This window comes from Burkholderia sp. 572 (assembly GCF_040545135.1).
GTDB lineage: Bacteria > Pseudomonadota > Gammaproteobacteria > Burkholderiales > Burkholderiaceae > Burkholderia > Burkholderia cepacia.
In genome coordinates this window covers 508,811-564,865 of the sequence record NZ_JBEPLH010000002.1, presented here as the reverse complement: position 1 = coordinate 564,865, position 56,055 = coordinate 508,811, and the positions used below count along the sequence as shown (strand labels likewise).

At 66.1% G+C, this 56,055-nt stretch carries 46 protein-coding genes; 13 read left to right on the top strand and 33 right to left on the bottom strand.

The genetic code is table 11. The features are described from left to right. Positions 1 to 327 precede the first annotated feature (327 nt). The 19 genes from ABIC51_RS06265 to ABIC51_RS06175 all read right to left on the bottom strand — a co-directional run bounded on the left by ABIC51_RS06265 (position 328) and on the right by ABIC51_RS06175 (position 28,608). Complete coding sequence (locus ABIC51_RS06265; protein ID WP_027787347.1) at positions 328 to 585, bottom strand: PAAR domain-containing protein; 258 nt, start codon at positions 583 to 585, stop codon at positions 328 to 330. A gap of 100 nt (positions 586 to 685) precedes the next feature. Then, entirely contained in the window at positions 686 to 934 is a 249-nt protein-coding gene (locus tag ABIC51_RS06260) for a hypothetical protein (protein WP_099318689.1), read from the bottom strand. An 82-nt stretch (positions 935 to 1,016) separates the two neighbouring features. Continuing rightward, positions 1,017 to 2,516, bottom strand: coding sequence for a virulence factor (locus ABIC51_RS06255; RefSeq protein WP_146252749.1), 1,500 nt, complete (start codon positions 2,514 to 2,516; stop codon positions 1,017 to 1,019). Next, entirely contained in the window at positions 2,513 to 4,696 is a 2,184-nt protein-coding gene (locus ABIC51_RS06250) for a T6SS effector phospholipase Tle3 domain-containing protein (RefSeq protein ID WP_226128750.1), read from the bottom strand. Before ABIC51_RS06250 ends, ABIC51_RS06255 begins: the two co-directional genes overlap by 4 nt. Before the next feature lie 66 nt (positions 4,697 to 4,762). Then, complete coding sequence (locus ABIC51_RS06245) at positions 4,763 to 7,549, bottom strand: type VI secretion system Vgr family protein (protein WP_354006382.1); 2,787 nt, start codon at positions 7,547 to 7,549, stop codon at positions 4,763 to 4,765. Between the two features lie 1,121 nt (positions 7,550 to 8,670). Continuing rightward, positions 8,671 to 11,832 carry a multidrug efflux RND transporter permease subunit gene (locus tag ABIC51_RS06240; RefSeq protein WP_175852636.1) on the bottom strand — a complete coding sequence of 1,054 codons (3,162 nt, stop codon included), beginning with the start codon at positions 11,830 to 11,832 and terminating at the stop codon, positions 8,671 to 8,673. Between the two features lie 21 nt (positions 11,833 to 11,853). Further along, entirely contained in the window at positions 11,854 to 13,215 is a 1,362-nt protein-coding gene (locus tag ABIC51_RS06235; protein WP_175852635.1) for a TldD/PmbA family protein, read from the bottom strand. Beyond that, on the bottom strand, positions 13,215 to 14,666 hold the full coding sequence (locus ABIC51_RS06230; RefSeq protein WP_175852634.1) for a TldD/PmbA family protein: 1,452 nt from the start codon (positions 14,664 to 14,666) through the stop codon (positions 13,215 to 13,217). Before ABIC51_RS06230 ends, ABIC51_RS06235 begins: the two co-directional genes overlap by 1 nt. Continuing rightward, positions 14,659 to 16,302 carry an ABC transporter ATP-binding protein gene (locus ABIC51_RS06225; RefSeq protein ID WP_175852633.1) on the bottom strand — a complete coding sequence of 548 codons (1,644 nt, stop codon included), beginning with the start codon at positions 16,300 to 16,302 and terminating at the stop codon, positions 14,659 to 14,661. Before ABIC51_RS06225 ends, ABIC51_RS06230 begins: the two co-directional genes overlap by 8 nt. Beyond that, entirely contained in the window at positions 16,302 to 17,414 is a 1,113-nt protein-coding gene (locus ABIC51_RS06220) for an ABC transporter permease (protein WP_027787338.1), read from the bottom strand. Before ABIC51_RS06220 ends, ABIC51_RS06225 begins: the two co-directional genes overlap by 1 nt. After that, positions 17,368 to 18,420 carry a microcin C ABC transporter permease YejB gene (locus ABIC51_RS06215; RefSeq protein ID WP_059688020.1) on the bottom strand — a complete coding sequence of 351 codons (1,053 nt, stop codon included), beginning with the start codon at positions 18,418 to 18,420 and terminating at the stop codon, positions 17,368 to 17,370. Before ABIC51_RS06215 ends, ABIC51_RS06220 begins: the two co-directional genes overlap by 47 nt. Positions 18,421 to 18,433: 13 nt before the next feature. Then, positions 18,434 to 20,287 carry an extracellular solute-binding protein gene (locus ABIC51_RS06210; protein WP_175852715.1) on the bottom strand — a complete coding sequence of 618 codons (1,854 nt, stop codon included), beginning with the start codon at positions 20,285 to 20,287 and terminating at the stop codon, positions 18,434 to 18,436. Positions 20,288 to 20,604: 317 nt separating this feature from the next. Beyond that, positions 20,605 to 23,391 carry a TonB-dependent receptor gene (locus ABIC51_RS06205; RefSeq protein ID WP_175899151.1) on the bottom strand — a complete coding sequence of 929 codons (2,787 nt, stop codon included), beginning with the start codon at positions 23,389 to 23,391 and terminating at the stop codon, positions 20,605 to 20,607. Between the two features lie 316 nt (positions 23,392 to 23,707). Then, positions 23,708 to 24,283: a helix-turn-helix domain-containing protein gene (locus ABIC51_RS06200; protein WP_027787334.1), complete on the bottom strand. Its 576-nt coding sequence runs from the start codon at positions 24,281 to 24,283 to the stop codon at positions 23,708 to 23,710. Positions 24,284 to 24,598: 315 nt separating this feature from the next. Further along, positions 24,599 to 25,789 (bottom strand): tetratricopeptide repeat protein, encoded by a 1,191-nt coding sequence (locus tag ABIC51_RS06195; RefSeq protein WP_060084926.1) that lies wholly within the window; start codon positions 25,787 to 25,789, stop codon positions 24,599 to 24,601. A 16-nt stretch (positions 25,790 to 25,805) separates the two neighbouring features. Further along, positions 25,806 to 26,237 carry an ExbD/TolR family protein gene (locus tag ABIC51_RS06190; RefSeq protein ID WP_048022780.1) on the bottom strand — a complete coding sequence of 144 codons (432 nt, stop codon included), beginning with the start codon at positions 26,235 to 26,237 and terminating at the stop codon, positions 25,806 to 25,808. A gap of 225 nt (positions 26,238 to 26,462) precedes the next feature. Beyond that, positions 26,463 to 26,885, bottom strand: a complete 423-nt coding sequence (locus ABIC51_RS06185) for an ExbD/TolR family protein (RefSeq protein WP_175899149.1) — start codon at positions 26,883 to 26,885, stop codon at positions 26,463 to 26,465. 20 nt (positions 26,886 to 26,905) lie between these two features. Next, positions 26,906 to 27,823 carry a MotA/TolQ/ExbB proton channel family protein gene (locus ABIC51_RS06180; protein ID WP_048022781.1) on the bottom strand — a complete coding sequence of 306 codons (918 nt, stop codon included), beginning with the start codon at positions 27,821 to 27,823 and terminating at the stop codon, positions 26,906 to 26,908. Positions 27,824 to 27,909: 86 nt separating this feature from the next. After that, a complete protein-coding gene (locus tag ABIC51_RS06175) occupies positions 27,910 to 28,608 on the bottom strand; it encodes an energy transducer TonB (protein WP_175899147.1) in 699 nt (232 codons plus the stop codon). Positions 28,609 to 28,730: 122 nt separating this feature from the next. Here ABIC51_RS06175 and ABIC51_RS06170 point away from each other — a divergent pair, with 122 nt between their 5' ends. Further along, positions 28,731 to 28,970: a hypothetical protein gene (locus ABIC51_RS06170; protein ID WP_146252755.1), complete on the top strand. Its 240-nt coding sequence runs from the start codon at positions 28,731 to 28,733 to the stop codon at positions 28,968 to 28,970. 472 nt (positions 28,971 to 29,442) lie between these two features. Here ABIC51_RS06170 and ABIC51_RS06165 read toward each other — a convergent pair whose 3' ends face one another. Continuing rightward, entirely contained in the window at positions 29,443 to 29,928 is a 486-nt protein-coding gene (locus tag ABIC51_RS06165) for an aminoacyl-tRNA deacylase (RefSeq protein ID WP_027787328.1), read from the bottom strand. A 100-nt stretch (positions 29,929 to 30,028) separates the two neighbouring features. Continuing rightward, positions 30,029 to 31,027, bottom strand: a complete 999-nt coding sequence (locus tag ABIC51_RS06160) for a cysteine synthase A (RefSeq protein ID WP_027787327.1) — start codon at positions 31,025 to 31,027, stop codon at positions 30,029 to 30,031. Between the two features lie 138 nt (positions 31,028 to 31,165). On the opposite strand from ABIC51_RS06160, the gene ABIC51_RS06155 reads away from it, so the two are divergent. Then, a complete protein-coding gene (locus ABIC51_RS06155) occupies positions 31,166 to 31,654 on the top strand; it encodes an adenosine-specific kinase (RefSeq protein WP_124671933.1) in 489 nt (162 codons plus the stop codon). A 321-nt stretch (positions 31,655 to 31,975) separates the two neighbouring features. Continuing rightward, complete coding sequence (locus tag ABIC51_RS06150) at positions 31,976 to 32,263, top strand: YciI-like protein (protein WP_021160928.1); 288 nt, start codon at positions 31,976 to 31,978, stop codon at positions 32,261 to 32,263. Between the two features lie 13 nt (positions 32,264 to 32,276). Here ABIC51_RS06150 and corA read toward each other — a convergent pair whose 3' ends face one another. Further along, positions 32,277 to 33,254: a magnesium/cobalt transporter CorA gene (corA, locus tag ABIC51_RS06145; RefSeq protein ID WP_027787325.1), complete on the bottom strand. Its 978-nt coding sequence runs from the start codon at positions 33,252 to 33,254 to the stop codon at positions 32,277 to 32,279. Positions 33,255 to 33,409: 155 nt separating this feature from the next. On the opposite strand from corA, the gene cydX reads away from it, so the two are divergent. Both cydX and ABIC51_RS06135 read left to right on the top strand, forming a co-directional pair. After that, the gene (cydX, locus tag ABIC51_RS06140; protein WP_027787324.1) at positions 33,410 to 33,556 is read left to right on the top strand and encodes a cytochrome bd-I oxidase subunit CydX; all 147 of its coding nucleotides are present in this window, start codon (positions 33,410 to 33,412) and stop codon (positions 33,554 to 33,556) included. Continuing rightward, positions 33,553 to 34,170: a P-loop nucleotide/nucleoside kinase family protein gene (locus ABIC51_RS06135; protein ID WP_060174527.1), complete on the top strand. Its 618-nt coding sequence runs from the start codon at positions 33,553 to 33,555 to the stop codon at positions 34,168 to 34,170. Before cydX ends, ABIC51_RS06135 begins: the two co-directional genes overlap by 4 nt. A gap of 94 nt (positions 34,171 to 34,264) precedes the next feature. Here the strand turns inward: ABIC51_RS06135 and ABIC51_RS06130 are convergent, their stop codons facing one another. Continuing rightward, the gene (locus ABIC51_RS06130) at positions 34,265 to 35,365 is read right to left on the bottom strand and encodes a saccharopine dehydrogenase family protein (protein WP_011352168.1); all 1,101 of its coding nucleotides are present in this window, start codon (positions 35,363 to 35,365) and stop codon (positions 34,265 to 34,267) included. Between the two features lie 249 nt (positions 35,366 to 35,614). Here ABIC51_RS06130 and ABIC51_RS06125 point away from each other — a divergent pair, with 249 nt between their 5' ends. Next, positions 35,615 to 36,142 carry a COG4705 family protein gene (locus ABIC51_RS06125; protein WP_226128748.1) on the top strand — a complete coding sequence of 176 codons (528 nt, stop codon included), beginning with the start codon at positions 35,615 to 35,617 and terminating at the stop codon, positions 36,140 to 36,142. Here the strand turns inward: ABIC51_RS06125 and ABIC51_RS06120 are convergent. Then, positions 36,099 to 36,563 (bottom strand): Lrp/AsnC family transcriptional regulator, encoded by a 465-nt coding sequence (locus ABIC51_RS06120; protein ID WP_006481526.1) that lies wholly within the window; start codon positions 36,561 to 36,563, stop codon positions 36,099 to 36,101. The two genes, ABIC51_RS06125 and ABIC51_RS06120, sit on opposite strands and share 44 nt — an antisense overlap. Positions 36,564 to 36,818: 255 nt before the next feature. Between ABIC51_RS06120 and ABIC51_RS06115 the strand changes: the two genes are divergently transcribed. Together ABIC51_RS06115 and ABIC51_RS06110 are read left to right on the top strand one after the other, a co-directional pair. Beyond that, positions 36,819 to 37,370 (top strand): Spy/CpxP family protein refolding chaperone, encoded by a 552-nt coding sequence (locus ABIC51_RS06115; RefSeq protein ID WP_027787322.1) that lies wholly within the window; start codon positions 36,819 to 36,821, stop codon positions 37,368 to 37,370. 133 nt (positions 37,371 to 37,503) lie between these two features. Continuing rightward, positions 37,504 to 37,935, top strand: coding sequence for a PGDYG domain-containing protein (locus ABIC51_RS06110; protein ID WP_021160921.1), 432 nt, complete (start codon positions 37,504 to 37,506; stop codon positions 37,933 to 37,935). A 33-nt stretch (positions 37,936 to 37,968) separates the two neighbouring features. Here ABIC51_RS06110 and ABIC51_RS06105 read toward each other — a convergent pair whose 3' ends face one another. The 8 genes from ABIC51_RS06105 to ABIC51_RS06070 form a co-directional block, all read right to left on the bottom strand. Then, on the bottom strand, positions 37,969 to 38,331 hold the full coding sequence (locus ABIC51_RS06105) for a DUF3022 domain-containing protein (protein ID WP_050015466.1): 363 nt from the start codon (positions 38,329 to 38,331) through the stop codon (positions 37,969 to 37,971). 13 nt (positions 38,332 to 38,344) lie between these two features. Then, complete coding sequence (locus tag ABIC51_RS06100) at positions 38,345 to 39,133, bottom strand: YhfC family intramembrane metalloprotease (protein WP_146252758.1); 789 nt, start codon at positions 39,131 to 39,133, stop codon at positions 38,345 to 38,347. 54 nt (positions 39,134 to 39,187) lie between these two features. After that, positions 39,188 to 40,231: a LacI family DNA-binding transcriptional regulator gene (locus ABIC51_RS06095; protein WP_027787319.1), complete on the bottom strand. Its 1,044-nt coding sequence runs from the start codon at positions 40,229 to 40,231 to the stop codon at positions 39,188 to 39,190. A gap of 425 nt (positions 40,232 to 40,656) precedes the next feature. Further along, complete coding sequence (locus ABIC51_RS06090) at positions 40,657 to 41,622, bottom strand: NAD(P)-dependent oxidoreductase (RefSeq protein ID WP_021160916.1); 966 nt, start codon at positions 41,620 to 41,622, stop codon at positions 40,657 to 40,659. Between the two features lie 5 nt (positions 41,623 to 41,627). Then, on the bottom strand, positions 41,628 to 42,908 hold the full coding sequence (locus ABIC51_RS06085) for an MFS transporter (protein WP_021160915.1): 1,281 nt from the start codon (positions 42,906 to 42,908) through the stop codon (positions 41,628 to 41,630). Between the two features lie 396 nt (positions 42,909 to 43,304). Then, positions 43,305 to 44,297, bottom strand: a complete 993-nt coding sequence (locus tag ABIC51_RS06080; protein ID WP_175899142.1) for a sugar kinase — start codon at positions 44,295 to 44,297, stop codon at positions 43,305 to 43,307. 28 nt (positions 44,298 to 44,325) lie between these two features. After that, positions 44,326 to 45,090 (bottom strand): IolE/MocC family protein, encoded by a 765-nt coding sequence (locus tag ABIC51_RS06075; RefSeq protein ID WP_027787317.1) that lies wholly within the window; start codon positions 45,088 to 45,090, stop codon positions 44,326 to 44,328. 173 nt (positions 45,091 to 45,263) lie between these two features. Beyond that, a complete protein-coding gene (locus tag ABIC51_RS06070; protein ID WP_060174532.1) occupies positions 45,264 to 46,157 on the bottom strand; it encodes a LysR family transcriptional regulator in 894 nt (297 codons plus the stop codon). A gap of 112 nt (positions 46,158 to 46,269) precedes the next feature. On the opposite strand from ABIC51_RS06070, the gene ABIC51_RS06065 reads away from it, so the two are divergent. Next, a complete protein-coding gene (locus ABIC51_RS06065) occupies positions 46,270 to 47,337 on the top strand; it encodes a YeiH family protein (protein ID WP_175899140.1) in 1,068 nt (355 codons plus the stop codon). A gap of 103 nt (positions 47,338 to 47,440) precedes the next feature. Beyond that, positions 47,441 to 49,174 carry a ClcB-like voltage-gated chloride channel protein gene (locus tag ABIC51_RS06060; RefSeq protein WP_196486452.1) on the top strand — a complete coding sequence of 578 codons (1,734 nt, stop codon included), beginning with the start codon at positions 47,441 to 47,443 and terminating at the stop codon, positions 49,172 to 49,174. 96 nt (positions 49,175 to 49,270) lie between these two features. Here the strand turns inward: ABIC51_RS06060 and ABIC51_RS06055 are convergent, their stop codons facing one another. After that, positions 49,271 to 49,891 (bottom strand): TetR/AcrR family transcriptional regulator, encoded by a 621-nt coding sequence (locus tag ABIC51_RS06055; RefSeq protein WP_027787313.1) that lies wholly within the window; start codon positions 49,889 to 49,891, stop codon positions 49,271 to 49,273. A 185-nt stretch (positions 49,892 to 50,076) separates the two neighbouring features. Between ABIC51_RS06055 and ABIC51_RS06050 the strand changes: the two genes are divergently transcribed. From ABIC51_RS06050 to ABIC51_RS06040, 3 genes are read left to right on the top strand one after another with little or no spacing between them, the layout of a single operon-like run. Continuing rightward, a complete protein-coding gene (locus tag ABIC51_RS06050; protein WP_027787312.1) occupies positions 50,077 to 51,186 on the top strand; it encodes an efflux RND transporter periplasmic adaptor subunit in 1,110 nt (369 codons plus the stop codon). Next, positions 51,183 to 54,362, top strand: coding sequence for an efflux RND transporter permease subunit (locus tag ABIC51_RS06045; RefSeq protein ID WP_175852626.1), 3,180 nt, complete (start codon positions 51,183 to 51,185; stop codon positions 54,360 to 54,362). The genes ABIC51_RS06050 and ABIC51_RS06045 overlap by 4 nt, the downstream gene beginning before the upstream one ends. 2 nt (positions 54,363 to 54,364) lie before the next feature. Further along, positions 54,365 to 55,951: an efflux transporter outer membrane subunit gene (locus tag ABIC51_RS06040; RefSeq protein WP_124671940.1), complete on the top strand. Its 1,587-nt coding sequence runs from the start codon at positions 54,365 to 54,367 to the stop codon at positions 55,949 to 55,951. Positions 55,952 to 56,055 lie beyond the last annotated feature (104 nt).

The following is a 56,055-nucleotide window of genomic DNA, read 5'->3' as shown; positions in this document are numbered from 1 at the left end:
CCGGCGCCGGACACCCGGCGGCCGAACAGCTTACGCGGCACGAAAGCGGACATTTCTATGTAGCCAAAAGCGGACATTTCAATCTAGCCACTACAACACAAACTACCGATAATGCTGATTATGTAAAATTGAGTTCTGACTAATTCTATGGGCGTTTATGTCACGTGCCTCGCCGTGATGAGCCTCGGCACCGTGATGGTACGCTACAGCGCGGCGCGATAGTCCAAGGCCGGAGTACGGAGGCCGCGTCGGTATTCGATAGAACGCCTAGGTGAGACCTATCGAGCGATACCACGCTGATCAGCGCGTGCGCGCTCGTGCGAGAAGCTAGGATCGCCCGGACGTCGGAAGCGACGTGATCAGCACCGCGCCGCATGACGTCTTGTGACCGTCGAACGAGGCGAAGCTACCCTCCACGTTGAAATCGGAATCGCCTTCCACAATTACGCACTCGCCGTGGATCGGACAGGTGCAGCGGTCGCCGATTCGTGCGACTGGCCGACCCATCACCTCGCTGTTCGCAGCACCGGACTCAACGCGCCCGCCGTGACTGTGTACGTCTCCAACCCGAATTACACCGCGCATGAAAGCCTCTGATCCAGGTTCGTGTTCGTCATAGATCCCGCCGCACAATCACATCGCACTTCCATCGTTATGACAATCCACGCGCGGTGGCCAATTCGGTTCATTTGCGCGCTCTGAATGCGTTGACCACGCCCACGACGAACAGGACGAGTCCGACGAATACCATTAAAACGGGCACCGAGAAGACAAACGTCAACTGTGCATCGCTTTGAATATGCCACTGGTCGAATGCGCCAATGATCAGAAGAACAAATAAGGCAGCGGAAAGGCAAATCCCAGCGGCAACCAGCCCAACGCCCCACCCCATGAGCTGCTGACGGCGAGAGGGTCTATACGCTCCCGATTCCATAAAAATTCCCCACAACGAAAGCAAACGACGCGCGAATCAGTGGACCGCACGCCGCACCCGATCTATCGCATCATTCGCGTGCTCAGAAGCTGTAGCCTTGCCCGGATCGACTGTAATCGACATCGTGGCGCTTCCCCCACCAAGGCAGATAGGCACTACCCTCTCCGGCCGCGCGGAACCACGGTTTCTTTGGATCGACGGGATTCAGCTTCGCCGGCGGCACCACGACGACCGCCGTCGGGTGTTCGAGGTCTGTCGTGCCTGCCACGAGCGTATTGCCGCCGATATGGTTTGCGCGACCGATCGCCAGTGCTACGTCCGTCAACGCGGTACCTGCGCCCATCTCACCGAGGAGCGCCGGCGTGTTGAACGTCTGTTTCTTGTAGTCATATTCCGGCAGCACTTCGGTCAACGTCTGGGACAACGTACCCAGGCGAGCGGATGCGGCGTCGCTGCCCTTGCCGGCGTCGTGGACCACGTAATGAAGATCAGCCGTCGCCACCCCAGCATTGTGGGCAGCTTGCTCAATGGTCGATTTCCACGCCTGGACTGCGCGGGTCGTCCCGGACTTCTTTTCGAAGTCGTTCACGTTGCCGACTGCGGCTCGCCCGATCCACGCGAGCGGCTCTCGCCCCGTCGCAAAGTCCGGCCCGGTCAGAACGAGCAGCACCATGTTCTCGTTCATCTGGTTGTCCTTCGGTGGGAAACTCGGCGCGTCCCAGTTCATCACCCATACGCTTTTATCGGGGTGTGCTTGCAGGTACTCAAGCGCACGATTCAGCGACGTGAAGCCCGCATTTGGACCACCTGGCGTGATGTGGACATCTGGCGGAGTGTCACTGTTCCACAGACTCGGTGCGGACTTATTCCCGATCTCGTAATAGTCGACAAACTGGTCGACGAGATATTTACGTGACTCTTCCGGATCGAGTCGCTTCTCGGGGATTGCAAACTCGATATGCGTACCTGCGAGTTCTCGCCAGCCTTTTCGGTCCTTCGAATGCACGTTGTAAAAGTACGCCGGGCTCATCACATAAATCTCAGCAAACAAGCTGAGAAGTTTGTCGACATATTTTTCGTAGAATCCGTCAAACGTCTCGCGCCCATCGTTTCCATACGCAACACCCGCGACCGGTTGAACAGTCGTGAAACTCTTCGGATCCTCCTTCACCATGTCGTCGTGCTCATTGGGCCCGACGAGGCCCATCGTCCAAAGCAATTGCCATTCGGTCGGATAGTCACGTCGTTCTAACGGATTGAGCCACGCCAGGCCGACGACTTGAGCGCGGAACGGCTGATTGGGTGCAGGTGCTGCCATTGCAACGCTGGCAGCTGCCCCAGTCGTGGCCAAAGCGACCTTTTCACCGCCGGATTTCCGAATTCCCGCCCAGAGCGCCAGCACGGCAACCAAAACCAGGAGCGGCAACACAATCAATCGTTTCATCCATTCCTCAACCGAAAGCGGCTGCGGCGCAGCCTGCTGAGCATGATACGTCCACGTCGCCGCTACCGCGACCGACAAGACGAGAATCGCGATAGCGACGCCTACACGTCGCGGCCAAGTCGAGAGAGCGGTACTCATAGGGCGTGCGTCGCACTGAGGAACCACCCACCATCTCGTTCGTCCTGGATTTTCTTCGGCATATGTGCATCTGCATCGGCCTTAACCCAGTCTGATAGAAACAGACCACTCATCTTCCCTTTCGAGAAGTACGACGCGTACTTCCGGTGTGGATTCGATTTGTCCATGCCTTCACCGAAGCGCCAGTCAGCTTCAATGCGCAAATCCTTCCAATCTTCGGGTGTCAGTTTGCACACACCGATTGCCACATCGTAGGCGAGCGCGTGCTCCGCGTGCATGGCGTTCGTCATGATCGTCGAATGGTTCGTCGGATTGTTCTTCTCCGTCGCACCGAGATAGGTTGTCACGGTGGACGTCGAATACTCCTTCGCCTTGCCGTCAGCATTGAAGCCGGGTTGCTCGGAGGTTACGTTTCCATACGCGTCAATGAGCGAGCCATTTCCTTGCTCACGTTGGCGGACGGTCTGTCGCACGACCGCATGCAATTCGTACCGCATATCTGCTTCGCTATCCTCATTCCCAATCGGTGCCGCGCCCTGGTAGTTGTCGATCGCGTCCCCCGGCTTTTTGTTAGCAGAAGCCTTGTTTCTGTCGCGTGCGGCCGCAACCGGGTCATTACCCTCATTAAATTGGCTCGTTGCTGCGGGGCCGTCATGGACGGGTGCGATCGGACTGCCAAACTTCATTGCTACTGGGGTGAACGGGTGATCCAGCTTGGGCGCGTCGATCGGGATTGCCCACCATTCTGATGGTGTCGCATTGACCGCCGGCCGGAATATGTTTACGGCCGTTCCGATGCTTTGCATCTTCCAGATTCCCCACATGTCGTGAAGAGTCGTTCGGTTCTTTAACGACTTGATGAGCGAGAATCGTGCCTCGGGAGATGGGGGATACCAAAACCCTTTCGTCTTTCCTTTCTTGTAGCGCCAGTCATTCTTCGTGTAATCGTAAAATCCCCCGGGCTTCTGGCCGACCAGGTAGCCCGAAGCGAAGACTCGCTGCGTGAAGCAATCAGCACCGCCCGTAACCTCTATCTCGTACTCGCTCAAGCCACGCCAGCCGATCCCCTGGACCGTTGTCGCCGAGATGACTTGATCATGCGGGCAGCAGTAGAGCGTGACGCGGCCAAATGTGCGATACGTGTTTCCGTAACCTGTCGGCCCCATGGAGGTCTTTCCCCATACCTGAAGGCCGTGCGCCTGTCGATCGTCCGCTGCCTTATACGGTTTGCCTTTTGACGACGTGGACATATTGGACATTTCCGGATCGATATCTTCTGGCGTCGGTTCTAGGCTGAACCGTGCCCGAATGATGTCGAAGAAGTTCGACAGCGTGCGGACCCGCGCTTCCCATGTCTCGCGGCCGCGTCGACCCTCTGCATCCTTTGCGCCGCGTTGAGTCCAGTTATCGGGCAAGTTGCTGTCAACCAAGCTGTACGGCGCGTTTGCCAATACATAGGCGTCGGCGACACAACGGCCAGATTTCCCCTGGCCATCCTTTACCTCCGGCAATTGGTCGCCGAGAAACGCGGCTGTGAGCCCGACTATGTTCCCTTGACTATGACAAACGACGGTGATCGGACAGTCCGCTTGCTTTTTCCTGATCGACTCGATCAGTTTCGCGAGACGCAGCGCAGCCATGACTCCGTATTGCCGGTTTGGCGTCGAGTACACCATGCGGGCATCAACGGGGTTCAAATCCTGAACCTGTAGCCACAGGAATAGTCGATCGTTCACCCCGACGTTCCACAAATCCGGAAGAGTTGTACACCCATTTGCAAACGGGCCTCCCCCCCAGTAGTTTTGTTCGTTCAGGAAAATGTTGCCGCCAAACTCCTGCAGTTCTTCTTTGTTCGCCTTGTGTCCCCAACGGAAGTGGATGACCGGCGACCACGACGGGTCGGGCTGCACGTAGGTTTGCGGCGTCATCTTCGGGTTGATGAAGCCGTCGTTCGTCAGGAACTTGACGTACTTGGCTGGGGTGAGTTGTCCACCTTCCGGTCCTTTGAACATCATCTGATCGTCGAGCCGCCCAAGGCGCCGGTTCAATCCCTTGCAGAGACCCTCTTCGGCCGGGCCGAACCACTCGCCCTCGGAGTTGACGCCGTGAACGAAGATCACGACGCCAGGGAGCGGCATTGGTTTGACCGCAACGAGTTCCTTCTTCTTGTTCGGCAGCATCGTACCCTTGGTAGTGGCTGCTGGAGTGCGTTGTGTTGTTGGCATGACCCGTACCCTGTCTCTCAGTTATGCGTCTTTCTTGAAAAACTTCACGACCACTTGTTCGAACTGGTTGTGGTCGATCGGAGCCATCGTGCCTGCGCTGTCCGTCTGGCCGTTCACGATCTCGCCCGACGCTTTGTGGACCTCACCCACGTATCCTTCGATCGGGTTCCCGTCGGATGCCCGCACCAGCTTCGGCACGCGCCCGAGCGCCGCATGGTCGAACTTCGGCATGTCCGTGCTCATGCTGGCAGGTCTCTGCCATGAATGCCCGGCGGACTTCACGGTGAACTTTCCCGGGCACCCAAGCTCGATGTCGCTGCCGTGAAGTTTCAGGTAGGCACCACCGGATGTCGTAAAGACCACCTGGTCGTTCGCCATGCCGGTGATCTTTCCGTCGGCCGCTGTGAACTGGATGTTCTTCGCCGAATCGATCTGCGTATCGTCGTTCTGGCTTTGCAGCGTAACCTTGCCCTGGTTCGCGATCGCCGACACACCATCGCTGTGAGCGAACATCGCGACGCCGCGACCGCCGTGCAGGTTGATGCGCTGGCCGCTGGTCACCTGGACGTGCTGCTGAGCGACCTGATCGATGTTTTCGCCCGCGTACGTCACGTGGGTTTTCGGGGTGATAGCAACCGATCCGGCCTGCGCGCCGAAAGCCATCAGCGCCTGTGAGCCGCTCCCGGTGCCCGCTCCAGCTCCGGTGTTAGATGCTCCGCCGGCGGGCGTCCAGCTCTTGAACGCGGCGGCGACAGCCTGCTGGCCGGCAGTGTCTGTCGCTTGCCCGCCATGTTCACCGGCATAGTCGCCCAGCGACTTGAACAACTCGGTGCACTCGCCGAGCAGTTGCAGCAGCTCGTCACGATCAAGCTGCCCGCCGCTTGCCTGCGAGCGGGCATATGTTGTTAGCAAGATCCCTTGCGCGGCGCGCAGCGCTGCGGCCGCATCGGTGCGCAGCTCCGCACCCTCGCCGCGGCCCTTCCCTTGCCCGTCCTGGCGCGGTTGCGTGAGGAAACCCAAATTCAGTTGGGAATGAGCGTGCTCGCTCGCAAGTTGGCTGGAAATTTCTCCCGGCGTGTCGTCGAGCCGCAACTGGTTGTAGCGCTGCCCCTTGATTTCCTTCGTCTTGATACCCGACACATATCGGTTGCCTGGCAGCGAACCGGTGTGCGTGAACGCCGCCGGCGGGTTCGCCCCGTTGCCGAGGACAGCGATGATCACCAACCGGTCTGGATCGCCCCCGATCGCGCCGAGCAGGACCTCCATACCGATGCGAGGCAGAAACGACGCACCGAACTGCGTGCCCGCGAGGCTCGACGCCACCCGGATCGGCGCGCTGTCGCCTGCGTTATCGTTCGTGCCGGCCCCTTGCGCATGAGAATGATCGGCAGGATCCAGGCCTTGGATCCTCACGTAGACCCGCCCGAGCTCGTCGGTCACAACCTCATCGCCGTCGCGCGTGACGATGACCCCGGTCAGCAAATGGACGGGTGGCAGGTCAATTCTGGGATCGTATGCCGGCGTAATCGGGACGCCGCGGCGCACGCACGTAAAGGTATTTTCGTAGCGCGTATCCGATTCAGCGGACGACGGGGCCAGTTGGGCCGGCGAAGGCGATACGAGGTTCTTGCTCGCAGCAAAGAGCTGCTGCACGCGTTCGGTCAGCCCCTTCGGGAGATTGTTCGAGACGTCGTGACGAATCGACGTGACGACGAACTGCCGCTTGTCGGCCGACAGCATGTCCAGGTCGGGGTCACCCGTCAGCGTGATCCAGGTGCCGACGGCGAGATCGCGGATCCCGCTCGCGCCATCGTACTGTTCAGCTTCGAATTGGTGCGCCAGCATACGCGAGCGCGTAAGGCGATCGTGGTCGTCCCATGAGTCGCCTGCGTGCGGGACATCGATCGCCACGTCGGTCAGGAGCGTCGCCAGATCGTTACCGGCATCGCCCTGGTCGACTTCGCCCGCCACGGTCGACTCGTCAATACGCGCCTTCTTGTAGTCCCATGATGGTCGACTCGCTGCGCCCGGCACCAGGCGCGCATGCAGCGCGAACAGCGTGACCGTATCGCGCTCTTCGGTTCCAGCGTCGCGTGGGTGTAGACGCACCGTTCCGGCCGGTGCTTCCTGCAACGAGTCAGGATTGTCGCAACAGACCAAAGTGTGAACAGGGGTGTCATCTTCGGAGGTCGAGCCGCCCTTGGCGGGCCCTGCCTTGACGAAGACCGAAATCCCTTCTCGACGCAACAAGCGCCGCACAAACGCTGCGTCCGGCTCGTTCACCTGGCGCGTCAATTCCCGGGCCGGATAGCGATCGCGATTCAGGAATGACAGGTCGAATTCGAAGGCTCGCGCGAGTGCCGGGCTACGCTGGCGCCATTCGTTGAACATCACCGTGAGGACGTCAACGACGCTCTGCTTGCGGAAGACGCGCGAGTTCGTCCGTTTGTTCATCAGTGACAACGCATCACAAACGGTCAGCTGGTAAACGCACAGCTCGCCATCGCTTTGTCCGACTTGCACGTTCTCAACGATCGCGTTGATCATCTGCAGCTGGCCGCGGTCGGTTACCAGTCGCAATGAGACAGGCACGCCGATAAACAGCTTGGGCGGTAGGTCGTGTCGTGTCGATACGCACGTGAGATGGCCGTGGATGCCGGTCATCAGCCCTTCGTGAACGTTTGCGTGCTGAAGCGCAAGCAAGCGCCCCAACGTCCCTTGCAGCCGCCCGAAATTCAAAGCGACCGGACGTCGGTTCCAGTCGACCGCGCCCGACGCGAAGCTACTAAGTGTGTCGCTGATGCTCACTTCGGCCCTCTCAGTTTTATGTTCATGCCCGGGCGGCCACAACGTGGCCTTCCGTCAATTTTTGTTCAAACGGTCTCGACTCGCGGCACGAAGTGCCAGCACCCGGCTTCCGGGTTGTACAGCGCCAACTGCTCGGCATCGCCGGGAGGTACAACGATCACATCGACAGCGTCGAGCGATCTGCCGCGTCTCTTGCCAGGCAAAGAGGCCTGCGGACTGGTGCAGTCGATCGAGCGTCGACCACGTCGCTGCTTCAATTGCTACCGCCGTTTGGTGCTGGCGCCATCGTGCAGCCTGGTCTCAAGCAACCCTGAAGAGATGGCCATCGTGATGCACGACGAGCCGGTTCTCGTGGGCAAGCCACGCGAGAGGCACTGTGAGCGGCCACGGTCGAGACCTGCCTGAATAGAGAACGCGCCGCGGCAGGCGACTCGACAGCAAGACGCCTTCGACTACCTTTGCATCGTGTCGCAGCAGGAACACCATCTCCAATAGCGCATCGAATGGCGACAGGAAACAGCGAACCGCTGGACCGAAATCCGACTAATCGCCCAACAATACGGACAAGACATCCATTGGTGCCGGCGTCGTCAGGACATAAACCGGGTGCTGATGATCCAGCGTCCTCATGGCGTCGATCGGAAATTTCCCAGCGCTTTCCAAATCAATCGGAATCCCGCTATTAGACTATATGCCGATTTAGCAAAGCCATTCTAGACGGACTGCGTGACTCAGATCGTCAAGCTTTGTTACGGTGCCCTCGTGGCCGACCCGAGAATGCGAACCTTACAATTTCCGTTGATCCTTGCGAGAAATTCGGGAATCGAGCCATTGTGGCGGATCGATTATTGCGGTTCGTGTAAATAATAATCTGATTATCCACGCTGGTCTGCCGAACCGTAAAGCCGTCCCGCCTCAGTATCGCGCCAATCGCGGTGATCAGCATCCAATGCACGGCCATGCTTGCCGCACCGGGCGAGTAATACAGAACGTAAGACATGGTTTGAATCCGTTTCCTTGAATTCGAATTGAGCATCGCGCCGTCTGCGAGACGTCCGCACGACGATCGCATTCAATCAACGCAACGCACGAAAACCACCTGCCGGCACTGCGTGACTGCGTCACTCCCCCACCACCTCAGCCTGACGATCGTCGCGCGTCGCCACCGCCGCACGCCGGCCGCGTCGCCCGGCCGACGCCACGACACGAAACGCCACCGGCGCGAACACGAGCCCGAACACCGTCGCCGCCAGCACACCCCCGAACGCGCCCGTGCCGATCGATCGCCGGCTTTCCGCCCCGGCGCCCGTCGCCAGCACGAGCGGCACGACACCGAGCAGGAACGCCATCGACGTCATCACGATCGGCCGGAATCGCGCAGCGGCCGCATCGACCACCGCCTGCCGCAGCGGCACGCCATGACCGGCCAGGTCGCGCGCGTACTGCACGATCAGGATCGCGTTCTTCGCCGCCAGCCCGACCACGGTAATCATCCCGACCTTGAAGTACACGTCGTTCGGCATGCCGCGCGCGAGTGCCGCCGCGATCGCGCCGATCATGCCGAGCGGCACGATCGTCAGCACCGACAGCGGAATCGTCCAGCTTTCGTACAGCGCGGCCAGCGCCATGAAGACCGCGAGCACCGACAACCCGACGAGCAGCGGCGTCTGCCGTGCGGCAACCTGCTCCTCGCGCGCCGCATCGACCCAGTCGAAACCGATCCCGGCCGGCAGCGCACCGGCCAGCCGCTCCATCTCCGCCATCGCCGCGCCCGAACTCGTGCCGGTCGCCGCCCGGCCGCTGATGTCGAGCGACGGATAACCGTTGTACCGGTTCAGCATCACCGGGCCGATCGTCCAGTGCGGCGCGGCAATCGCCGAAAGCGGCACCATGTCGCCGGTACGGTTCGGAACGGTCAGCGCCATCAGTTGCGCGTCGGTCGCGCGCGCGACCGGGTCGGCCTCGATGATCACCCGCCGCATCCGGCCCGACGCCGGAAAGTCGTTGATGTAGTTCGAGCCGAACGTGCCGCCCAGGAGCCCGGCGATCCGCTCGAACGGCACGCCGAGCGCATACGCCTTCGCGCGATCGACATCGAGCTCGATACGCGGCGCGTCCGGCAGGTCTTCGAAATGCACGGCCGAGAGCAGCGGATCCGCCTTCGCACGCTCGGCAAGCTGCGCGCGGGCCGCCTTCAGCGCGTCGAGCCCGCCCCCGCCGCGATCCTCGAGCCGGAACGTGAATCCGTCGGAATGCCCGATGCCGCGCACCGAAGGCGGCAGCGCCGCCTCGACGTCGCCGTCGAGGATCGCGCCGAAACGCGCGTTGAGCCGGTCGCGCAACGCCATCGCGCCGACGTCGCGCTGCGCCCAGTCCTTCAGTTCCACGAACGCCATCCCGACGTTCTGCCCGCTGCCCGCGAAACTCCAGCCGATCACGCTCGTCACGTTCGCTATCGCCGGCTCCCCGCGCAGGATCGCCTCGACACGCTCGACGACCGCGAGCGTACGCGCCTGCGTGGCGCCCGCCGGCAACTGGATCATCACCTGCAGTTGCCCCTGGTCCTCGGTGGGCAGGAAGCCGCCCGGCATCATCCAGTACAGCAGCCCGCACGCGATCACGAGTGCCGCATAGACGGCCACGACCATCCCGGTGCGGCGCACGGCAAACACCGCGACGCGGCGATAGCCGGATTCGGCGCGCGCGAAGGCCACGCCGAACCGGTCGGCCAGACGCGCGCCGATGCCGAGTCGCCTCGTGCGGCCGGTTCCGCCGCCGTGTCGCGCGACCGGCTTCAGCAGGTTCGCGCACAGCGCGGGCGTGAGCGACAGCGCCATGAACGACGACACCAGCATCGACGCGATCATCGCCACCGCGAACTGCCGGTAGATGCCGCCGACACTGCCGGGGAAAAACGCCATCGGCACGAATACGGCGGTCAGCACCGCGGTCACGCCGACGATCGCCCCGCCGATCCGCTTCATGGCCCGGCGTGTGGCGTCGCGCGGCGACACGCCCTCCTCCATCACGCGATGCACGCTCTCGACGACGACGATCGCATCGTCGACCAGGATGCCGATCGCCAGCACGAGGCCGAACATCGTGAACACGTTGATCGACAGACCGAACGCCCACATCGCGACGAACGCGCCCATCAGCGTGACCGGAATCACGACGGTCGGCACCAGCGTGTAGCGCAGGTCGCGCAGGAACAGCCACATCACGCAGAACACCAGCACGACGGCCTCGACGAGCGTCAGCACGACTTCGTGGATCGCGATCTTGACGAAATGCGCGCCGTCGAAAGGAATCTCGACCGCGACGCCCGGCGGCAGCGTCCGCGACAACTCGGCGAGCCGTGCGCGGATCGCATTCGACGTTTCGAGCGCGTTGCCGCGCGGGCCGAGCTGGATGCCGACCGTCGCGGCCGGCCGGCCGTTCAGCCGCGAATAAAACGAATAGTCGTCGCGGCCGATCTCGACGCGCGCGACGTCGGCGACGCGCACGGCCGAACCGTCCTGCTTCGACTTCAGCACGATCCGGCCGAACTCCTCGGGCGACGCAAGCTGCCCCTTGACCACGACCGTCGCGGTCAGCTGCTGGCCATGCACGAACGGCGCGTCGCCGATCGCGCCGGCCGTGACCGTCGCGTTCTGCGCGCCGATCGCCGCGATCACGTCGTCGGCGCCGAGATCGTATTCGCGCAACTTCACGGGATCGAGCCAGACCCGCAGCGCCTCGTCGGCATCCCACAGCTCGGCCGCGCCGACACCCGGCGCACGCTTCAGCTCGCGCAGCACGTAGCGGTTCAGGTAATCGCCGAGCTGCGCGGAATCGCGCGTGCCGTCGGTCGACGTCAGCGTGACGAGCATCAGGAACGTGTTCGCCGCCTTGAACACGCCGATCCCCTGCTGGACGACCTGCTGCGGCAGCCGCGGCTCGACCTGCTTCAACCGGTTGTTGACGTCGACGAGCGCGATGTCCGGATCGGTGCCGGGCGAGAACGTCACGTCGATCTCGAGGTTGCCGTGACCGTCGCTGCTCGTCTCGTAGTACAGCAGCCCGTCGGCGCCGTCGAGGCTTTCCTCGATGACGCTGCCGACGTCGGCATCGACCGTCTCGGTCGACGCGCCCGGATAAGACGCGGTGACCACGACCCGCGGCGGCGCCAGGCGCGGATACTGCGCGATCGGCAACTGCGGAATGGCCAGCACGCCCGCGACGACGATCGCGAGCGCGACGATCCACGCAAAGACGGGACGGTCGATGAAGAATGACGGCATCGGCGAGTATCGGCAGCCGCGCTACAGCGTGAGTTCGAACGCGCGCGCGAGCAGCCCCGGCAGCTGCGCGCCTCCGGTGGCACGCTCGCCGTACGTGTCGTCGTTCGCGAGCAGCGCGGGCGCCGCGCCGAGCTGCTCGAGCTCCGATCCGAACAGCCGGTAGAAACTGTCGTCGAACCGCATCGCGTCGACCGGCGCGACGATGCGCCCGCCTTCGACCCAGAACGTCGCGAAGCGCGTCATCCCCGTCATCCGGCAGGCGATCGGGTCCGAGAAGTTCAGGTACCAGAGGTTGCCGACGTAGAGCCCCGTGTCGAGCGCGGCCAGCACGTCGGCATCCGCGAGCGTGCTGCCCGCGATCGTCAGCGACTGCGGCGATTCGCCGTTGTCCGCCCCGTTCGGCACACGCCCGTGCTCGCGCGCGGTGCGTGCGCTCACGAGCTGCCCTTCCCCCCGCCCGCCGACGACAAGCGGCACGCTGTCGCGCCGGTAGCCGTCCGCGTTGAACGCCGGCGCGATGCCCAGCGAGAAATCCTCGGTGATCGACACGCGCGGATCGAGCGCGACCTCGCCGGCGTACAGGCGATGCAGCGGGCTGCGGGCGCTCGCCAGCGCACGCGCCGAAAAGCCGCTCCAGCCGAGCAGGCTCGTCATCTCGTGAACGGCGTCCGGCGCGAAATACGCGCGGTAGCGTCCGGGCGCAAGCGCCTTCGGCGTGCGGCCGAGCACGGGCAGCCGCGCGGCGGCCGCCTCGACGCGGGCGGCGAACGCCGCATCGCTCCAGTCGTCGCCCGCGTAGGCGGTCTTGATCGCCCGTCCGCTCGGGTCGTACAGCGACCAGCTGAAGTTGAAGTTCTCGACCTCGTACCAGCCGCGGCTGCCGGTCGACGACGCGAAACCGCGCGCCAGCGTGCCGCCCGCGTAAAAACCGACGAAGTCGAGACCGCGCGCGCATTCGGCCACGACGCGCGCGAGCCCGTCCGCATCCGGCAGGCGCCCGGTGCGGTGCGTTTCCTGCAGCCACGACGAGGTATCGAACAGCAGGTGCGGATCGTCCGGCGCATCGCGCAGGCCGTCGCGCAGCACGGCCAGCGCCGCGGCCAGTTCGGGCAGGTCGGCCGCCGGATCGCCGCAGACGGTCAGCGCCGAATGCGCCTGCCGCGCCCCGTCGACGAGCCGCACGGACAATCGCCCCTGCGTGACGCGCCCGGTCTGGCGAATCCTGCCGCCGTTGAAGCGGACGAAGTCGGACGTTTCGCTCGAGAAACCGAGCAGGACGGTTTCGGCCGGCGCCTTCAGCCGTTGCGCCTCGTCGGCGAGCCGGGTGAAATGCGCGTGCCAGTCGATTCCGGCGCGGCGTGCCATCGGTTCGAATCCCGTCATCACGCGCCTCCGAATACGTCGACATCGGCGAACACGCAGGCCGGCGCGGCGTGGCCGACCCGGATGATCTGCGCGGGCTCGCCCTTCCCGCAATAAGGCGTGCCGTAGATGCCGAACGTGCCCGCATCGCCTACCGCGCGCAGGCTGCGCCAGAACTGTGCGGAGATGCCGCGGTAGTTCGGGCGCTTGACGACCTGTGTGAGCCGGCCGTTCTCGATCAGTTGCCCGAATTCGCAACCGAACTGGAATTTGTTGCGGTGGTCGTCGATCGACCAGGACGTGTTGGTGCGCATCAGGATCCCGTGCTCGGTGCCCGCGACCAGCGCATCGAGCGACTGGTCGCCGGGTTCGACGTTCAGGTTCGCCATCCGGTCGATCGGCGCGCGGTTCCAGCTCGACGCGCGCGAATTGGCCACACCCGGCAGGCCCGCACGCTGCTGCGATAGCGCCCCGCCGAGCAGCCGTTCGAGCACGCCGTTGCGGATCAGGTACTGCTTGCGCGCCGGCGTGCCGTCGTCGTCGAACGCGTAGGACGCGGCTTCGGCGACCGGCTCGGGATCGAACGTGACGTTCAGCAGCGGCGAGCCGTACTGATAGTGGCCGACCATCTCCGGCCTGACGAAGCTCGATCCGGCGAAGTTGCGTTCGTCGCCGAGGATCCGGTCGAGTTCGAGCGGATGGCCGATCGACTCGTGGATCTGCAGCATCATCTGGTCGGGCATCAGCAACAGGTCGCGCCGGCCGGTCGGGCAGTTCGGTGCGGCCAGCAGCTGCAGCGCCTCGTCGGCGACGCGCGCGCCGGCGCCGTCGAAGCCGTAGCGCGCCAGCACGTCGAGGCCGCCCTGCGCCAGCGTGCCCGATTGACCGAGCGAGCGCGTCTGCGTGTCGCCGTCGCCGTGGGCGACGGCGTGCAGCTCGGGCATCAGGAAGCGGAACCGCTGGTCGATCCGGACGCCGTCGCTCGTCAGGTAACACTGTTCGGTGTCGACGATCATCACGCTCGCCGCGCGCTCGACGATGCGCGCGCCGAGGTTCGCCGCCGCGCATTCGTGCGCGAGACGCTCGATCCATTCCGCGCGCGACGGCAGTGCCGCGTCGACATCGGGCGACGCATACGTGCCGCTCGTCTGCGGGCGCGCAGCCTGGCGATGATCGACCAGCGCCCACGGCGCGCTTGCCCGTGCCCGCGCGGTCGCGATGTCGAGCGCCGCCTGCAGCCCGGCCGGGGACAGGTCGGGCGTCGCCGCATAACCCGCGCCCGTGCCGGCCCGGGCCATCAGCATCGCGCCGCGCTCGCGCGTGCGCGAGAACGGCTGCGCGACGTCGTTGCGCACCGCATGTTCGTCGATCGTCTCGTCGACGATGCGCAGCGACCAGAAATCGGCGTCGCTGTGCAACGCCTGCGCTGCCTGTACGGCTCGGGCGCCCAGCGCCCGGTTCTCGTCAATCATCGGTTCTCTCTTGCCTCTGCTGCGGGCCGCGCGCCGGCGCCGGCATGGACGACGCGAGCAGCGCCCGCGTATACGGATGGCATGGCGCGTGCAGCACGTCGAGCGTCTCGCCCTCCTCGACCACGCGCCCCGCCTTCATCACGATGACCCGGTGGGCCATCGCGCGCATCACCGCCAGATCGTGCGTGATGAACAGGTAGCTGAGTTTGTACTTCTTTTGCAGATTCGTCAGCAGATTCAGCACCTGCTTCTGGATCGACACGTCGAGCGCGCTCGTCGGCTCGTCGAGCACCAGCAGTTCCGGCTCCACCGCCAGCGCCCGCGCGATCGCGATCCGCTGCCGCTGCCCGCCGGAAAACTCGTGCGAATAGCGCAGCATCGCCTCGGCAGGCAGCCCGACCTCCTGCAGCAGCGCGGCGATCCGCGCCCGCCGCGCGTCGCCGGTCACCTGCGGCCGGTGCACGCCCAGCCCTTCGCCGACGATCTGCTCGACCGTCATGCGCGGCGACAGCGAGCCGAACGGATCCTGGAACACCACCTGCATGCGCCCGTACAGCGTGCGCCGGCCCTGCGTCGTGCGCAGCGACGCGAGCGGCATGCCGTCGATCTCGATCCCGCCCGACGCCGGCCGCTGCAGGCCGAGCACCGCGGACGCGAGCGTCGATTTCCCCGAACCCGACTCGCCGACGATCCCGAGCGTTTCGCCGCGCTTCAGGCTCAACTGCACGTCGTGCACGGCGCGGAACGTCGTCTTGCCGAGCACCGAGCGCCAGCCCTTTGCCGCGATGCGGTAGTCGACGGCGAGTTGCCGCACGTCGAGGATCGTCTGCGCGCCGGCGGCGACCGGCTCGACCGCCCGTTGCGGCGCGCTGTCGAGCAGCCGGCGCGTGTACGGATGCTGCGGCGCCGCGAACAGCCCGGCGGTCGTGCCGGTCTCCACCAGCACGCCCTTCTCCATCACGGCCACACGCTGCGCGAAGCGCCGCACGAGGTTCAGGTCGTGCGTGATCAGCAGCACGGCCATCCCGCGCTCGGCGGCCTCCCGCTCCTGCAACTCGATCAGCAGGTCGACGATCTGCTGGCGCACCGTCACGTCGAGCGCGGTGGTCGGCTCGTCCGCGAGCAGCAGCCGCGGCCGGCACGCCAGCGCCATCGCGATCATCGCGCGTTGCCGCTGCCCGCCCGACAGCTGGTGCGGAAAGCTGTCGATACGCCGCTCCGGCTCGGGAATCCCGGTGCGCCGAAGCAGCGCGATCCCGCGCTCGCGCGCTTCACCCGGGCGCAGCCCCTCGTGCAGCCGCAGGCTCTCGGCGATCTGCTTGCCGATCGTATACAGCGGATTGAGCGCCGTCATCGGCTCCTGGAACACCATCGCGATATCGGCGCCGCGGATCCCGCGCATCTGCTGCTCGGTCTTCGCGAGCAGATCCTCGCCGTCGAACAGCATCCGCCCCGACAGCGTCGCCTGCTGCGCGAGCCGCAGGATCGACAGCGCGGTCACGCTCTTGCCCGACCCCGACTCGCCGACGAGCGCCACGCGCTCGCCGCGGCCGATCGACAGGCTCAGGTCCTGGACGGCCGCGTTCGCGCCGAAATGCGCGGAAAACCCGTCGATCTGCAGCAACGGTCTCGTCATCATCGCCCTCCGCCGAATGCCGAGCCGCGCGTGCGCGTGTCGAGCGCGTTGCGCAGCGCATCGCCCATGAAGGTGAGCAGCAGCAGCGTCACCACCAGCGCCGCGAACGCCGCGATCGAGATCCACCACGCATCCAGGTTGTTCTTCCCCTCCTGCAGCAGCTCGCCGAGGCTCGGCGTCGGCGGCGGCACGCCGAGCCCGAGGAAGTCGAGGCTCGTCAGCGACAGGATCGCCGCGCTCATCCGGAACGGCAGGAACGTGATCACCGGCGTGAGGCTGTTCGGCAGCACGTGGCGCCAGATGATCTGCGCGTTCGTCAGCCCCATCGTGCGTGCCGCTTTCACGTAGTCGAGCGCGCGGTTGCGCAGGAATTCGGCGCGGACGTAGTCGGACAGCACGAGCCAGCCGAACATCGACAACAGCACGAACAGCAGCCACAGCGACGGCGTGAAGATCGACGCGAAGATGATCAGCAGGTACAGGTCGGGCAGCGCGCTCCAGATCTCGATCAGGCGCTGGCCGACCAGGTCGGTACGGCCGCCGTAGAAGCCTTGCAGCGCGCCGGTCAGCACGCCGACCAGCACGCCCGATACCGTCAGCGCGAACGCCATCAGCACCGACAGCCGGAACCCGTACAGCAGCCGCGCGAGCACGTCGCGCCCGAACTGGTCGGTGCCGAGCCAGTTGCTGGCCGACGGCGGCGCCGGATACGGGCGCGACGCGAAATAGTCGATCGTGTCGTAGCGATAGCGGTTCGGCGGATAAAGCGCGAAATTGCCGTGCGACTCGAGTTTCGTGCGGATGTACGGGTCGAGATAGTTCGTCATCGCGGGAAAATCGCCGCCGAACGCGGTCTCCGGATAGTCCTTCACGATCGGGAAGTAATAGTGCCCGTCGTAGCGCACGATCAGCGGCCGGTCGTTCGACAGCAGGTTCGCGCCCAGGCTGAGCACGAACAGCACCGTGAAGATCACAAGGCTCCAGTAGCCGAGCGGCTGTGCGCGAAAGCGCAACCACGTGCGCCGCCACGGCGACGGCGAGGCCGCGCACGCCGCGCATGCCTGGTCAGTGGTCCAGGCGGTTGAACTGGATACGGGGGTCGACGAGGACATAGCAGATATCCGCGATGAGTTTGGTCAGCAGGCCGATCAGCGTGAACAGGAACAGCGAACCGAGCACGACCGGATAGTCGCGGCGGATCACCGAGTCGTAAGACAGTTGCCCCATGCCGTCGAGCGAGAACAGCGTCTCGATCAGCAGGTTGCCGTTCAGGAATGCGCCGACGAACGCGGCCGGCAGCCCGGTGAGCAGCGGGATCGCCGCGTTGCGCAGCACGTGCTTCCACAGCACGTCGCGCTCGGGTGCGCCCTTCGCGCGTGCGGTCAGCACGTATTGCCGGCCGATCTCCTCGAGGAACGTGTTCTTGGTCAGGATCGTGACGATCGCGAAGTTGCCGACGACCGACGCCGTCACCGGCATCACGATGTGCCACAGATAGTCGAGCGCCTTTCCGATCACCGTCAGGTCGTCGAAGTTGTCGGACGTGAGCCCGCGCATCGGGAACACCTGCCAGAACGTGCCGCCGCCGAACAGCATCAGCAGCAGCACACCGAGCACGAAGCCCGGCACCGCGTAGCCGGCCAGCACCAGCACGCTCGTCACGGTGTCGAACCGCGACCCGTTGCGCACCGCCTTCGCGATGCCGAGCGGCACCGACACCAGGTACGTGAGGATCACCGTCCACATCCCGAGCGTGATCGACACCGGCAGCTTCGAGCGAATGACCGCCCACACACTGCGATGCGCGAAATAGGACTGGCCGAGGTCGAACGTCGCATAACTCTTCAGCATCAGCACGTAGCGTTCGAGCGGCGGCCTGTCGAAGCCGAACTGCTTGCGGATCTGTTCGATCTGCTGCGGGTCGACGCCCTGGCTGCCGTGGTAGCCGCCGCCTCCGCCGCCAGCCTCCCCGCCGCGCGCGCTGCCGTGGCGCAACTGCGCGAGCACCTGTTCGACCGGCCCGCCCGGCACGAACTGCGTGACCGCGAACGTGATCGTCACCACCCCGATCAGCGTCGGGACCATCAGCAGCAACCGCCTGAGTATGTATGCGAGCATCGTCGTTCCCCCGTCAGGCCGCCGGCGCGGGTTTCGCCGCCGGATGCTTCACGTACCAGTAGTCGATGATCCAGTCTTCGTACTGATAGGAATTCGGCACGATCGCCGGGTGGCCGAGCGTCGCCTTGTACGCGATCCGCGCATTCGGCAGGTAGTACTGCGGAATCAGCGCGTACAGGTTGATCAGCACGCGGTCGAGCGCGTGCGTGGCCGTCTCGAGATCGTCGAGCGTGTCGGCGGCGAGCGCCGCGCGGATCAGCGCGTCGACCGCCTTCGACTTCACGCCCGGATAGTTCTCGGAGCCCGGCTGCGACGCAGCCGCGCTGCCGAAGCGGCGCGTCAGCTCCGCACCCGGGATCGTCACGGGCAGGTAGATATACGTCGTCATGTCGTACTCGAAGTTGTCGAGCCGCTTCAGGTAGACCGCGCTGTCGATCTCACGCAGGTACGCGTGGATGCCGAGCATCGCGAGCGCCTGCGTGTACGGCAGGATCAGGCGGTCCATGCCGGGCTGGTCGTCGATGATCTCGATCGTCATCGGCGTGCCGTTCGCGTCGCGCAGCGCGCCGTCGCGGTAACGCCAGCCGGCCTGCGCGAGCAGGTCGCGCGCCTGCTTCAGGTTCGCGCGCAACGAGCCGGGCGGCAGCGTCGACGGCTGCCGGACCATCGGGCCGAACACCTCCGGAAACAGCGTCGAGCGGAACGGTTCGAGCAACGCGCGCTCCTTCTCGCTCGGCATGCCGGTTGCCGCGAATGGGCTCGCCTCCCAGAAGCTGTTGGTACGGCGATACTGCCCGTAGAACATCATCCGGCTCATCCAGTCGAAGTCGAACGCCAGCGCGAGCGCGTGCCGCACCCGCACGTCCTGGAACATCGGCTTGCGCATGTTGATCAGGAAGCCCTGCATCTGCGCGGGGCCGTCAGGAAACTCGCCGCGCTCGAGCATGCCGTTGCGGAAGTTCTTGCCGACGTACTTGCGCGCCCACTGCGTCGCGCTGTATTCCATGCGCGCGTCGATGTCGCCGGCCTTGAACGCCTCGAGCGCCGTGTACTGATCCAGGTACAGCTTGAACGACACGCGCGCGAAGCGGAACATGCCGCGTCGCGACGGCAGGTTCGCCGCCCAGTAGTGCGGGTTGCGCACATAGACGATCTGCTTGTCGTTCTTGCGCTGCTCGATCAGGTACGGGCCGCTCGCGATCGGCGGCACCGTTGCGATCTGGTCGAACGGCGGCCGCGTGCCGTCCGCACGCTGCCCCCACTTCGGCGAGAACACCGGCAGGTCGCCCGCGATCAGCGCGGCGTCGCGCTCCGCGTGCTTGAACTCGAAGCGCACCGTGTGGCCGTCGACGACCACCGCACGCCTGATGATCGAGAACTGCGCGTTGTACAGCGGCGAGGCCTGCGGGCTCGTCAGCGTATCGAACGAATACCTGACGTCGGCCGCGGTGATCGGGTCGCCGTTCGAGAAGCGTGCGGCCGGATCGAGGTGGAACGTCGCCGACAGCCCGTCGGGCGCGACCTCGACGTCGTCGGCGATCAGCGCGTATTCGGATGCGAGCTCGTCCCAGCTGCGCTGCATCAGCGTGTCGAACATCAGGTTCTTGATGTCCGGCGCGGGCGAGCCGCGCACGAGAAACGGGTTCAGCGAGTCGTAGCTTTGCGCTTCGTCGTAGTTTTCGAAATCGAGCGTGCCGCTGTCCGGCGCGTCCGGATTCGCGTAGTCGAAATGCGTGAAGCCCGGCGGATACTTCGGGTGGTCGTATTGCGAGATCGCCGGCACGGCGAGCGCGGCCTGCGGCATGACGCCGCCCGACACGAGCCACGCGGCGCACATAAGCAGCGCGGCGCGCGTGGCGGCACGCATCCGCCCATGCGTGCGCTTCAGGCGCTTCAGGTGCGAGTGGCGCGGCACGCGTGCCCGTCGCCCATTCAACAGTCTCATGGTCAGTCTGTCCGGAAGCGTGCGGGCGCGCTGCCTGCGCACGGTCGATGCCTGTGCCGGACGCCGCATGTCGGCCGCGTCCCGCGTGGGGTTCGTGCTGTACACGATCGGATCAACTGCGCCGCCGCGCGCCCCGGTTGCGGGACGTCGTGGCGCCAGGCGAAAAAAGGCCGCCCCGAAAAGGGGGTAGTGGACGTGGAGCGGCCTGTCCAAAGCCTGTCAGCGCATTGCGATCGCCGTCAGAACTTGTACGTCGCGCCGACCTGCGCGAACCGGCCGATGTATGAATACACCGACGTGTCGTACCCGCTCTGGTCCAGCGTGCCGTTCGCGAAGATCGGGTCGTACGGCGGCGTGCGGTTGAAGAGGTTGTTGATGCCGCCGTAGATCGTCCAGTTCTTGAAGCCCGTGTACGTCATCATCAGGTTGAACTGGCTGTACGAGCCGACCTTCGACGGCGCGGGCGCCGGCAGCAGGTTCTGCGCGTACGGGCCCGTGAACTGCCACGTCAGCGCCGCATCGAACTTCCGGTAGTTCCAGTCCAGCGTCGTGTTGCCGCGCCAGCGCGGGAAGCTGCCGCCGAACGGCTGCGTGATCGTGAAGTTGTTGCCCGCGCCGTTGACCGGCGTTCCGCCCGGGAAGCCGATCTTGTAGCTGTTGATGTACGCCCAGTCGCCCGACAGCGTGACCGTGCCCCAGCCCTTGAGCGGCAGGCCCTGGCGGAACGTGCCTTCGAAGCCGTTCGTATCGAGGTAACCGAGGTTCTGGTACGGAATCATCTTGTACAGCAGCTGGCCCGTCGTCGGATCGGTCACGACCTGCGACGGCGCGCCCTGGCCGATCACGTTGTCGATGCGGATCTTGTACCAGTCGAAGCCGAGATCCGTGTAGCGGCTCGGCGATACCTGGAAGCCGATGTTGAAGTTGCGCGTGCGTTCCGGCGCGAGGTTCGGGTTGCCGACGGTGATCGACGTGTAGTTCTGGCCGGTGGCCGGATCGACCTGGATGCCGAGCGTCTGCGACTTGCTGTCCTCGACGAAGGTCGGCGCGCGGAAGCCGCGGTTGTACGACGTATACAGCGTGAGGGCCTTGATCGGCTGGTAGCGCAACGCGAAGCGCGGCGAGAAGGCACCGCCCACGTCCGTGTAGTGGTCGTAGCGGCCGGCCTGGCTGAACGTCAGGTTCTCGAGGATCGGCACGTTGATCTGGTAATAGACGGCCGCGACGTTGCGCTGGCCGTTCACCGTCTCGAGGTCCGGGGTAACGACCGCCCCGCTCAGGTATTCGGAGCCCGGCGTCAGCACTTCGCTCTGATGCGTGAACTGCGCGCCGAAACCGATCCCGACGTCGCCGGCCGGCAGATGGAACAGGTTCGGCGTCGACAGTGTCGCGTCGATCGTGTCGAGCTTCGAGATGCCGAGGTTGTTCGCTTCCTGGAACAGCCCGTTGAACGCGTTCGGCGTCGCCGCCGGGTTCGCAAAATTCAGCGTGCCGTTCTGGTAGATGTTGTTCAGCGCGTTGACGTTCAGCTGGTTCGTGAACACGTTCGACACCGTGCTCTGCGAGTGGCTGACCGACGTCGCCCAGTCCCAGTCTCCGTACGGCAGCGTGAACGACCCCTTGATGCCGGCGGCCGCACGCCAGTAGTTCGCCCAGGTCTTCTGCGCGACCGTGTTCGGAAACGCGTAGGTGAGCGGCGTGGCCGCGCCCGTCGTGTTGTACGGGTTGCTGACCGGTACCGTGTAGTTGAACGGCGACAGCAGCTTCGTCTGCGGATTCCAGACGAGCGCCGGGTTCTGCGGGTTGCCGATCACGTTGTTCCACAGGCCGTCGTTGGTCGTGGTCGTGTTGTAGCTCTCGAGGAAATCCGCGAACGCGGTCGTCTTGTCGTCGATCTTGAAGTCCCCGTGGAGCTTTGCGTTCAGGCGCTCGGTCATCGGCAGGATCGACGTGCTTTCAGCCGTGTTGTACGCGCAGATCGTGCCCGGCGATCCGGACGACAGCGAATTCGACGCGGCCTGATGGACCGAGCCGCCGAACGGGCAGCCACCGCTCAGCGCCTGCGCGACACCACCGGGCATGTTCCAGTACGACGGCGCGAGCAGCGAGAAGCCGCCCGGCTTGCCCGTGAAGTCCTGGTTGCGCGTCGAATCGCGATCGGCCAGCGTGAAGCCGTTCGACTTGTAGTAGCTGAGCGCGGCCGTCACGTTGAAGCGGTCGGCGTTCAGGTCGCCGAAGCCGCCGAGCACGCCGAACTTCGTCGTGCCGTCGCCGTTACCGGCATTGATCGCGCTGCCGAGGCTGCCGTCGAGCTGCAGGCCGCGGAAATTGTGTTTCGTGATGATGTTGACGACCCCGCCGATCGCGTCCGAACCATACTGCGACACGGCGCCCGTCTTCACGATTTCGATCCGCTCGATATCGTTGAGCGGGATCGTGTTGAGGTCGAAGAACGAGTCGACGCTGTTCGAGAAGAATGCGTAAGGTGCGACGCGCTGGCCGTCGACCATCACGAGCGTGTACTTCTCGGACAGGCCGCGCAGCGCGATACCGGCCGCGCCGGCCGCGAAGTTGCCCGATTGCCCTTCACCCCAGCTGTTCGCCGAGTTGGCCGCCGCATCGCGCAGGAAGTCGGTGACGGTCACCGCGCCGCTGGCCTGGATTTCCTTCGGCGTGATCGTCTGCACCTGCTGGAAACCGGTCTTGTCGGCCTGCCGGATCAGCGAACCCGTCACTTCGAAGCGCTTGATCTGCGCGACCTTGCCCTGCCCGTTCGCGCCGGGTGCGGCGGGCGTGGCCTCGGTTGCGGCGCCCGCTGCCGCGGCGCCCGTGGCAGCGGCGGCATCCGGCGTGCCGCCCGCCTGTGCAACGGTCACGGGCGCGCCGTTCGCGACCGCATCCGCGATCGCGACGGCGCCCGGCGCCGGCTGGCTCTGTGCAAACGCCGGCGGCGCCAATGCCGCCGTCAGCGCCAGCTCCGCCCAGACTATTCTCTTGATGGCCAACGCCAAAACTCTCTGCTTCATCTTGTTCCCTCTCGCTCGTAGTAAGACCCCACCTGCTGCGCGCCGGAACCTTGTGAATTCCTTGCGCGTCCTGGGTGACCGTGTAACGGAACCCGCGATTGCCACGCCTTCGATTGCCACGTTTTCTACCGCCACGACTCGAACGGCTCGGCTTCGGGGCACCAGCACCATTCAGCATCACCGTCGTTTTCTATTTTGATTCGCCATACTAAACACCTACATTGAGCGCATTACCTGCTTCCTGCCGATTCGACCGGCATCCGCTACCGATCGGGTACCTATCCTTGCTGACGGTCCGCCGCGCCGGCCGCCCTTGCTAGAACAGCCTGGGCGTGCCGACCCAGACGATCACCGCCTCTTCGTCGGCCGTGTTGCGCCACGCATGCGGCATCGTCGACTCGTAATGCGCGGTATCGCCCTCGTTCAGCGTGAACGTGCAATCCTCGAGCGTCAGCGCCACCTGCCCGCGCAACACATAGACGAACTCCTCGCCCGCATGCGTCGTCATCTCGGACGACAACTGCCCCGCCGGCATCCTGACGAGGATCGCGTCGAGCTTGCGGCCGTCCACCAGATTCGTCAGCCGGGCGAACCGGCTGGCCGAGTTGGTGAACTGGAAATACTGCAGCGCATTGCCGCGGCATACCGAGCGCGCCTCCGTCGGCGTGTCGATGAAGTACTGCATCGTCACGCCCAGCGCCTTTGCGATCCGGACCAGCGACGTGATCGACGGCGTCGCCCGCCCACGCTCGACCTGCGACAGGAACGGCTTCGAAATGCCGGCGATCGTCGACGTTTCGTCGAGCGTAAGTTTCAGGCGCTGGCGCAGCGCCCGGATCTTGTTGCCTAGCGACACGGCGACGAGCACCGACTCATCAGGGGGCAAAACCATGGAAAGACGGACCCTCGCAGTCGAAATCGGTTTGATGTCGTCAAGCCTCGACCGATGCCATGACGCGACCGGCCCGGCGCGATACCCGGCCGCACGCTGTCGCGGCGTGCACGCCGCGCGTGGTGCGGCACGGCACCCGCATCGCTCGGCCGTGCCGATCCTGCGCATTTCATTCGGTTTACTAATCAACAAGGCTGCCCCTTTTCCCTCGGCTGACCTGCCCTCATGCATCGGTGCCGTCTGAGCGGCGCACCGATTTCCGCTCACCGACCACGCCCGCTCCCGCGCCGCGGGCCGTCGTGCCCGTGCGTTGCGTTAGCGGGATGCCACCACGGTCCAGAGCCGTGCGAGGTCGGCGGAACCGTCGGTGCCCTTGACCGTGCGCAGCACCTGGACCGCACGCGCCTTCTGACCGGCCACGTAATACGCCTCTCCGAGCCGCAGTCGCGCCGCGTCCGGATGCTCGAGCCCGCCCTTCGCGATCGCCTGCTCCATCATCGGCAGGCCCTGCTGCGCCTTGCCTGCGAAGACGAGGTTCATACCCGCGTCGATCGGCGCAGCCGGCGTCGCGGCGTCCCCGCCCGATTGCGCGCGCTTTGCCGCGAGCGCCTGCAGCCGCTTCTCGCGATCCGCCTGTGCGTCCTTGCCGAGTACGCCGGACGCGAACCCCTGGTCGATCACCTGCTTGCCTTCGGCGGGCGACCCTGCCACCAGCGCGAGCTGCGTCATTTCCATGTACGCGTCGGCTGTCGCGAGCGAGCCCGTCGCCCGGCGCAACCGGTAGATGTCGAGATCGAGCGACGGCAGATACCCCGGGTTGCCGCGAATCGCCGTGACCATTTCGTCCCAGTACGCGGGGCTCGGGTGGTAAGCCACCAGCAGCCCGAGCGCACCGCGATACGCGTTGCCGTCCTTCACTTTCTGCGCGCAGGTCGCAAGCATCTGCAACTGCCCTTCATCCGGCGCGTGTCCGCCGTTCGCCTGCGCGTCGGTGCTCGCTTTCAACTGGCTCACGAGCGGTGTGCAATCGTTCGACAGGTAGTACGACTGCGTGAGCAGCGTGCGCATTTCCGGATCGGATCCGCCTGCCTTCAGGTAGCGCTGTGCAATCCGGATCGCCAGCGGGTAGTTCTTCTGCTGGAAGTAGATGCCGGCCAGTGCCGCCGTGGTCCGCTGCTCGTCCTCGCCCGACAGCCGCCCCGAGTTCAGCACGGCCTCGTAGGCCTGCGCGGCCGTGCCCGAGTCGCCTGCCGCCATCGCGGCCGCGCCGCGCATCTCCTCCACCATGTAGGTTTCGTACGGCGTCCGGTTCGGCACGGCCGCCGCCTGGGCGATCTTGCCCAGTGCATCGCGATACTTGTGCGCCCGGTACAGGTCCTGTGCGGCCGCCAATGGCTTTGCCACGTCCGGCCGCAGCGCGTCCGCCGGTAATGCCGGGCGTCCGAGCAAGCCTGCCGCGCCGAGCGCCGCCACCGCCATCATCCGTTTCCATCGTCGCTGGTTCATCGGCTCGTCCGTGTCGTCATTGCATGAACTGTTCGTTACCGATCAGGCCGATCTTGGTCGCGCCCACGCGTTGCGCGGACGCGAGCACGGCGGCCACGTCCTTGTACGGCACCAGCTTGTTGGGGCGCAGGTGGATTTCCGCCTGCACGGGTTCCGCCGCCACCTGGGTCAGTTTCGCCTCGAGCGCCGTGCGGTCCGGCACCGGTGCGCCGTTCCACGTCGTCGTGCCGTCGAAGTCGATGTCGATCTGCACGATTTCCGGCGGCGTGGCCGGCGGCGGCGGGTTACCCACCGGCAGGTCCATCTTCACCGAATGCATCTGAATCGGGATCGTGATGATCAGCATGATCAGCAACACCAGCATCACATCGATCAGCGGCGTGGTGTTGATATCGACCATCACTTCCGGTTCGGCATTGCTTCCGCCCGAAGGCACATTCATTCCCATCGTCGACTCCTGTCGATCAGCGTTAGTGCTTTAGCACTTACGCTGATCCCATGCTTCGCGGTCGATCAGCATTAGTGCTTCAGCACTTACACCGCCCCCATGCTTCGCAGTCAATCAGCATTAATGCTTCAGCACCTACGCCGACCCCATGCCCCAAGGCCGACCAGCGTCAGTGCATCAACCCCAGCCGCCAGCCCGCCATCTCACCAAGATTCCCGTCCACGACTAGCTGCCGCGCGCGGGCGGCTCCGTAATGAACGACAGTTTCGCAATCCCCGCGCGCTCGCACATCGTGACCAACCGGCCGATGAACTCGTAACGCGTGTTCTGGTCGCCCCGCACGTGGACGCTCGGCTGCGGCTGCTGCTGCGACACGTCCTTCAGCTTCGCGAGCAGTGTCTGCGCATCCACCAGCTGCTCGCCCCAGAAGAAGTCGCCATCGCGGTTCACCGCGATCTCGATACTCTTCGGCGTCGTCTGCAGCGGTTGCACCGTCTCCTTCGGCAACTGAAGCTGGATCGTGTGCGTCACGACCGGGATCGTGATCAGGAAGATGATCAGCAACACCAGCATCACGTCGACGAGCGGCGTCGTGTTGATGTTGGCGATCACCTCGTCGCTATCGTCCTGCCCGACGTTCATGGCCATCGCGCGTCTCCGTCGGCCGGTCAGTTCGCGAGCGACGCCGCGGCCGGCGACGAGGACGCCGCGCGTACCGGGCGCCGATTGCCGGCCAGCAGCACCGTGTGCAGTTGCGCGCCGAAGTTGCGAACCCGCTCCATCACCGACTTGTTGCGCCGGACCAGGAAGTTGTAGCCGAGCACCGCGGGCACCGCGACGGCGAGGCCGATCGCGGTCATGATGAGCGCCTCGCCCACCGGGCCCGCGACCTTGTCGATCGACGCCTGGCCGGCGATGCCGATGGCGGTCAGCGCGTGATAAATCCCCCAGACCGTGCCGAACAGCCCGACGAACGGCGCCGTGGAGCCCACCGTGGCCAGGAATGCGAGCCCGTCCTGCATCCGGTTCGACACGTTCGTGATCGAGCGCTCGACCGATACGTCGATCCACGTGTTGCGGTCCACGGCTTCCAGCAGCGCATCTTCATGATGCTCGCCGGCCTCGATTGCCGTTTCGGCGATGAACCGGAACGGTGACGCCTCGTCGAGGAGCCTGGCGCCCTCGGCCAGCGACGGTGCGGACCAGAGCTGCGCATCTGCCAGTTTCGCGCGGCGGTTGGCGCGCAACTGTTCCAGGAACTTCGTGATCATGATGTACCAGCTCCCCATCGACATGATCACCAGCAGGATCAGCACGAAACGGGCGACGAAGTCGCCGTTCTTCCATAGCGCGCCGAGCCCGTACGGGTTCTCGACCGCTTCCGTCGTGGCCGGCGCGGGCGGCGGAGCCGGTTCGGCGGCGGCCGGAGCCGTGGCCGGTGCGGCAGACGGCGCCGCGGCCTGCGCCGCCGTGCCGGCCGCGCCGCTTGCCTGCGCATGGGCGAGCTGCGGCGCAACGAACCCGTCGACTGCGACGACGGACATCAGGATGCTTGCCGCCAACGCGGCCAGTGAACGCTTCGTCATACCCCACTCCAGTTATTTCGGTGAACTTAATACGGCAGTTCGTGATGGTTTTTCCCGACCCGGTTCGCGCCGGGCCGCCCACTGCATCAATTCAGATTGAACGAGAACGGTACCTGGACCCGCACCGACTGGCCCTGCGCGACGCACTTGAATCGTTTTACGGTGTTGTAGGCAGCGCGATCGAGGACCGGATCTGCCGACTGCGCCACGCGCTCGTTCGTGATGTTCCCTTCCGCATCCACGACGAATTCGATGGTTACGTCACCCGTGATGTTGTTTTCCTGCGCTTCCTTCGGATACTGGATCGACGCGCGAAGCGCGTCCGAATTCGGGCAGACGACACCCACGTCATGGCTGACGGGCTTGGCCGGCGCCGGGGGTGCTACGACCGGTGCCTGCACGGCCGGCGCGGAGGGTACCGGGGCTGACTGGTGCGTGATCGTCGCCTGCGGCGGCGCCTGCACCGGCACTTCCGGCGGCGGGACGAACGGGGGCGGCGGCGGCGCGAACTTCGGCGGCGGGAGTTTGACCACGGGCATCGGCGGTGGCGGCGGCGGCTTGACCGGCTCGATGATGCGGGTTTCGATCGGGTGCTGGATCACCTGCACGACTTTCGTCGCCAGGCCGTTGAGCAACGCGTAGATCAGCACTGCATGCAGCACCAGGACGATTCCGACGCCGCCGAACCGGCGTACCGGATTCTGTTGCTTCTTGCCGAACTCTCGCGGACGGCCCAGCGTAGCCACTCCGCTGTTCGACGTAACCAGACTTTCTTCGACTTTCATGCCCACCATCCATCCCCCAAGCGATTCGCCCAGTTTCGGATTGCTGCCGGCGGCGAAGCCAGGTCGGCATCGCCATCGCATCTACCCGAACATTTCATTTCAAATTCAATTTGCAATCCGAATTGAAAGAATTGCATTCGAATTCCAATACACTCTTTTTCAAGGAATCGTTCCGGCCGGCGCGGCCCGGTGTTGCACTGGAAAACCACGCGCCTGCACGTTCAGGCAATTGTCAGCTGAGCGGGCGGCGCCGCGCGTTTCGTATGACGATTCACCGTTCGTTACGCGGTGATGTCATTGGCGCCGTTCACTTGGGTGCAGAAGATAGCAAGGAAAAAATTTTGCCGTCAAACTTTATTTGATACCCGAATACAAAGTTTGGAGGGGATATTCAAATAATATTCCGGTAAGCACAAATACAACTTTTATTATTAATTTGGTAATTGAATTGTATGGGTATATGCGAAAACGGATATTGATCCGCTTCAACATAAATATCGGCATATCTCCTGCATCGCACCAAAAAAGGGCATTCGGAAAGTAACCTCGAGGATGCATCCCCCGCCTCGTCATCGCTCGCATGTCGACGGACATGCCGGTCGACCGCCTCGAACTGGCCGGGATCGTTTCCTCAAGGACGACGCACCGGAGATGCCGAACCAGAGGTATCAGAACAGTTAATCTGGAATGCGACTTAAATTCATGATTGGTCGGCCGCCGTAAATACGCCGCAAAAAAATTCGGATGGCGAATTAACTATCCGACGGCCATCCCGCTGACAAGACCTGCAACCCTGTCACACTCGCACCGACAAATGCCCGTGCACCGCAAGCGTCAGGACTGCATGCCCTGCATCTTGTGCGAGAAATGCGCACGCTCGGCCGTCTCCATCAGCGTCAGGAATTCATCCTGCATCATGTGGATCAGCGCTTCGTGGTCGCCGGCCTCGAAATAGACTTCCGGCTGCTGTGCGAGACGTTCCTCGAGAAACGTCTTCATGCCGTACGCCATGCAGACCGGCGGCAGCGCACCCATGTCGCAATCCTTGAACAGCTCGCGCAGTTCGACCTCGCGGGCGAGCACGAGATGGCGTCCCGTCTTCACCCAGAGATCCGACAGGCGCACGGCGTGCGTGGTCGGCAAAACGGCTGCGACGTAGCCTTCGTCGTCTTCGAGGAGCACGGTTTTCGCGAGGCGATCGCCGGGGATATGCGCGGCGGCGGCCGTCTCCATGCTCGTATGGCTATAGGGGTGGTACACCACTTCGTACCGCGATGACTTCTGGCGCAGGCAATCCTGCAGGGTGGCTGATACTGGCATGGCACACCTCGTCTGGGCGAATCGGGCGAACGGCGTTCGCTCCGGATTTGTTCAGCATAGGTCGCATTCGAGCCAATGGAAACGCCGCCTCACCCCTTCCTCATTCGGGTGCCCGTTCTGGTTCCAACCCCGATTCCAGCCCCTTTTCGCGCAGCCATTCGCGGTTGAAGAGCCGAGCACGATAGATGTCGCCGCGATCGCACAGCAAAGTCACGATCGTATGCCCCGGGCCCATCCTGCGGGCCAGCCAGACCGCCGCCGCGACGTTGATTCCGCTCGATCCGCCGACGTACAGCCCTTCTTCGCGCAGCAGCCGGTAGACCATCGTCACGCACTGCGAATCGTCGATCCTCACGGCGTCGTCGATCGGTGCGCCGGCCAGATTCGCGGTGACGCGCGTCGAGCCGATGCCTTCGGTGATCGAGCTGCCTTCGGCACCGAGGTCGCCCGTTTTCACGTAACCGTAGAGCCCGCTTCCGTGCGGATCGGCCAGCACGATCCGGACCTCAGGATTCTGCTCCTTCAGGTAGCGGCTCACGCCCGCCAGCGTGCCGCCCGTGCCGGTTGCGCAGACGAACGCATCGACCGTGCCCGCCGTATCGCGCCAGATTTCCGGTCCGGTCGTCTCGTAGTGCGCCTGCCGGTTGACGACGTTGTCGAACTGGTTGGCCCATACCGCGTTGTCGAGTTCGTCCGCGAGCCGCCCGGCAATCTTCTGATAGTTGTTCGGGTCGCGATACGGCGCCGCCGGCACCGGGCGCACGTCGGCGCCGAGCGTGCGCAGGATCGCCATCTTGTCCGGCGATTGCGTGTCGGGAATCACGATCACGCAGCGATAACCGCGCGCCGCGCAGATGTGCGCAAGACCGATGCCCGTGTTGCCCGCCGTGCCCTCGACGACGGTGCCGCCCGGCTTCAGCGCGCCGCGCTGCTCGGCGTCCCGGATGATGTAGAGCGCCGCGCGATCCTTCACCGAACCGCCCGGATTCATGAATTCCGCCTTGCCCAGGATTTCGCAGCCCGTTTCCGCGCTGAGCTTCGCCAGCCGGATCAACGGCGTGCGTCCCACGCAGTCGACGAAGCCGTGTCGCACGTCCATGTTGCCCTCCGTTGCATTCGCGCTCGCGCGCCCTACACAACCAAGGATAGGACGCGTCGCTTTCGACGCCAGCCGCCGCGTACTAAGCTTGGAGAGCCCATTGCGGCGCGCGCGCCGCATCGCCAGACGAGGTCCGCCATGCTGCAATTCGAAACCGTCACCATCGACAAACCCGAGGCCGTAAATTTCATCCTCGGCCAGTCGCATTTCATCAAGTCCGTCGAGGACATCCACGAGACGCTGGTCGGCACCGTGCCGGGCATTCGTTTCGGGCTCGCGTTCTGCGAGGCATCGGGCAAGCGTCTCGTGCGCCGCTCCGGCACCGATGCGGAACTCGTCGAGCTCGCGTGCCGCAACGCCCTTGCGATCGGCGCCGGTCACGCGTTCATCGTGTTCCTCGGCGACGGTTTCTATCCGGTCAACGTGCTCAATGCGATCAAGGCCGTGCCGGAGGTCTGCCGGATCTACTGCGCGACCGCGAACCCGACCGACGTGATCGTCGCGGAAAGCGCGCAGGGGCGCGGGATCGCCGGTGTCGTCGACGGCTTTCCGCCGCTCGGCGTCGAAGACGACGACGACGTGCGCTGGCGCAAGGATCTGCTGCGCACGATCGGATACAAGGCGTAGGCGCGGGCCGCCGGTGCGGCCGCGGCGCATACATCGAGCTTCCGCCAGGGCCTGCCCTGCAGACGTGGCCGCATCGTCGATGCTGACCGCGTCTCCCTGCCCTGCGAAACACGAAGAAAAAGCGGTGGGATCAAAGGCGCGACCGCGGTCAGGATTTCAGGTCGCTGAGTTGACTGACCGTTAGTTGCAATCTCGAGAACAGGATTACGCTCCCGTTGGCGACGCGCCGGCCACCCGGCTGTCCTATACTGGCCGCAACAGACCGACCGGCAGCCGAGCCGACACGACGACCGCGCCGCCGCCCCCTTCCCGGAGCCACGCATGCATTACCAGCTGATCTACGAACTCGTCGACGATTACCTGTCGCGGCGCGAACCGTTCCGCGCCGAACATCTCGCGCTGGCACAGGCCGCGACCGAGCGCGGCGAACTCGTGCTCGCCGGCGCGCTGTCGGACCCGGCCGATCAGGCCGTACTCGTGTTCGAAGGCGATTCGCCGGAGGCGGCCGAGTCGTTCGCGCGCGCCGATCCGTATGTGCAGAACGGCCTCGTGAAATCGTGGCGTGTGCGTCCGTGGCGCGTCGTGATCGGCAAGCACGCCCCGCGCTAGCCGCGACGCAGGACTACAGCCACCCTGCCCGCTTGAAGCGCCACCACAGCGCGAAGTCGGCGACGACCATCACCGCGATACAGCCGTAGAAACCGTATTTCAGGTGCAACTCGGGCATGTTCGCGAAGTTCATCCCGTAGATGCCGGCGATCATCGTCGGTATCGCGAACAGCGCGGCGAACGAACCGAGCCGTTTCGTCACTTCGTTCTCGGCCAGCGAAATCATCCCGAGGTTGACCTGGATCGCCGTGACGACCATCTCGCGGCGCCCTTCGATCGTCTTCACGATCCTCTGCAGATGGTCGTACACGTCGCGGAAATAAGCCGCCATCCCGCTGCAGACCTGCGGCACGCGTCCGCCGGTGAGTTTCGCGAGCGGCTCGATCAGCGGCGCCGTGTGCTGGTACAGCGTCACGAGCCGGCGCTTCAGCGAATAGAGATCCTCGATGATCGCGCGCGACGACGCGGGCGTGGCCTTCGCGAAGATCCGATCCTCGAGTTCCTCGAGCTCGGTGCCGAGCGTTTCGAGGATCGGGAAATAGCGGTCGACGACCTGGTCCATCAGCGCGTAGAACACGAACGCCGAGCCTTCCCGCAGCAGATGCGGCTCGTGCTCGCAGCGCTTGCGCACGTCGCGGAAGTCCTGCTCGGTGTGATTGCGAATCGACAGCACGTAGTTCGGGCCGACGAACACGTTCAGCTCGCCCACCTTGAATTCGCCGTCGTCATCGAGCTCGACCGTATGCAGCACCGCGAACAGCGAATCGCCGTACTCCTCGATCTTCGGCCGCTGGTGCCCCTTGCGGGCATCCTCGAGTGCGAGCTCGTGCAGCCCGAACTCCTCGCCCATCAGGTCGATTTCCTCGGGTGTCGGATCCTTCAGCGCGACCCACACGAAGCATTCGGGCTTCGACACGTAGTCGCTGATGGCGTCGATATCGATGTCGGCCAGCTTGCGGCCGTCCTGGTATGCAGCACAGTTGATCAGCATGGTGTCTCTGATGTTGCGGTTTGCGCATCAGTTTACCGGTTTGCTGCGCGGGCGGCCCGGCTTGCGCGGCACGACGATATTGGTCATGATCGGGCTGCGTGCGCCGCAGCACGCGCACCAGGACACTGCGGCCCAACCGTCAAGGAGACAGACCCATGTGGTATTTCTCGTGGATACTCGGCATCGGCGTGGCGCTCGGCTTCGGCATCATCAACGCGATGTGGCTCGAGGCGGAAGTGTTCTCGCGCGGCGACAAGCGCAACGGTGCGCCGAGCCCGCAGCCGGGAGGCAAGGCTTCGTGACGCACCTGGTGTTCTTCTGCGGTCACGCCGGCACCGGCAAGACCACGCTCGCGAAGCGGCTCATCGGGCCGCTGATGCGCGCGACCGGCGAGGCCTTCTGCCTGCTCGACAAGGACACGCTGTATGGCCGCTACAGCTCGGCCGCAATGGGTGCGCTCACCGAGGATCCGAACGACCGCGACAGCCCGCTCTACCTGAAGCATCTGCGCGATCCCGAATACCAGGGCCTGCTCGACACGGCCCGTGAAAACCTCGCGCTGGGCATCGGCGCGCTCGTCGTCGGCCCGCTGTCGCGCGAAGTGCGCGATCGCCGCATTCTCGACCGCGCATGGCTCGGCATCTCCCCCGACGTCACGCTGACGGTCGTCTGGGTCTACACGTCGGAAGACGTCGCGCACCAGCGGATCGTCGCGCGCGGCAACCCGAACGATGCCTACAAGCTCGCGCACTGGGACGAATACCGGCAGCGCCGCTTCGTACCGACCGGCCATGAATGCGACGGCATCGTGATGTTCGACAACACCGCGCCATCCGACGCCGACATCGATACGCTGCTGTACCGCATCGCGCCGCCTCCGCCTGCGACGACAATCGTCCCGCCGCTGCCGGCCTGATCGCCCCTCCTGTTCGTTCCCGCAAAAGACAACGCCGGAAGCGCTGCTGCGCTCCCGGCGTCGTACGGCCCTCGTGCCGGAGGCTGGCGGACGGTCAGGCCACCGCGTGCACGCGCTCCATCGTGCCGCCTTCGTACAGCTTGCCGAAGCGGTTCGACAGGAACGCCTTCAGCGACACCTTTTCCTGCGGGATGAAACCGCTTTGCGGCAGCTTCTTCTCGCGGAACAGATCCAGCACCGCGCACATCGCGCCGGCCGTCGTGATCTGGATCGCGCTCATGTGCATCCCGCACACGTCCTTCGCGAAGATCTTGCGCGTGAACACGTCCTGCACCAGCTGGCCGTCCTTCACGCCCGTCACGGTGATGAACACGAGCACGACGTCCTGCTTCGTCGACGGCACCGCGCGGCGCATGATCGACTTCAGCGTGTCGCGATCGGTCGACAGGCGCAGGTCCTCGAGCAGGAACTGCACGAGATCGCGGTGGCCCGGGTAGCGCACCGACTTGTAGTCGAGCGTCTCGACCTTGCCCGACAGCGTCTCGCACAGCGTGCCGAGGCCGCCCGACGTGTTGAACGCTTCGTATTCGGTACCGTCGAGCGAGAAGTGCTCGAGGCCTTCGAGCGGCTGCACCCACTGCTTGCGGCCGTCGCGGATCGCTTCGCACGGCTGGCAGTATTCGTTGATCAGGCCGTCGACGCTCCACGTCAGGTTGTACTTCAGCGCGTTGGTCGGATACTCGGGCAACGCGCCGACGCGCATCTTCACGTCGCGCACTTCGCTGAAGCCGTTCACCAGTTCATGCGCGGCGAGACCGATGAAGCCCGGGGCGAGGCCGCACTGCGGCATGAACGCACGGTCGGAGCCTTCGGCCAGCTCGCGGATCGCGTGGGTCGCGCGCACGTCTTCGGTCAGGTCGAAGTAGTGGACGCCGGCAGCCTTCGCGGCGGCGGCAACGTTGACCGCGAGGTAATAAGGCAGCGCATTGACGAGCGCATCGAAACCCTTCACTGCTTCGCGAATCGCGTTCGCGTCGGCCGAATCGACCCGTTGCGTCGCGATGCCTTCGCGCGACAGCTTCGCGAGCGCATCCGCATCGCGGTCGAACGCGACGACTTCGTAGTCGCCCGTTTCACGCAGCATGTGAGCAATGGTGTGGCCGATCAGACCTGCGCCGACGATGGCGATTTTCATGCGCTTATCTCCTGATGATGGGTGTGATGTAGTGGACGGCGTCGAGCCATGAACACAGTTTAGGGACGCGCAAAATCAGTTCCAAGACGAAGAATGATGCGAAACGACCGATAATTTCGACGTTACGACGACACATTTCGTCGAAACGTCGAAATGAGGTTTTTTCACCCGTTACGGGCCTGCCGTGACTGGCCAAAGTCTCGCGAGCCAGACTGCATGCCGACTACACGATTGCCGAGGAGGCATCGCATGCAATCCCTGCCCGCCGAACGCACGCGGCACTGGCTGACCAAGGTGCCCGACGTCGCGCTGTCGCTCCGGATCGGCAAGATCATGTCGACCACGGTCGGCGAAACCGGCGCGGACTATCTCGCGCTCAACGTGGGGCCCGGCCGGATCGTCGCGCGCATCGCGATGGCGTCGCGGCTCGCGATTGCGTTGTGGATGCAGTTGCGTACGCACTGCGAGGTGTCGTGGATCTGCCAGCCAACGGTGGTGCTGGTCAACATCGTCGGTACGCGGATCACCGACCTGCTCATCGTCGAAGTGAACGTCAGCCTCCACGCGAGCGCGACGATCAACGCGGCGCGCTCGCGGCGATCTTCATCGTGCGGCATCGCATTGAACGCACGCTGTCGATCGACACGATCGTCATGCCGCGATGCGAGCGGCTCTATGTCGGGCCGATACGGCAGCGCAACAAGCGCGGTGCAACGAACACCGCGCCTGAACGTCAGCCGCCGATCGTCCCGCGATCGATCTTGCGCGACAGGATGATCGACGTCGTCGTGCGCTCGACGCCTTCGAGCGTGCCGATCTGGTCGAGCAGGTCGTTGAGCCGTTCGGGCGAATCGGCGCGCAGCCATGCGACGTAGTCGTACTCGCCGCTCACCGCGCACAGCAGTTGCACCTCGGGCATCCGGTCGAGCTTGCGCAACACGTCCTTGCCGAACTTCGGCGTGAGGATGATGCCGACATACGCGTAAATGCTCGCGTCGAGCACGTCCTGCCCGAGCCGGACGCTGTAGCCGGCGATCACGTTGGTCCGTTCGAGCCGCGCGATGCGTGCGACGACCGTCGTGCGCGCGACGTCGAGCTGGCGCGCGAGATCCGCGACGCTGGCACGCGCATCGGCCTGCAGCAGCGCGACGAGTTGCCGGTCGAGATCGTCGAGTTGGTCGAGGCGGGGTGGACGCATGAGGCTGGGCCGGGGCACGACGTGCCGGCAAAGTGGAAGGTGACGCGATGATAGCGCCGAACGCCGGCCCGCCCAAACGGCATCGCCCGGAACCGATTCGAACCTTTCAATTTCGATTCGTATCGGATGTAAGCAAGTGTCGCATTCACTGCTGCGCCGCACTCAACGTGCTACTAATAGCTGGCGATGCGAGATGCGTGCTTGCGGCAATTGCCGCCGCGCCCGCTCGCCAGACACCACCCCGGAGAGCCAACCATGAAGAAAATCTCGCTCACCCTCGCTACGCTCGCCGTTGCAGCCAGCGCGTTCGCGCAAACCCCGGCGCAGCCGCAAGCGCCCGCTCAGGCCACGACGACCGCAGCCGCGGCTTCGGCCCCGACCGCCGAGCAGCGCGAGGCGCGCCATGAAGCCCGCGTCGAGCAGCGCATCAAGTACCTGCACGACCAGTTGAAGATCACGTCGGCGCAGGAGCCGCAGTGGAAGACGTTCGCCGACACGATGCGCGGCAACGGCGACACGATGGGCCGCCTCTATCGTGAACGAATGGCCAAGCACGACGTCTCCGCACTCGACGACATGAAGCAGTATGCGGAACTGTCGCAGGCGAACGCGGACGGCGCGAAGAAGCTCGCCGACGCCTTCGCACCGCTCTACGAGAGTTTCCCGGCCGACCAGAAGGCACTGGCCGACACGACGTTCCGCAGCTGGCTGCACCACGGCGGCGAGCATCGTGGCAAGGGCAAGACGAAGGGCAAGGAAGGCAAGGCGGCAGCCGCGCCGGCCGCCAGCGCACCCGCGCAGCCCTGACGCCCGCCCTGCCGGCGCCGCCGGCACCGCACACGGCCCGTCCGGGCCGAACGGCACCGCTACAGGCGACCGGCGCGTCACACGGCGCGCCGGATTCGGGATAAGCTCCCGGCTTTTCCCGCACTTCCCCGCCATGCTCGAACTCAAGCACATCGACCTGCGTACCGATCCGCAGGCCCGTCGCGTCGTCAAGGACGAAACCGTCGCCGTTTCCTTCGCGGACGCCGACGGCGAACTGATGAGCCTCGAAGGCCCGAACCGCTATGTGGCGGGCGACGCGCTGATCACGGGCTCCACCGGCGACCGCTGGGTCGTGTCGCGCGCGCGCTTCGACGCCAAATACCTGCCCGCCGATCCGGCACTCGCACACGGCGCACCGGGCGCCTACCGGAACCGGCCGGCCGTCGTGCTCGCCCGCCGGATGGACGAGCCGTTCACGATCGCCCGCTCGGAAAACGGCGACACGCTGCGCGGCGTCGCCGGCGACTGGGTGATGCAATACGCGCCCGGCGACTACGGTGTCGTGCAGGCGCAGCGCTTCGCGCAGGTCTACCGCGACGCGTGACGCGTCGTGCCGGCATCGCGCCGGCGCGAACGATCACGCAAAGTCTTCGTCGAGTTCGAGTTCGGCGTCGCGCTCGACGGCCTCGCCGGCCGCGTGGCGCTCCTCGAGCGACCCGAGCATCGCTTCCGTATACGCATGCAGCACCGCATGGCTGCGCGCGCGCTGCATCGGCTTGAGTGCCAGATAGCGCGCGAGTGCCGCCGGCACGATGCGGATATCGAGCGTCATCCGCTTCGGCGTCGCGCCGAAACGCATCGCGAGCCAGTGCACGGACAGGAACCGCCCGCGCGCGTCGCTGCTTTCGGCGAACCGCGTCTGCTCCGGAAAGAGATCGCAGATCACGCGTGCGAGCGCGTCGAATTCCGCGCTCTGGCATTCGATCAGATAGTCGTCCATCCCGTCTCTCCCGTCAGGCTGCCGATTGCGACGGCCGGCACGTCTTCACCAGCACGACGACCAGAAGCGCGGCCAGCACGAAATACACGGCCTCGACCCAGCCGGCCGGCAGCACGCGCACCTGGTACAGCAGCGCCGGCGCGGCTGCCAGCGCATGCAGCACGATCGCGAGCGGCAACACGCCCGCGCGGCCGGCGCGCACGCCGCGCCAGACCAGCACCGACAGCGCAAGCTGCAGCACGAACGCCGCGCAGCGCTCGAGCAGCAACAGCAGGATCGACTGTGCCGACAGCGTCGCGAGCATCACGTGCAGCCGCACGACGGTATCGCCCGGCAGATCGGCGAGCTGGGTCTCGAGCTGGCCGCGGCTCGCGAGCCACGCGAGATACGACCACTGGCCCCACACGAGTACGCCGACAAACCACGCTTCGGCGCCACCGTGGCCGATCCCGTAGCCGATTCCGCGGCTGTCGCCGGCCGACGCGCCGTAGCGGCGGTTCAGGAAACGCATCCCGAGATAACGGCCGGCTTCCTCGAACACGGCGGTCGCAAGCGCGCTGTACGCGACGAACGCGAGCGGCTGCGTGAGCCAGCCGTCGGGCGGCGTCTGGCTCAGCACGAGCCCGTGGAATGCGCGTTCGAGGATCATCGCGAACAGCGTGAAGACGGCCACGCCGACGATCGTGTCGCGGCGGTTCAGCGCAAGCGGCTTGCGCAGGATACGGAAGAGGACGAGCGGCAGGAGCGCGATGATCAGCGTGGCGGCGATCAGCACCGCCAGCGTGACGGGGGCGACAGTCATGTATTTCCTTGTTCGGGGCAGCGCACCTGACGCGCTGCGTGCCCCGAATGATACTCAGCTTGCGGTCGACGCGCGCACAACCAGCTCGCCGGGCAACAGCGAGACGCGTACGTCGCCCGCTGCGCCGTCGATCCGCTCGTGCACGAATTCGACGGCCTTGTAGCCGATTTCGTAGGTCGGCTGCCGGATCGTCGTGATACCGATCAGCTCGGCCCATTCCGGATCGTCGATCGACAGCAGCGCCGCCTTCTGCTGCCATGCGGCGCCGAAACGCGCGCGCAGGTGGCGCGCGATCGCGAGCGCGACCGGCGCGTTCGCGGCGAACAGCGCCGCGCGCACGCCGCGCCGTGCCGCGTCGTCGATGCGGGCATCGATGTCGGCGAACGCCGCCGCGGTCGCATCGGGCTCGTTCAGGTCGAGCACGACCGTCGACGGCACCGTCAGCCCGCGCGCGCCGAGTGCCGCGCGGAATGCGGCCTCGCGCAGGCGCCGCGAGCTGACGCGCTCGAACGGCTGCACGACGAAATGGATTGCGTCGAAACCGTGTTCGATCAGGTGCGCGAGTGCCGTCTCGATCGCGTCGGCGTTGTCGAGGCCGATCAGGTCGGCCTCGAAGCCCTCGACGGTCCGGTCGACGAGCACGGCCGGGATGCCGGCCCCGCGCAGCGGGCGCAGCACGTCCTCGTCGGCGCCGAGCGCGTTGACGATCAGCCCTTCGACGCGGTAGGTCGTGAGCAGCTGCAGGAAGCGGCGCTCCATCTCGACTTCGTTCGCCGCGTGACAGATCAGCGGCATGTAGCCGAGCGCCTGGCAGGCAGCCTCGACGCCTTGCAGCACTTCGACGGTATAGGGATTGGTCAGGTCGGCTGCGAGCATGCCGAGCAGCCGGTTGCGGCCGCGCTTGAGCCCGCGCGCCATCTGGTTCGGCCGGTAGTTGAGCCGCGCGATTGCCGCTTCGATCCGCTGGCGCAGATCGGTGGACAGCACGTGCGTCTCGCCGTTCAGGTAGCGCGACACGCTGGTTTTGCCGGTGCCGGCTTCGCGCGCGACATCGCTGATCGTCGCCGGACGCGTTGTGGTTGGTTGCGAATCGGTCACTGTCGTGCCTCGCGACGTTCGATCCGCGCCGCGTCGTGAGCAGACGGATCTTTGTTGTTGGAAACGTAAGCCACCCGGTGGAATCTCCTGTCGATCCGCGTTAGCGCTTCAGCGCTTACGCGGATCCCATGCTTCGCGGTCGATCGGCGTCCGCCCTTCAGCGCTTGCGCGGATCCCATGCTTCGCGGTCGATCGGCGCCGGCGCGTCGGCACCCGCCCCGGTCACGTGCACAAGCAGTCGGCCGCACCGGACCTGGCGCGGATACCCGTCGCGAGACGCCGCCGGCAGCGCTGCCGTGCCGTCGATACGACGCGCGGGGATCATAACGCAGCCAGCCCTCCGGCACCAAGACCATCGACTCTAACGAAGCCGCCCGGCCGCCGGGCGGGCACCCGCTCGCGGTCGGCCCGTTACCCGCCGCGGCTCAGGCGCGTGCGAGCGCATCCGGATTGACGAGATTCGTGCGCAGCGTGCCGGCCAGCGCGCCGACCAGGTTTTCCGCGGCGCAGCGCGCCATCGCGTGGCGCGTCTCGTGCGTCGCCGAGCCGATATGCGGCAGCGCGACGACATTCTTCATCTGCAGCAGCGGCGAATCCGCGGCCAGCGGTTCCTTCTCGAACACATCGAGCCCCGCGCCGCGGATCGTACCCGCGCGCAGCGCATCGATCAGCGCGGCTTCGTCGACCACCGGCCCGCGCGATGCATTGATCAGTATCGCGCCGCGTTTCATCTTCGCGAATTCGGCCGCGCCGATCAGGTGGTGCGTTTCGGGTGACAGCGGCACTTGCAGGCACACGAAATCCGCTTGCGCGAGCAGTTCGTCGAGCGTCACGCGCCGTGCGCCGTACTGCGTTTCGGCTTCCGCATGCGCGGACCGGTTCGCATACAGCACCTGCATCCGGAAGCCGAGCGCCGCGCGGCGCGCGACCGCGCCGCCGATCCGCCCGAGCCCGACGATGCCGAGCGTCTTGCCCTGCACGTCGGTGCCGTACAGGTCGGGGCCGATGCTGCGATGCCAGTGGCCTGCCTTCACCCACTCGGCCAGCTCGACCACGCGTCGCGCGGACGCGAGGATCAGCGAGAACACCGTATCGGCGGTCGATTCGGTCAGCACGTCCGGCGTATGCGCGAGCACGATCCCGCGCCGCGTGAGATCCGCGACGTCGAAGTTGTCGTAGCCGACCGAAATCGTCGACCACGCCTTCAGCCGCGGTGCGCGGTCGAGCATGTCCGGCGTGACCTTCAGGCTCGCGCCGATCGCGCCGTCCGCGTCGCCGAGCGCATCGGCGAGGGCTGCGGCGCCGTCGGCCTGCACGACGTCCGCATGCTCGCGCAGGTACGCGAGGACGTCATCGGGCAGCGGCTTGTACGCGACGATACGGGGCTTCATCTGATTCATTTTCCTTGCAGCGGCGCCGCGAGCGGATGCGTATCGGGCGCCTGGGGTTTGACGGACAGCGTGAGGATCACCGCGGCGACGAGCGCGGCGCTCATGAACGCGTACGACGCGACGGGCGAGCCGGTCGCACCGTTCAGGTAGCCGACGAAGTACGAGCCGACGAACGAGCCGAGCGCGCCCATGCTGTTGATCAGCGCCATCGCGCCGCCGGCGACGTTCTTCGGCAGCAGTTCCGGCACGATCGCGAAGAACGGGCCGTACGGCGCGTACATGGCGGCACCGGCCACGACCAGCAGCGCATACGAGATCCAGAAATGCGACGAGCCGAGGGCGTACGATGCGGCGAACGCGGCCGCGCCGATCAGCAGGAACGGCCACACGAAGCCACGGCGCGAACCGACCTTGTCGGACGCCCACGACGCGGCGAGCATCGCGATCGTCGCGGCGAGATACGGCAGCGCGGACAGCCAGCCGGTCGCGACCATCCCGAGGTCGGAGCCGTTCTTGACGATCGACGGCAGCCATAGCACGAAGCCGTACACGCCGATGCTCCAGCAGAAATACTGTGCGCACAGCTTGATCACGGCCGGCGAGCGGAATGCCTCGCCATAGTTGCGCACGGGTTTGATCGCTGCCTGCTCGGCCGCGAGCGCGGCGTCGAGGTCGCGTTTTTCCTGCGCGTTGAGCCACGGCGAATCGGCCGGCTTGTCCTGCACGAGGAACCACCAGCACACGGCCCAGAGGACGGCCGGCACGCCTTCGGCGATGAACATGTGGCGCCAGCCGAATTCGTGCACGAGATAGCCCGAGACGATCGACATCCACAGCACGGTGACCGGGTTGCCGAGGATCAGGAACGTGTTCGCGCGCGAGCGTTCGTTCTTCGTGAACCAGTTGCTGATGTAGATCAGCATCGCGGGCATCACGGCCGCCTCGACGACGCCGAGCACGAAGCGGATCGCCATCAGCGACGGGATGTTGCTGACCACGCCCGTGAGTGCCGCGCAGGCGCCCCACAGGATGAGGCTGACGAACACGAGCTTCTTCACGCTGCGGCGTTCCGCATAGATTGCGCCGGGGATCTGGAAGAAGAAGTAGCCGAGGAAGAACAGCGCGCCGATCAGCGACGACAGGCCCTTGCTGATCCCGAGGTCCTGGTTGATGCCGGCTGCGGCGGCGAACCCGTAGTTCGCGCGGTCGAGGTAGGCGAGGCTGTAGGTGATGAAGACGATCGGCATGATCGTCCACCAGCGGCGGGCAGCGAGTGTATTGGCCATCAGAATGTCTCCTGTGTCGATCAGAGTTAGCGCTTTAGCGCTTACTCTGATCCCATGCTTCGCGGTCGATCAGAGTTAGCGCTTTAGCGCTTACTCTGATCCCATGCTTCGCGGTCGATCAGAGTTAGCGCTTTAGCGCTTACTCCGATCCCATGCTTCGCGGTCGATCAGAGTTAGCGCTTTAGCGCTTACTCCGATCCCATGCTTCGCGGTCGATCAGAGTTAGCGCTTTAGCGCTTACTCCGATCCCATGCTTCGCGGTAGACCAGAGTTCGCGCTTTAGCCCTTACTCCGATCCCATGCTTCGCGGTAGACCAGAGTTAGTGCTTTAACGCTTACTCCGATCCCATACATGCACGACTAAATGAGTCCGCGGATTGTGCCGTGTCCGGCCTCTCATTGCGCGGTGAAGGTTTCCTCTAAGCGATCGGCGTGATTGGTGACGTTTTCGAATCGATCGAGCGCGGCACGGGTCGGCAGCCCTTCCGAGTCGCCGATCACCTGGATCGCAAGCGCGCCGATGCGGTTGCCGCGCGCCACGGCCTGCTCGATCGTCTTCCCTTCCAGCAGCGCGCTGACCACGCCGACCGCGAAGCCGTCACCGGCGCCGACCGTGTCGACGACGTTCCGCACACGCTCGCCGGCCACCGTTCCGTCACGGCCGTCAGCCGTCCGGTAATACGCCCCTTCGGCACCGAGCTTGATCACCACCCCGCGCGCGCCTTGCGCGAGATAGAAGCCCGCGATATCGGCCGGCGTGTCGTGCCCGGTCAACTGCCGCCCTTCGGCGATGCCCGGCAGCACCCAGTCGGCGAGCGACGCGAGCGCGTTCAGCGTCTTCGCCATCACGTCGGCGGACGGCCACAGCGTCGGGCGCAGGTTCGGGTCGAACGAGATCGTCTTGCCGGCCGCGCGCATTTCGCGCGCCAGCTTGAACGCAAGCTCGCACGACGTCGCGGAGATCGCCGGCGCGACGCCCGTCAGGTGCAGGTGGCGCGCGCCGAGCACGTAGTCGGCCACGTAGTCGTCGCACGACAGGTGGCTCGCGGCCGAACCCTTGCGGAAATACTCGACGGTCGGGTCGCCGCCGTCGTCGTTGCGCGACTTGAGCTGAAAGCCGGTCGGGTAGCGCGGATCGACGGTCACGCACGATGCGTCGATGCCCTCGCGCGCCAGCGTGTCGAGCACGTAGCCGCCGAACGAATCGCGGCCGACGCGACTCATCCAGCCGACCCGGAAGCCGAGCCGCGACAGGCCGATCGCGACGTTCAGGTCGGCGCCCGCGATCCGCTTCGCGAATTGCGTCGCATGCGCGAGATGACCGGGCTCGGTCGCGACGAACATCGCCATCGCTTCGCCGTAGGTCACGACATCGAGTGCTGCTTTCATGAATGAACTCTCCAGGATCCTTCTGCCGTCACGCGGTTGCGAGCCACGCGACTCGCCGGCATGCATCGCCCGCCAGGTCGGCCGCGTCGAACGGAAACTCGATGCCGCGCGGCGCCTGCTGCGGCAGCGCCGCGAGCACGCCGGTCACGAGCGGGTCGTTCGGCGCCGGCGCGGCGGCGAAACGGCGCGCGCCCTCGCCCTCGACGGCCTTGCAGTGAATGTATTCCACATGGGACGCGAGCACTTGTGCGCAATCAAGCGGCGCTTCGCCCGGCCACTGCCAGTTGCCGATGTCGAACGTCATCCCGAGCGCATCGGGCATACCCGCGGCGGCCAACGCATCGAACAGGCCGCGGAACTGCGCGAGCGCTCCGCCGACCGGAAGCTGGCCGTTCTCGACCACCACGCGGGCCTTCGCGCCGCGCGACAGCGCGACGATGTCGGCCGCGTGCGCGTCGCCGGCGAAGCCGCCGAGCTGGAATTTCACGAAGCGCGCGCCGAGCGCGTCGGCTTCCGCAAGCGCGCCGCGCAATGCATCCGCATCGAGCGCGCCCGTTTCCGTGTACAGGTTGGCCGGCGTCGAATAGACCGACCACAGCCCGTGGCCGGCCAGTAGCGCACCCAGCGCGGCGAGCGCGCCGGGCGCAGCGTCCGCTTCCGACGCGAACAGTTCGCGCCGCACCTCGAAACCCGTCGCACCCGACGCCGCCGCGGTCGCGACGAATGCGCTGTGGCCCTCCTGACGCACGCGGTCCATCCCGAATGCGCTCGCCACGATCACGATGTCTGTCATTCTGCCCTCTTTTCCCCGGAATGGAACCGGTTCCATTTGCTTGAGACGGATGGTGCGCTTCGCCTCGAACCCACGCCATAGAGGAAATCCCTAAGTTGGGGCATGGCGCGAACGCACGTTCCGACGGTACGCATCACGCATGCCCGGGCCGGCTTCGGCCGTTCCGGCGAGGTTCAGGCGATATCGTGCGCGAGGCTCATTTCGAGGAATTGTGCGGCGACCCGCGACGGCGCGCCGCCGTGCGGCACGAGGATGGAGAAGTGACGCGTGAGCGGCGCGGGCGCGAGCGAGCGCAGGACGAGCGCGGCATCGTCGTGACGCAGCGACATCGCGGACACGAACCCGACGCCCATCCCGGCACGCACGGCTTCCTTCACGGCCTCGACACCCGCGATCTCGAATGCGACACGCATCGGCGCCGCGCCTTGCGCGAACGCGCGCTCGACGAGTTGCCGCACGGCGGAGCCCGCCTCGCGCAGGACGAGCGGATGGGCCGCCAGCGCGTCGAGCGTGACGCCCGGCGCGTATTCGGGCGCGGCCAGCGGATGCCCGGTCGGCACGATCGCCACGATCTCGTCCTCGCGCCACGCGTGCACCGCGGTGCCCGGCGGCAGCGCCTCGCCGGGCGGCCCTTCGATCATCGCGATGTCGAGCGACGGCAGCGCCGCGACCACGTCGGCCGTGTTGCCGCTCATCGTGTGGATCGCCACGCGCGGGGCGCGCGGCTGGAACGCCGAGATCAGATAAGGCAACAGGTAGCTCGCGGGTGTCGTGCTCGCGCCAATGCGCAGCGTGCCGGCTTCCAGGCCGCGCACCGCGTCGCGAAACGCGCGCGCCTGCGCGAACGTGTCGCGCTGCGCTTTCGCGTACTGCGCGAGCTGTTCGCCGATCGGGGTCAGGCGGATGCCGCGGCCTTCGCGCTGGTACAGCGGCTCGCCGAATTCGTCCTGCAGCAGCCGCAACTGGCCCGACACGGCCGGCTGCGACAGATGCAGCGCCACGGCGGCGTGGCTGATGTTCAGGTGTTCGGCGACGGCTGCGAACGTTATCAGTTGATCCGGGGTCATGGGGATAAATTATCGGCTTTCCGGATAGTTTACGTCACAAATCACAATTTTTCATATCGATATAACGAAATTAGGATTACAGCATCGCAACACGCTCCATCACGGTGCTTCCATGTCCACTGCCCCGATTCCCCATCTCAGCCCCGCCGCGCCGTCGATGCGCGGCCAGTTGAACGGCGTGCTGTTCGTCGCGCTGTTCGCCGCCGCCGTCACGAGCCTGTCCCAGCTTCCCGCGATCGCGGGGCTCGGCCTGTCGCCGCTGATCGTCGGCATCGTCGCCGGTGCGCTGTACGGCAACGCGCTGCGCGACGGCATGCCGGCGAGCTGGGCGGCCGGCGTCAACTTCTCCGCGCGCAAGCTGCTGCGCATCGCGGTCGCGTTCTTCGGGTTGCGCGTGAGCCTGCAGGAAATCGCGCAGGTCGGGCTGCCGGGCCTCACGGTGTCGGTCCTCGTCGTCATCAGCACGCTCGCGATCGGCACCTGGGCCGGCATGAAGCTGATGAAGCTCGACCGCGATTCCGCGCTGCTGACCGCCGCCGGCAGCGCGATCTGCGGCGCGGCCGCCGTGCTCGCGTTCGAGTCGACGCTGCAGTCGAAGCCGCACCAGAGCGCGATGGCCGTGGGCAGCGTCGTGCTGTTCGGCACGCTGTCGATGTTCCTGTACCCGATCGCCTATCACGCCGGTCTGCTGAATCTCGACCCCGCCGGCCTGGGCCTGTTCTTCGGCGGCACGATCCACGAGGTCGCTCAGGTGGTCGGCGCGGCGAGCGACATCAGCCCGCAGGTCGCGCACATCGCGACGATCGTCAAGATGACGCGCGTGATGCTGCTGGTGCCGGTGTTGCTGGTGCTCGGCTGGTGGCTCGCCCGCTCGGCCCGCGCCACCGCCGGCGGCGCGCAGGGCAAGCGCAAGGTGGCCGTGCCCTGGTTCGCGCTCGGGTTCCTCGGCTTCGTGATCGTCAACTCGCTGAACGTGCTGCCGACGGACGTCACGCACAGGCTGAACGTGCTCGACACCTTCGCGCTGACGATGGCCATGACCGCGCTCGGCATCGAAACCCGCGTGGCGCAGATCCGCGCGGCCGGCCCGCGCGCGCTGATGACCGGCCTGATCCTGTACGTGTGGCTGATCGCCGGCGGCTACGGGATCACCTGGGCCGTGCAGCACTGGCTTGGCTGAGTTGCCCGCCCGTGACACGTCGCGCGCCGCGCCCGCCGGGAAGGTCCCGCGGGCGCGGCGCAGTGCTATGCTTCGCGTCGTTTTCCATCGCCCTCTTTCAGCCGTGCTCTCGTTCCTGCTGAAGCTGCGCACTCGCGCCCAAACGCTGTTCCGCCTGTCGGACGCCCATACGATGCTGATCTGGTCGGCCATCGTCGGCGTCGGCGGCGCCTTTGCGACGATGGCGTTCCGCGAAGGCATCGACCTGATGCAGCACCTGATCTCCGGACAAAGCGGCAGCTTCGTGCAGATGGCGAAGCGCCTGCCGTGGTACGTGCGATTCTGGATGCCGGCCGCGGGCGGCTTCCTCGCCGGCTGCGTGCTGCTGCTTGCGACGCGCGGCGACAAGAAGGCGGGCAATACCGACTACATGGAATCGGTCGCGCTCGGCAACGGGGTCGTGCCGGTACGCCAGAGCCTGTGGCGCAGCGTGTCGTCGCTGCTGACGATCGGCAGCGGCGGCTCGATCGGCCGTGAAGGCCCGATGGTGCAGCTCGCGGCGCTCGCCGCGTCGCTCGTCGGCCGCTTCGTGCACTTCGACCCGCCGCGCCTGCGCCTGCTGGTCGCCTGCGGGGCGGCCGCCGGCATCACGTCCGCCTACAACGCGCCGATCGCCGGCGCATTCTTCGTGTCGGAAATCGTGCTCGGCACGATCGCGATGGAGAGCTTCGGCCCGATGGTCGTCGCGTCGGTCGTCGCGAACATCGTGATGCGCGAATTCGCCGGTTATCGGCCGCCGTACGAGATGCCGGTGTTTCCGGCCGTCACCGGCCCCGAGGTGCTGCTGTTCGTCGTGCTCGGCGCGCTGTGCGGCGTGCTCGCGCCGCAGTTCCTGCACCTGCTCGACGCGTCGAAGCACCATTTCAAGCGGCTGCCGGTGCCGCTGCCGGTGCGGCTCGCGCTCGGCGGCCTCGTCGTCGGCGTGATCTCGGTGTGGACGCCGGACGTATGGGGCAACGGCTATAGCGTCGTCAACCAGATCCTGCATTCGCCGTGGACCTGGCAGGCGCTGGTCGCGGTGCTCGTGTTCAAGGTCATCGCAACCTCCGCCACGGTCGGCTCGGGTGCGATCGGCGGCGTGTTCACGCCGACGCTGTTCGTCGGCGCGGTGTTCGGTTCGCTGTTCGGGCTCGCGATGGAAGCGCTGTGGCCCGGCCATACGTCGGCATACTTCGCGTACGCGATCGTCGGGATGGGTGCGTTCATGGCGGGCGCCACGCAGGCGCCGCTGATGGCGATCCTGATGATCTTCGAGATGACGCTGAGCTATCAGGTCGTGTTGCCGCTGCTGGTGTCGTGCGTATTCGCGTATTTCGTCGCGCGCGCGACCGGCACGACGTCGATGTACGAAATCACGCAGCACCATTACCAGGACGCACAGGAGAAGCTGCGCCTGCGCACCACGCAGATGCGCGAGCTGATCCAGCCCGCGCAGACGGTCGTGCCGCTCACGGCGAGCGTCGCCGACATGACGCGCGTGTTTCTCGAATATCCGGTGAAGTACCTGTACGTCACCGATGATGCCGGGCGCTTTCGCGGCGCGGTCGCGCTGAAGGACATCACGTCGGACCTGCTCGACAAGCGCGACACGACCGACAAGACGGCCGCGCATTACGCGCACACGCCGTTTCCGCTCCTGACACCCGACATGCCGCTCGCCACCGCGCTCGAACGCTTCATGGCGTTCCAGGGCGAACGCCTGCCGGTGATCGAAAGCGAAGCCGAGCCGACGCTCGCGGGCGTCGTCTACAAGACGTCGCTGCTCGATGCGTACCGACGGATGACCGGGGAGCGCTGATTCGCACGACGCGATGAGGCGCGGCGCATGCCGCATGCTTCATCGCACCCCGCCTTTGCCGCGCATCGCACGCGGCACGACGAATCCGCTGCCGCGTCAGTCCGGCGCACGCCCGAGCACGACACGCGCGAAGAATCCCGCGAGCACCGACTCGGCCACCTCGGCCGGCACGTGCTGCGGATCGGCCGCGTAATACGACTGCACGCCGTCGCACAGGCACATCAGCCCGAACGCGAGCGTCTCCGCCGGCAACAGCAGCGGCGTGCCGGAGCGCTCGGAGAAGCGCCGGATGAATTCGGCCATCTGCACGCGCTTGGCGTGCAGGAACTGGTTGAAGCGCACGCGGAACTTCGCATCGCGCGCGGCCTGCAGCTTCGCCTCGCCCCACAGCAACGAGAATTCGTCGTCGGCGAACAGCGTGCGGTAATGCGCGAGCGTCATCGATTCCATCTGTTCGCGCGACCCGCCCTCGTCGAAGATCGCCTGGAAATCGGCCTGCACCTGCGCATGGTTGCGCTCCAGCAACTCCAGCAGGAGTTCCGACTTGCTGCGGAAATTCGAGTAGAACGCGCCGCGCGTATAGCCGGCCGCGGCCGCGATGTCCTCGACGCTCGCGGCCACAAAACCTTTCTTCAGAAAAATGCGATGCGCGGCATTCAGCAGACGTTCGCGCGTCTGATCCCTGCTCTGCTCGCGGGTTAAGCGCTGTGGTTTCATGGCGCGCAGTCTAGCATCGATTCCCTTTCAAATTCATCTTTGCACTCAGATACAGGTGTGTATTAGAATTCGCCACAGTTTCTGAAAATGCTGTCCGCGCGCCCCTGTCGGCGCCGCTCGGGGCAAGCGCGCGCCGCGCTTGCCGGCTTCGTTCCGCTCTCGCTCTCACCTCACTTGGGGGTTTCGTGAATCGCTCCGGTTCCCGCGCCGTGCTGCTGATCGGCACCGCGCTCGTCCTCGCCGCCTGTCATCCAAAAGAATCCGCGCCGCCCGCCCCGCGCCCCGTCGTCGCACTGCCCGCCCATGCCGACGACGCCGCGGTCGCCCGCACGCTCCCCGGCGAGATCCAGCCGCGTTATGCCACCCCTCTGTCGTTCCGCATCGCCGGCAAGATCATCGAGCGCAAGGTGCGCCTCGGCGATACGGTCAAGGTCGGCCAGGTCGTCGCGCTGCTCGATCCGTCCGACGTCGAGAAGAACGCCGCGAGCGCACAGGCGCAACTCGACGCCGCGACGCACAGCCTCGCGTTCGCGAAGCAGCAGCTCGACCGCGACCGCGCACAGGCGCGCGAAAACCTGATCGCGACCGCCCAGCTCGAACAGACCGAGAACAGCTACACGTCGGCGCTTGCGCAGCGCGACCAGGCGCAGCAGCAGCTCGCGCTCGCCCGGAACCAGCTTCGCTACGCGACGCTCGTCGCCGATCACGCGGGCTACATCACCGCCGAACAGGCCGACACCGGCCAGAACGTGTCGGCCGGCCAGCCCGTCTACCAGCTCGCGTGGTCCGGCGACGTCGACGTCGTCAGCGACGTGCCCGAAGCCGCGCTTGCATCGCTCACGCCCGGCCACGCGGCCAGCGTCACGCTGCCGTCGCTGCCCGGTCGCCAGTTCGCGGCGAAGGTGCGCGAAATCGCGCCGGCCGCCGATCCGCAAAGCCGCACGTATCGCGTGAAGCTCACGCTCGCCGCGCCCGATCCGGCGATCCGGCTCGGGATGACGGCCAGCGTCGCGTTCGACGGCGCACCGGCCGCCGGCGACGCGCCGTCGATCACGCTGCCCGCGACCGCGCTGTTTCATGACGGCGCGCAGCCGGCCGTGTGGGTCGTGCGCACGAAGGACGACACGCTCGAGCTGCGCCGCGTCGACGTCGCGCGCTTCAACGAGCGCACGGTGACGGTGTCGCACGGGCTGCAGCCCGGCGAGCGCGTCGTGTTGCAGGGCGTGCACACGGTCAGCGCGGGCGAGAAGGTACGCGCGATCGCGCCGCTGCATCCGGAGGACTTCGCATCGTGAGCGTTTCGTACGAAGAAGGCCGCTTCAATCTCTCCGCGTGGGCGCTGCGCCACCAGGCGCTGGTCGTCTACCTGATCGCGCTCGCGACGCTCGCGGGCATCCTCGCGTACACGCGGCTCGCGCAGTCCGAAGACCCGCCGTTCACGTTCCGCGTGATGGTGATCCGCACGTTCTGGCCCGGCGCGACCGCGCGGCAGGTGCAGGAACAGGTGACCGACCGGATCGGCCGCAAGCTGCAGGAAACGCCGGCCATCGACTTCCTGCGCAGCTATTCGCGCCCCGGCGAATCGCTGATCTTCTTCACGATGAAGGATTCGGCGCCCGTGAAGGACGTGCCCGAGACCTGGTACCAGATCCGCAAGAAGGTCGGCGACATCGGCTATACGCTGCCGCCCGGCGTGCAGGGCCCGTTCTTCAACGACGAATTCGGCGACGTCTACACCAACATCTGGACGCTCGAGGGCGACGGCTTCACGCCCGCGCAACTGCACGACTACGCCGATCAGTTGCGCACCGTGCTGCTGCGCGTGCCGGGCGTCGGCAAGGTCGACTATTTCGGCGACCCCGACCAGCGGATCTTCATCGAGGTGAACAACGCGCAGCTCACGCGCCTCGGCATCTCGCCGCAGCAGCTCGGCCAGGCCATCAACGCGCAGAACGACATCTCGTCGGCCGGCGTGCTGACGACCGCCGACGATCGCGTGTTCGTGCGCCCGAGCGGCCAGTTCGACAACGTCGATGCGATCGCCGATACGCTGATCCGCATCAACGGCCGCACGTTCCGGCTCGGCGACCTCGCGACCGTGAAGCGCGGCTACGACGACCCGGTCGTCACGCAGATGCGCGCGGGCGGCTCAGGCGCGGGCGGCTCAGGCGCGGCCGGCAAGGCCGTGCTCGGCATCGGCGTGACGATGCAGCCGGGCGGCGACGTGATCCGGCTCGGCAAGGCGCTCGACGCCGAATCGAAGGACCTGCAGGCGCAACTGCCGGCCGGCCTCAAGCTGGTCGAGGTGTCGAGCATGCCGCACGCGGTCGCGCATTCGGTCGACGATTTCCTCGAAGCCGTCGCCGAAGCGGTCGCGATCGTGCTGGTCGTGAGCCTCGTGTCGCTCGGCCTGCGCACCGGGATGGTGGTCGTGATCTCGATTCCGGTCGTGCTCGCGGTCACGGCCCTCTTCATGTACCTGTTCGACATCGGGCTGCACAAGGTGTCGCTCGGCACGCTCGTGCTCGCGCTCGGGCTGCTCGTCGACGACGCGATCATCGCGGTCGAGATGATGGCCGTGAAGCTCGAACAGGGCTACACCCGCGCACGCGCCGCCGCGTTCGCCTATACGAGCACCGCGTTCCCGATGCTGACCGGCACGCTCGTCACCGTGTCGGGCTTCCTGCCGATCGCGCTCGCGAAATCGAGCACCGGCGAATACACGCGCTCGATCTTCGAGGTGTCGGCCATCGCGCTGATCGCGTCGTGGTTCGCGGCCGTCGTGCTGATTCCGCTGCTCGGCTACCACATGCTGCCCGAGCGCAAGCGGCACGCGCACGAGGCGCACCTGCCCGACGATCACGAGCACGACATCTACGACACGCGCTTCTACCGCCGCCTGCGCGGCTGGATCGACTGGTGCATCGAGCGGCGCTTCGTCGTGCTGCTGATCACGGGCGCCCTGTTCGTCGTGGCAATGATGGGCTTTTCGCTCGTGCCGCAGCAGTTCTTCCCGAGTTCCGATCGCCCCGAGCTGCTCGTCGACCTGCGGCTGCCCGAAGGCGCGTCGTTCGCGGCGACGCTGCGCGAGACCGAGCGCCTCGAGAAAGTGATCGACAAGCGCCCCGAGATCGATCATTCGGTGAGCTTCGTCGGCAGCGGCGCGCCGCGCTTCTACCTGCCGCTCGACCAGCAGCTTCAGTTGCCGAACTTCGCGCAGTTCGTGATCACCGCGAAATCGGTGAAGGATCGCGAGAAGCTCGCGACCTGGCTCGAAACCACGCTGCGCGAGCAGTTCCCGGCCGTGCGCTGGCGGCTGTCGCGGCTCGAGAACGGCCCGCCGGTCGGTTACCCGGTGCAGTTCCGCGTGAGCGGCGACAGCATCGCGACGGTCCGCTCGATCGCCGAGAAGGTCGCGGCGACGATGCGCGGCGACGCGCGCACGGTCAACGTGCAGTTCGACTGGGACGAGCCGGCCGAGCGCTCGGTGCGCTTCGAGATCGACCAGAAGAAGGCGCGCGAACTGAACGTCACGTCGCAGGACGTCTCGAGCTTCCTCGCGATGACGCTGTCCGGCACGACCGTCACGCAGTACCGCGAACGCGACAAGCTGATCGCGGTCGACCTGCGCGCGCCGAAGGCCGATCGCGTCGACCCCGCGAAGCTCGCCGGCCTCGCGCTGCCGACCCCGAACGGCCCGGTGCCGCTCGGCTCGCTCGGCCGCTTCAAGCCGACGCTCGAATACGGCGTCGTGTGGGAGCGCGACCGCCAGCCGACCATCACCGTGCAGTCGGACGTACGCGCCGGCGCGCAGGGCATCGACGTCACGCATGCGGTCGACGCGAAGCTGAACGCATTGCGCGCGCAGTTGCCGGTCGGCTACCAGATCAACATCGGCGGCTCGGTCGAGGAAAGCGCGAAGGCGCAGAAATCGATCAATGCGCAGATGCCGCTGATGGCGATCGCGGTGTTCACGCTGCTGATGATCCAGCTGCAGAGCTTCTCGCGCGTGCTGATGGTCGTGCTGACCGCGCCGCTCGGGCTGATCGGCGTGGTCGCCACGCTGCTGATGTTCGGCCAGCCGTTCGGCTTCGTCGCGATGCTCGGCGTGATCGCGATGTTCGGGATCATCATGCGCAACTCGGTGATCCTCGTCGACCAGATCGAGCAGGACATCGCCGCCGGCCACGGCCGCGTCGACGCGATCATCGGCGCGACCGTGCGGCGGTTCCGCCCGATCACGCTGACGGCCGCGGCCGCCGTGCTCGCGCTGATCCCGCTGTTGCGCTCGAACTTCTTCGGGCCGATGGCGACCGCGCTGATGGGCGGCATCACGAGCGCGACCGTGCTGACGCTGTTCTACCTGCCCGCGCTGTATGCGACGTGGTTCCGCGTGAAGCGCGACGAACGCGACCCGCAGAACGGCCCGCCGTCCGGCGGCACCGCGCCGGCCGCGCCGTCGGGAGCCTGACCATGGATCGATCGATGAACCTGAAAACGAAAGCCGTGCGGGCACTCGCCGTGGCGAGCCTCGCCGGCCCGCTCGCGGGCTGCGCCTGGTTCGCGCCGAGCGGCGAGCCGCCCGCGATGCCGTCGCCCGCGCACTACGGCACCACGCCGCAAGTGCAGCAGACCGTGTCCGCGCAAGGCGTCGCGCAGCAGTTCGAGGTCGGCGCGCAGCCGGTGCCCGACTGGTGGAAGCAGTACCGCTCCGATGCGCTGAACGCGCTCGTCGACGAAGGGCTGCGCAACAGCCCGACGCTCAGTGCGGCATCGCACTCGCTGGATGCCGCACGCGAACAGCTGCGCGGGCAGATCGGCAGCTCGATGCTGCCGTCGATCGACGCGAGCGGCCAGGCCGCGCGCCAGCGCGCGCTCGGCGTGCCGATTCCCGCGCTCGGCGCGCCGACGCTGCTGTACGACACGTTCGTCGGCCAGTTGCAGGCGAGCTACACGATCGACCTGTTCGGCGCGTCGCGTTTCGCGAACCGCGCGCTGGCGCGACGCGTCGACGTCAGCGCGTTCCAGCTCGAATCCGCGCGGCGCGCGCTGGCCGCGAACATCGTCACCGCGTCGATCACGGTGTCGGTGCTGAATGCGCAGATCGACACGACCGAGCGGCTCGTCGCCCTCGCCAACGACCAGGCGCACGATGCCGAACGCCGCTACGCACTCGGTTCCGCCTCGCGCAGCGACGCGCTGAACGCGCGGCAAAGCGCCGACACGTTCGCGGCGAGCCTGCCCGCGCTGCGCCAGCAACGCGACTCGGCCCGCCATGCGCTCGCGGTGCTGGTCGGCCGCACGCCCGACCGGCCGCCGGCCGATCTCACGCTCGCCGATCTGCACCTGCCCGAACAGGTGCCCGTCGTCGTGCCGTCGGACCTGCTGCAAAGCCGCCCGGACATCCAGGCCGCCGACGCGGGGCTGAAGGCGGCCGCGGCCGAAGTCGGCCTCGCGACCGCGCAGATGTTCCCGCAGCTGTCGCTGTCGGCCGCGATGGGCAAAGGCGGCTTCAGCTGGCCGGCGATGCTGTCGGGCGCCGGCGCGATCTGGAACGTCGGCGCGTCGCTGAGCCAGCCGATCTTCCACGGCGGCGCGCTGCTCGCCCAGCGCCGCGCGGCGAAGGCGACTTACGAGGCCGCCGTCGACCAGTACAAGCAGGCCGTGCTCGGCGCGTTCCAGAACGTCGCCGATTCGCTCGCGGCGCTCGAGCACGATGCGGAAGCGCTCGACGCGTCGTCGCGCGCCGCGCTGTCCGCGCGGGGCGCGTACGACGACGCGGCGGCCCGCGTGCGGCTCGGCGCGCTGCCGCCGTCGGCCGCGCGCGCCAGCGAGCTGCAGTATCGCAATGCACGGCTCGACGAGATCCGCGCGACCGGCGCGCGGTTCGCGGATACCGCGCGGCTCTACCAGGCGATGGGCACGCCGCCGGTCGACAAGGGCGGGCCGTCCGGCAAGGCCGGCAACACCGCCGGCGACGGCGCAACCGGCCAGCAAGCGCGCGCCGCCACCGCTGATACCGCCGCCTACACGCCGCCTTCGCCACCTTCACCGCAATAAGCCGGCCCCGCCATCGCGTGCGCGCGGAATCCCCGCGCGCACGCCTCTCCATCTTCCGCTTGACCCTCACGTAGCGTAACGTTCGAGACTCCAGTGTGCGTACC

Coding starts and splice junctions, on each gene's coding strand:
- ABIC51_RS06265 (WP_027787347.1), bottom strand. CDS start 585: ATGCGCGGTGTAATTCGGGTTGGAGACGTACACAGTCACGGCGGGCGC.
- ABIC51_RS06260 (WP_099318689.1), bottom strand. CDS start 934: ATGGAATCGGGAGCGTATAGACCCTCTCGCCGTCAGCAGCTCATGGGG.
- ABIC51_RS06255 (WP_146252749.1), bottom strand. CDS start 2,516: ATGAGTACCGCTCTCTCGACTTGGCCGCGACGTGTAGGCGTCGCTATC.
- ABIC51_RS06250 (WP_226128750.1), bottom strand. CDS start 4,696: ATGCTGCCGAACAAGAAGAAGGAACTCGTTGCGGTCAAACCAATGCCG.
- ABIC51_RS06240 (WP_175852636.1), bottom strand. CDS start 11,832: ATGCCGTCATTCTTCATCGACCGTCCCGTCTTTGCGTGGATCGTCGCG.
- ABIC51_RS06235 (WP_175852635.1), bottom strand. CDS start 13,215: ATGACGGGATTCGAACCGATGGCACGCCGCGCCGGAATCGACTGGCAC.
- ABIC51_RS06230 (WP_175852634.1), bottom strand. CDS start 14,666: ATGATTGACGAGAACCGGGCGCTGGGCGCCCGAGCCGTACAGGCAGCG.
- ABIC51_RS06225 (WP_175852633.1), bottom strand. CDS start 16,302: ATGACGAGACCGTTGCTGCAGATCGACGGGTTTTCCGCGCATTTCGGC.
- ABIC51_RS06220 (WP_027787338.1), bottom strand. CDS start 17,414: ATGTCCTCGTCGACCCCCGTATCCAGTTCAACCGCCTGGACCACTGAC.
- ABIC51_RS06215 (WP_059688020.1), bottom strand. CDS start 18,420: ATGCTCGCATACATACTCAGGCGGTTGCTGCTGATGGTCCCGACGCTG.
- ABIC51_RS06210 (WP_175852715.1), bottom strand. CDS start 20,287: ATGCGTGCCGCCACGCGCGCCGCGCTGCTTATGTGCGCCGCGTGGCTC.
- ABIC51_RS06205 (WP_175899151.1), bottom strand. CDS start 23,391: ATGAAGCAGAGAGTTTTGGCGTTGGCCATCAAGAGAATAGTCTGGGCG.
- ABIC51_RS06200 (WP_027787334.1), bottom strand. CDS start 24,283: ATGGTTTTGCCCCCTGATGAGTCGGTGCTCGTCGCCGTGTCGCTAGGC.
- ABIC51_RS06195 (WP_060084926.1), bottom strand. CDS start 25,789: ATGAACCAGCGACGATGGAAACGGATGATGGCGGTGGCGGCGCTCGGC.
- ABIC51_RS06190 (WP_048022780.1), bottom strand. CDS start 26,237: ATGGGAATGAATGTGCCTTCGGGCGGAAGCAATGCCGAACCGGAAGTG.
- ABIC51_RS06185 (WP_175899149.1), bottom strand. CDS start 26,885: ATGGCCATGAACGTCGGGCAGGACGATAGCGACGAGGTGATCGCCAAC.
- ABIC51_RS06180 (WP_048022781.1), bottom strand. CDS start 27,823: ATGACGAAGCGTTCACTGGCCGCGTTGGCGGCAAGCATCCTGATGTCC.
- ABIC51_RS06175 (WP_175899147.1), bottom strand. CDS start 28,608: ATGAAAGTCGAAGAAAGTCTGGTTACGTCGAACAGCGGAGTGGCTACG.
- ABIC51_RS06165 (WP_027787328.1), bottom strand. CDS start 29,928: ATGCCAGTATCAGCCACCCTGCAGGATTGCCTGCGCCAGAAGTCATCG.
- ABIC51_RS06160 (WP_027787327.1), bottom strand. CDS start 31,027: ATGGACGTGCGACACGGCTTCGTCGACTGCGTGGGACGCACGCCGTTG.
- ABIC51_RS06155 (WP_124671933.1), top strand. CDS start 31,166: ATGCTGCAATTCGAAACCGTCACCATCGACAAACCCGAGGCCGTAAAT.
- ABIC51_RS06150 (WP_021160928.1), top strand. CDS start 31,976: ATGCATTACCAGCTGATCTACGAACTCGTCGACGATTACCTGTCGCGG.
- corA (WP_027787325.1), bottom strand. CDS start 33,254: ATGCTGATCAACTGTGCTGCATACCAGGACGGCCGCAAGCTGGCCGAC.
- cydX (WP_027787324.1), top strand. CDS start 33,410: ATGTGGTATTTCTCGTGGATACTCGGCATCGGCGTGGCGCTCGGCTTC.
- ABIC51_RS06130 (WP_011352168.1), bottom strand. CDS start 35,365: ATGAAAATCGCCATCGTCGGCGCAGGTCTGATCGGCCACACCATTGCT.
- ABIC51_RS06125 (WP_226128748.1), top strand. CDS start 35,615: ATGCAATCCCTGCCCGCCGAACGCACGCGGCACTGGCTGACCAAGGTG.
- ABIC51_RS06120 (WP_006481526.1), bottom strand. CDS start 36,563: ATGCGTCCACCCCGCCTCGACCAACTCGACGATCTCGACCGGCAACTC.
- ABIC51_RS06115 (WP_027787322.1), top strand. CDS start 36,819: ATGAAGAAAATCTCGCTCACCCTCGCTACGCTCGCCGTTGCAGCCAGC.
- ABIC51_RS06110 (WP_021160921.1), top strand. CDS start 37,504: ATGCTCGAACTCAAGCACATCGACCTGCGTACCGATCCGCAGGCCCGT.
- ABIC51_RS06105 (WP_050015466.1), bottom strand. CDS start 38,331: ATGGACGACTATCTGATCGAATGCCAGAGCGCGGAATTCGACGCGCTC.
- ABIC51_RS06100 (WP_146252758.1), bottom strand. CDS start 39,133: ATGACTGTCGCCCCCGTCACGCTGGCGGTGCTGATCGCCGCCACGCTG.
- ABIC51_RS06090 (WP_021160916.1), bottom strand. CDS start 41,622: ATGAAGCCCCGTATCGTCGCGTACAAGCCGCTGCCCGATGACGTCCTC.
- ABIC51_RS06085 (WP_021160915.1), bottom strand. CDS start 42,908: ATGGCCAATACACTCGCTGCCCGCCGCTGGTGGACGATCATGCCGATC.
- ABIC51_RS06080 (WP_175899142.1), bottom strand. CDS start 44,297: ATGAAAGCAGCACTCGATGTCGTGACCTACGGCGAAGCGATGGCGATG.
- ABIC51_RS06075 (WP_027787317.1), bottom strand. CDS start 45,090: ATGACAGACATCGTGATCGTGGCGAGCGCATTCGGGATGGACCGCGTG.
- ABIC51_RS06070 (WP_060174532.1), bottom strand. CDS start 46,157: ATGACCCCGGATCAACTGATAACGTTCGCAGCCGTCGCCGAACACCTG.
- ABIC51_RS06065 (WP_175899140.1), top strand. CDS start 46,270: ATGTCCACTGCCCCGATTCCCCATCTCAGCCCCGCCGCGCCGTCGATG.
- ABIC51_RS06055 (WP_027787313.1), bottom strand. CDS start 49,891: ATGAAACCACAGCGCTTAACCCGCGAGCAGAGCAGGGATCAGACGCGC.
- ABIC51_RS06040 (WP_124671940.1), top strand. CDS start 54,365: ATGGATCGATCGATGAACCTGAAAACGAAAGCCGTGCGGGCACTCGCC.